The following is a 41496-nucleotide window of genomic DNA, read 5'->3' on the forward strand; positions in this document are numbered from 1 at the left end:
TAACTTCAAAAGGATGATGAACATATGGAAATCATCTCTTTGGCTCTATTTACAAAAGATGTATCAAAGCTGTTTCATCTGTTATCAAAATTTTTTACCATTAAAAGGGATATATTATGGGGTTTTTAAGGGCTGACTAATTGGTAATGTGGAAATCAAAATTTTACCCGTAAGTCTATTTTTAGCTACGAAATGGGAAGCATTTAAAAACAGAGGTAATGACCCCAGAACCAGTCACGATTTCGAGGATATTATTTATATTTTAGACAATAATTTGGAAATAGTACAAGATATTCGAAATGCAGAAGAGGATGTAAAACTATTTTTGAAAGAAATGAGTATAGAAATGCTAAACCATGAATCAAGGAATGAAATTATAGAATGTCACCTTAACCCATTTACTGTTGGTGATCGTAAAGAAATTGTGATACAGAAGCTAGAAGAACTAATCAAATAAAAACTCTTCCCAATATTATTTATGAGATCGTAGTCTGTCATGAAGGCATACAATTTAAAGCCATATACATTTATTTCGAGAAGAACGTATAGTATACAAAGTCAAAAATAAGGAAATGAACAACTCATTTCCTCTTTGAATTACCTGTAAGTCTAATTTTTAGTATCGGATTTTTTAAATTCCTCTCGGTTATAAAATTCATCACCTTGTTGATGAGATTCATCAACTGATTTGTCTGGGAAATACTGTCCAAAAACTGTTATCTCATATTTACGATTCAAATCTGCACCTTTGCTAAATCTTCTGGTTTTGGCAAAAGTACTGTGATTGATTTCATCAGTGAGCACTGTTTTATTTTCCTCGTCCAGTTTCACTAATCCTATAGGAATGATTAGATGGTTTTCTCCTTCTTTATTAACAAATTCATGAGTGCCGCTTCCTGCAGATTCATTATACACCTCATGTCCTTCTTCTATCAGAGATTCGTCTACTTCGATGTCCAGATAGACCACTCGCTTTTTTTCTTTGTTTGCCAATAAGCCATCAATTTTTCCAATCGTACGCTTATCGGTATCTTTTACTTCCCATCCTCTGATGTCACTATAATCTGAGGCTACCTTATATTTGGAAAGGTCATCCAGGTAAAAAAGGTTTTTATCGTTATCTGACATGGTTCTAATTTTGTGGTGAGTTATTATTCATTTTTTCTAGCAAATCAGCAGACTTTCGGAAGAAATTTTTGACGTTTTCTTTTTGATCTAAAGTAAGCTCATCGGTTTCAATACCTGCTACAGCCATTTTTACTTCATCGGCTTCACCTGTTAAATCTGGAAAAGCATTCTGTTGAATGTTTTGTAAAGATTGGGACAAAACACCAGCTGCTTCTTTTATAGAATTGGCATGGCTAGTTTCGAAAGGTTCCTGAGTAATTTTCTCCAATAGCGTTTTTGCTCTATCTATATCCTTTTTGATATCATAGCTCATTTCATCAGCCATCGCATTGGTAGCGTTCGTTAGTTTCAAAAGAGCTTCATTGGTAAACTCATGATCAATTCCCATGTCGTCAGAATGGTCTTCCATAAAACTTACATAGGTGATAACAGTTGAATTATTCAAGGATTCTTGCCTGTTCCCTGTAGATTCTTCAGTTGTTTGATTTTGCATATCATCAGATTCATCATCATCATTAAAAGCAAATATGTAAATCAGAACGGAAATGACCACTAAGACTAAAATTATCCATGGCCATTTAGGCGTTTTTTTTTCTATTTCTATTTTGGCCATAATTATTATTTTTTTAAGGTTGTAAAAATTACAACGTTAGTATGTGATGTAAGGTTTTTATAAAAAATGTATTTTATTTAAGCTGTAAAGCGAAAATCAAATTTGTGAAGAGGGTATTCAAGCTATATTCGTGGGCATGGTTGATTGAGGCTTTAAACTGCATATCTATTTTCAAAACCTGAATTTTAGTTGCAATCAATTAAAGAAAATATAAATATGATTTTACCGATGATTATTTTACAAGAAAAAGTGATTCAAATGAATCATGAACAGGAGCTATAAGCTAAGCCTATTATGAAACCATGACATACAGTTATTAATTTATAAGTATATTTAGGCACTAGCTGTGAAACTGATTAAAGCGGAAGAATTGAATCTCAAGCAATTAGTTAAACAACTGATTGCTTAAAAAGGTATTTATTATTCCTAAATTTTTGTTGAATAAAACGCTTTGAGTTAATTTTGCGGAATGAACGTAACGATTAGAAAAGCAACTAAACAAGACATACCTCGCACTTTAGCATTAATCCAAGAATTGGCTGTTTATGAGCGTGAGCCAGATGCTGTCGTGATAGATGCTGACGAGTTAATAAAAGATGGCTTCGGTGATAATCCTGCCTATGGATTATTTGTAGCGGAAACTGAAAAGGAAATTGTAGGCATTGCTTTATATTATTTCCGATATTCCACATGGAATGGTAAAGTACTTTATCTGGAGGATTTAATTGTGACTGAATCCGAAAGAGGTAAAGGTTATGGAAGAAAATTATTAAATGCAATTTTGCAGGAAGCTGATGAGCAAGATTGCAGACTTTGCACCTGGCAAGTATTAGATTGGAACGAACCATCTATCAACTTTTACAAGAATATCGGAGCAGATTTGGATGAGGGGTGGATTAATTGTACCGTAAAAAAGAATCAGTTTAAGCAGATATATCAATAGCATGCCTTTACGCTTTTCCAACGTTTCAAACGTTGGAAAAGCTCTCACATCTATCCTCCTAACACATGTTTTTTATCCTTTCCAAAACCATTAGCTATTTGCTAATGCCTGCTACTTTAATTGGGTTAGCCTGGCTTGCATTCTTTATATTCCGCAAATGGAAATATCGTAAATATTTAGCTGTTTTAGGCTTTACTTTATTTACCATTTTCACAAATGATTTTTTAGCTAATTCTTTTTTAAAAGCCTGGCAATCAGAGCCTGCAAATCTTCAGGTAATTAAAAACAAAACATATACTTATGGTGTTTTACTCACCGGTATGACAAATACGCTGAAAGAACCGAAGGATAGAGTGTATTTTAATCAAAATGCAGATAGAATTCTGCAAGCTATTATGCTCCATCAGCAAGGTATAATTGATACTCTATACATTTCGGGTGGAGGAGCGACCGCCCTGAGAAAAGATTTGCAGGAAGCAAAGGTTCTTTCGACTTATTTGAAATCTATACAATTTCCGATGGAAAAGGTGGTTGTAGAAGATAAATCTCGGAATACAGTGGAGAGTGCGCGTATTGCATCTGATTTTATTGAGATCCAAAATGAAATTCTTCTTATTACGAGTGCATCCCACATGCCAAGAGCAGTGGGCTGTTTTGAAAAGGCTGGGTTTAAAGTTCAACCATATCCCACAGTTTTTCATACGAATGATGACTTGATAAGTCCTTCCATGTTTTTGCCCTCTCAGGAGGCTTTAATGAAGTGGAATATTTTATTTAAAGAATGGATGGGATATGGAGCTTATCGTTTGGCTGGATTTTTGTAATCCAAACAATGTAGCTTCTACGTAATTAAAAATAGGAACAAGAATTTATAATAAAGTATAGTAAAGATGAATAAAAAGAACTTAATTCTTCTGCATGGCGCCTTAGGCAGTTCGAAATCTTTTGAAAAGCTTACCCCTTATCTTTCTGATCAATTTAATTTGATTATGCCTGATTTAAAATGGCATGGAAGTAGAACTGAAGCTAATGGTTCCTTCAGCATGCAAGATTTGGTAGATGATTTGGAAAATATTTTATGCAAGGAGCATATTCAATCTGCAACAGTTTTTGGATTCAGTATGGGCGGATATGTTGCGCTATCGCTGGCATTGAAAAGAGCTGACTTTTTTGATAATATTATGACTTTAGGCACAAAGCTAGACTGGAATCCACAACAGGCTGCGAAAGAAACTGAAATGTTGAATCCTGATAGAATCAAGGAGAAAGTACCTCAATTTGAGCAACATTTAAAGTCGCTTCACGGAAAAAACTGGAGTAATTTGTGCGTACAGACTGCAGAAATGATGATTGATTTAGGGATTAATCCGATAATATCTATAGATAATATTTCAACTATTGCTCAGCCTATCCGCTTTGGATTGGGTGACCGAGATAATATGGTGAGCTTAAATGAAACGGTGAATTTTTTCAGAGCTTCAGTTGATGGTGAACTACAAATTTTTCCAAATTGCCAACATCCCATTGAAAAAGTTAATCCTAGATTGTTAGCTTCTTCTATTACAGCTTTTTCGAACAATTCTTACCATTCCCAGAAATTAGAAACCTTCATTTAATTAATAAGATCCTTAAATTAATTAGAGATTAGATCTGTTCAAGTCAGTATTTTTTGATTGAGAGCTACTCAATGGGTAGCTTATTTTCTTGCTTAATAGTTTTTAAGCTAATGGTCAGTAAATGGTCCATCCTTTAATATTGGAACGATATAAAAAAGCCCGAAAGAATTTGATTTCTTTCAGGCCTTAATTAAGAATTTGATCGTTTATTAGTTAAATGTATCTTCTTTAACTTCAATATTAACTTCAGCGGATTCTAAATCAGCATTCATTTGGAATCCTTGAGAAATAACTCTTAACTCAGGAATCATAATACCATCAACTTCTTTATAACTTTTAATTTCTTCTGAACCTTGAGCGGAGGCAGACTTCACTTTAAATCCTGATTCAACATCAAAGTATGAAGTGGTGGTTTGTCCTGAAGGCATCGTAACGGAAACTCCATAAGCTGGCTTGCCATTAATATCTTCTACATTTTTTAGTTCAAGTTTCACACCCATTTCATCGTAATGTAATTCCGGGAAAATCTTTGAACCAAATTTTAATCCTGCTTTAGCTGCTTCTGGTAATGGAACTTCATTGCCTTGTGAGAACACTTTCACATCATCTCCCTTTACCAATGTTTTGCTCATCACCATAGGGCCCATTGCCACTTCTTGTTTGAAGTTAGTGTTATTTTTAACTTCGATAATAGTTAATTTCTGTCCTTGAACACTAGCGTTATAAACGGTTCTGATTGACTTTACGGATTTAATTTTTTCTATTCCACCTAAAGCTTCAAAGTATTTATCCAACACTTTTTCTGCTGTTAAATCAGCTGGTAAAGCGCTTTTATCATTAGGATCATATTCATTTCCTTTTCGGTCAAAATATTTTACTTCCCCGAATTGGTCCAATTTATCAGCTATATCAGCACCTTTTCCTACTATCAAAATATTAGCACGATTTGGCAAAATATATTTTTTAGCAGCAGCTTTTACATCTTCTAATGTTACGGCTTCCAAACTTTTTAAATAATTTGCATAGTAATCTTCTGGTAAATCATAGCGTGCGGTGTTGATGGCAAAAGAAGCAACCGTTTGAGGGCTCTCTAAAGAGCGAGCAAAACCACCTGCTATAGATGCTTTTGCAGCATCTAATTCACTTTGAGTCACACCTTCTTCATTTATTTTCTTCAATTCAGCCATAAATTCATATACAGCACTATCCGTTACTTCATTTCTTACGCTTGCACTTGCAGTAAAGCTTCCCACTAGTTCATCTGAGCTTAAAGAAGATCTTGCACCATAAGTAAAGGCTTTGTCTTCTCTCAAATTTTGCATTAATCTGGAAGAAAATCCACCACCCAAAATCTGATTTAATACTCTAGCCGTGATTACATCATCACCTCCAATTGGAAGACTTACTGGGTAAGTAACATTTACGATTGACTGAACCGAAGCTTCTCTATCCACCAAAGCAACAAAAGTTTCTTCTGGAGGAGTTGGCATTTTGTATTCAGCTGAAGGAATTTCAGCAGATTCCCAATCGCTAAAATTTTTCTTAATTAATTTTTTAGCTTCTTTTGGAGTGATATCACCAACTATAGCTAAATACCCAATATTAGGTCTGAAGTACGTATTATAATATTCTTTGATTTGCTCTAAAGTAATATTTTCTACTGTTGCTTCTGTTTCAAATTCACTATATGGATGTTCATCACCATACACTAATTTACCTCTTACATTCGAAGCAATAGCATTAGGATCGTCTTTAGAAGCTGCTAAACCAGATAAGGTTTGTTTTTTCAATTTTTCTAGTTCATCCTCAGGGAATGCTGGGTTAAATAATACATCCTTCATCAATTCCATCAATTTATCCTGATGTTTTGTTAATGAAGTGGCATACATTCCCGTTGAATAAGTGCTGATATTGGCTCCTATGAAATCAATATCTGCATCTAATTCTGCTTTTGTACGGTTTTCAGTGCCTTTCATTAGCATTTGTCCAGCCATATTTACATAACCCGCTTTATCTTCTTCTAAGATTGGGTCACGATCAAAAGTTAATGAAAATGCAACTCGTGGTAATTTATGATTTTCTACTACGAAAACTTTCAATCCATTTTTTAATGTGAAAGTTGTAGGCTCACCTATGTTTATTTCTTTGGCAGGGCCAGGCTCTGGAGCGGTAGTCCTATCAACCTGTGCGAATGCAACACTTGCAGCTAAGGCGAAAACGAAACTTATATATATCTTTTTAATCATTATTTTTCATTTATAAAGTGAAACGACTTATTGGTTTTGTTGAGATTTTGGTAAATAATATAATACCACTCTATTCTCTTTAGTAAGATATTTATTGGCTACTCGCTTCATATCTTCTTTGGTCACTTTCATGAATCTGTCGATTTCTTCATTGATTAGATTAGCATCACCATAATAAACATGATAATTAGCTAAGCTTTCTGCTATTCCAGCCATTTGGCTATTGCTTAAAATGAAGTCATTCTCTTTTTGATTTCTGATTTTCTCAAATTCTCTGTCAGAAATTAATTCCTCTTGAACTTTTTTGATTTCGGCATCCATTGCAGCTTCTAATTCTTTTAAATCGCCACCAATTGTTGGTAATCCGAAAAGTAAATAAAGACCTGGATCTTCAGTAGAAAATGGAATTGCAGCTACTTGTAGTGCTTTTTGTTGTTCATCTACCAATGATTTATACATTCTAGCTGATTGCCCACCTGAAAGTGCTGTACTTAACATTTCTAATGCATAAGCATCTTCTGTCCCTTGTGCTGGCATATGATAAGCTTGAATAACAGCAGGTAATTGAATGTTATCGTATATGGTATCTCTAACTTCTTCTGTTTGTTTCGGCTCTACGATATCTGGTCTTGGAATTTCTTTGCCCCCTCTTGGGATTGGACCGAAATAATCTTTTACTAATTTTTTAGCTTCCTCGATTTCGATGTCTCCAGCGATTGACAAAGTAGCATTTTCTGGAACATAAAATGTCTCATAAAACTCAACAAACTCATCCAGAGATGCTGCATTTAAATGATCTAAAGAGCCAATTGGAGTCCATCTATATGGATGCACTGTATAAGCTCTTTTCATGATTTCTGGTAAGATAGTTCCATAAGGCTGGTTGTCATATCTTTGTCTTTTTTCTTCTTTCACTACTTCACGCTGCGTTTCAACTCCTATTTCCTGAATTTGAGCATGCATTAATCTTTCAGATTCTAACCATAATCCTAATTTCAGTTGATTAGATGGAAGAAGTTCGTAGTAATAAGTTCTGTCACTTGAAGTATTGGCATTGTTAACCCCACCTGCATTGGTGATGTATTTATCAAACTGGCCTCTTTCAATATTTTTAGAACCTTCGAATAATAAATGCTCGAAAAAGTGAGCGAAACCTGTACGTTCAGGATTTTCATTTTTTGAGCCTACATGGTACATTACTGAAACTACCACTATTGGAGTAGAATTATCTTGATGCAATATTACATGCATTCCGTTATCTAAATCGAATTCAGTAAATTCGATTTCTTTTTTTTGCGCTATTGAGCCAAAAGACATCAACAAACACAAAGACCCGATTATAAGTCTTTTCATCATAAGTTGGTTGTTTTTAATTTGAACTATATTTATAAATTATCTGCAAATGTAATACAAATATTACATCGATATTTAGAAATTATGTTAAATTTTTGTGGTGGTTTAAAGAGAGGATGATAGGAGATATAATGGTTTGTTTAATTAGTTTTCTAAGTACCATTAAATAATTATTACACCAGATGTGGCTCATTTCGCAGCAGCGAGAATTAAACCAAAAAAGCCTCTGAATTTTTTTTTTTCAAAGGCTTTTTTTAAGAATGAAGAGTCAAGAATTAAGGATCAAGATTAATTCAAATCCCACTTAATTAATGCCCTCAATTACTAATTAATTACTTTTCCACTTATTCAATATTTCTTTCGCATCCGGCCAGGTTAATCTTGGACCAAATTGCGTTACGATTTTTGAACTAGCCAAAGAAGCTAATTTTCCTGCATCAGCGTAACTGTGTCCATTTGTGATAGCAAATAAAAACGCACCGGCGAACATATCTCCTGCTCCATTGGTATCTACAGCCTTAACTGGATAAGGCTCAATATCTATAAAAGTATCTCCATCATAAATTAGGGCTCCATTTTTTCCTTGCGTTATCGCAAATCTTTTGGCTACTTTCTTTAATCCTTCCTTAATGCCCTCGATATCTTTTTTTCCTGTAAATAAAGCCGCTTCTTCTTCGTTGCAGAATAACAAATCTACGCTAGCACCTACAACAGATTCCATTTGCTCTTTGAAGTATTTTACCATAGATGGGTCGGAAAAAGTTAAGGCTGTTTTAACGCCATTATCCTCCGCTATTTTCTTAGCTTTTTTCATAGCAGCTAATCCGCTCTCTGAAGTCACTAAGTAGCCTTCCAAATACAAATATTTTGAATCTTTAAGTGCATATTCATGAATTTCCTTTTCAGAAAAATCAGCAGTAATACCCAAATAGGTATTCATGGTGCGCTCTGCATCAGGAGTAGTCATGACCAATACTTTTCCAGTAGTGCCAGTTGGTGCAGTTTCCGGGGTCAAAACAGTATCAATACCATTCGCTTTCAAATCATTTAAGAAGAAAGCGCCTTCTATATCTTTTGCTACTTTGCAAGAATAAAAACTTTTAGCACCTAACTGGCTTGCTGCCACTAATGTATTGGCAGCAGAGCCTCCGCCTTGCATATTTTCTTCGGTAATTTTCATGGAGTTGAGCAATTCTGCCTGACGCTCTTCTTCCACTAAGGTCATTACACCTTTTTCTACTTTATTTTCAAGTACGAATTCTTCAGAAACTTCGGTGATAATATCCACAAGGGCATTTCCTATTCCGTAGATATCATATTTTTTGTTGGACATAATAGTTAATTAATGATTAGTAATTACGAATTAGTAGTTTGAATTCAATAACTTCTAATTCTTAAATTGAGATGGCAAAATTAAGGATTATTGCGGAATTTGTCGGCTAAATCTGGATAATCTGTAATGATGCCATCAACGCCTATTTTCAGCAGTCTTGAAGCATCCTTTTCTTCATTTACTGTCCAAGGGATGATTTTTACACCTTTTTCATGTAGGGCAGTCACCATTTTTTTATCCACTAAATGATGGTACGGGCTATAAATTTCCGGTATGAAACCTAATTCTTCAAATTGCTTTTCCCAGGCTCCGCTTTCGTATACCAGTGCAGCTAAAGGAACTTTAGGATAGGTTTTATGGAAGTGTTTGAGTACATCAAAATCAAAAGATTGGATGTTCCATTTATCTTTTGGGTATTCCATAAATAGTACCTTGAAAACTAAATTATTGAATTTTCTGATGTCTGGATGGTATACATTCTGCATGCCATCTTCATATTTTATTTCCACATTCATATGAGGAAGCTCTTTTCCTTCTTTTTCACAATAGGCAATTGTTTTTTTGATGATATCGTAAAGAAGTGGCTTTGGAGAACTGACAGGTTTTTGATGTGGGAAATCAGGATTTGGAATACTACCACAATCAAATTTTTGTAATTCATTGTAAGTCATTTGATAGATATTCCAGTTTTTTTCTTCCGCTTCAGATATTGGGTTTCCGGCAGAGTCCAGGCAAATTTTATGATTTAAGAATGGCTCATGAGAGAGCACTACTTCTTCATCTTTGGTAATGACTACATCCATTTCCAAGGTCGTCATGTTTTGGTCTATGGCATATTGAAAAGCGGCCCAGGTATTTTCAGGATAAACTCCTCTGGCTCCTCGGTGGCCTTGCCAATCTATGTTTTCGTAGGAAGTGTGTTCTGTAGTACAGCTGATAAAGATCGGAATTAAAGATAGTAGGATCAATACATTTTTCATTGACTAAAGTTGGTAGAATCCTTTATTATAAACAATTTTTTTTCGCGGAATTTTATTTTCCGTGACAACAAGTACGTTTGTATAAGGCTGATCAAAACTAAACATTTTGATAACGGAAGATCAAAATTTTGTAGCTCTTTTATTAACTGCATATAATGAAGTTGGAAACTCTTACAAGGCCACTGCAGATGGAATTAATACAGGTGGGACTCCTCTTTGCTGGGACAGTTGCCGGGACAGAAAAAGACGAGAAAAAGAAGCTTGGAATGCGGGCGCAGATTATATACGAAGGGGCTGGGAAATTGCTTGGAATAATTTAACTGGTGCTAGATATATAGAAACATATACTTATTCATACCAAGATTATGTATGCGATGCAGGTGGGCTTCAGCCTCTTAAATTACAACCAATGCCTGATGGAACGTGTCTTACTGATTATAACAATGATTGTGAAAGTAATTGTCGCTGGCTCACAAAAACAGCAACCGGAACTCGATGGGTGAATGGGCCTGGCGATGGATTGATTAAAAGAAGTTCTCAAGAAGCCATTGCCTCAGCATATAGTGGATTAAGCAGGGAGTTACGAGGTGCAAATCATTTAGAGATGCCTTATCACGCAGCGACACGGGAGCTTCTTAGAGTATCTTTTGAAACAAACAACAATGGTAGCTTTTTTAGAACAGCTTCAAGATGAGAATGAATAAAATGAGAATGAATAAAATTTGTATGCTTTTTACTGGCTTTGTATTTTTTGCATGTTGTAATGAAGCAGAGGAAGTTATTAATCACAACATCATCCGAAATGAGGATGATGTTGTAATTGATATGAAACAATATCAATGGAAAATTGATGTTTCTGATGATGATTATCTTTGGGGGAATTTAATCCCGCACAGGTATAAAAATACTGTGATTTTGCCAGGTTCAAAAAATGAAAGTAGTCACTACATATTAGGGGTTGACATTTTTACAGGAGAAGTCCAATATAAATGGCTTAAAACCAATAGAGCGCATACCTTATCCTTTCGTGATGATGGAGGCCTAAATCAAAAAGATAATTTGTTGTTGTTGCAGGATAGGCACACCACTATGCTTTTTGACTTGGCAAATGGGACTGAAAAGTGGATAAAATCAAGAGATATGAGTCAGGCTTTTCAGTCAGAAATACACGGGGATGAATTTTATTTCTCTGCTGAAGAAAAAAATAATGAAGATGTTTCTGAGCCATACATTTACAAAGGGCAGCTAGGTTCAGGTGACTCAGAATTAATTACCTCACCACCAATAGACAAGATACAACTATTTTCTAACTTCTATGGTTCAATTTCACCCATTAGTATTTTTAGTAGGGATGGTGATTTATTTTCACTCTTTGGGTTTATGGAAAATTTAGATGTATATAATAATAATAGTTCACTTGGTTACGTGGCACTTTATAATTTATCAAAAGGTGAATACGTCTATGATAAAAAACAAGTGGGGGATACTCTATTTTTAGGCTTAACTGAAAAACCTGCTATTTTTGATGATGTAGCAGTAGTAAATGCCAGCGATGAACTCTTCGGAATTGACTTGAAAACAGGAGAAACCATTTGGCATAGAAATGAATTTCGAAAGGGGGGTGAAGGTACTTTTGTTTTCCAAGAGTATGACGGACAATTCTTAGGTATTAACGTAGGGGGTAGTGTAGATAGGATTGTAGCCATTAACCCGGAAACCGGAAAGAATAATTGGGAAATTTTAGGTGCAGGTGGAGATGCTGAAACCTTTCAGATATTGGATGATAAGTTGTTTTTTGTGAGCAGAGGTACTGGTAGGCTTTATGTTTACGATTTAAAATCTCAGAAGCTTTTAGTTGAGTATGAGTCAGAGGATATTGACTTTTTCACAGCTTGGGGGGGCATGAAGCCTTTTATAGTAGATGATAGGTTGTTAATAGTTATCTGCACTTACCTTAACGCTTATTGTTACGATTTAAGTTTTTTGATGAATTAACCTTAAAAATAAAAAAATGGGAAAAATAATTTGCTTATGCCTTGTTTTGTTCCTTTCATTCAAGTCAGAAGCACAAAAAACGTTTATTTCAGTAGGTTACTCTGACAGTAGACTGCAGGAAAGTTATTTTTACACGCCAAGGGGAACTAACCTAAGTATTAGTTATGATGTTGTATTTTTTAAGTCAAAATTCAAGTCCATTAATTCAATTAATGTTTCATTTTTATTTAGTGAAATGGACTCTGAATTTCTTCCTGCTTACACAACTGTTTTAAGTGTTAGTCCTAAACTAGGTTTTGATATTCTACAATTTGGCAGATTTCGAATAACTCCTTTTTTCGGACCCTTTGGAGCTTGGGTAGCGGGTATTGAAACGGAAACTATATTAAATCAGGTAAATGTCCGTAACGAATTCAGGTATGGATTCGATACAGGACTGATTGTTGATGTTCGCTTAAAGGAAAATTGTGTGTTAAGAGTTATTCCATGGAGTTTACAATATGGTAATGATTTTTTTCGACAGGGCATTATTCAGATAGGATTGAACCTGAACTGACCTATTCCATTAAAAAATACCTTTTATTCTTTCTGCAAAAGGTGATCTGAAATCCATCATCTCGCAGTTCATTGATCATATTTCTAACTGTTTTTTCAGAGCAATTAAACTTGTAGGCCATAATAGTTGGGGAGTCAAAAGCTCCCTTGCCTATTAATTCTTTGATGTAATTTATTCGGGTAGTGTATTCTCTTCTATTCATGGATTTTGGTTAAAATATAGGGAAATAATTAATTAATCGGCTTTTCTTAATTTTTTATGTCCAGTACATGTTGTGGTGCCTCCAACTTGCGTTTATAAAAGTCATTCCGTTAGGGTGCTCACAATCTCCTTCACTTCTTTGACAACATATTCCATCATATCCCGAACTTGCGTTGGTTGTGTTTCCAATAAACAGTGTGCTTCCAGCAATAACTAAAGCACCAATTAAGATTTTTAATTGATTTTTCATAATACTCTAAATTTTGGTTAACTAATTAATTAAAATTCAATTAAAAAAAACATAGTCAATAGCAAATTTTTTATTTTTTATTTATTCAATATGAAAATATAAGTCTATTATATGAATAAATTTAATTGATAGATATAATGAAGTTGCTGATATTAAAAAAGTCTATTTTTTAATATGTTGATTTATCTTGATTGATAGCCAGTAGGTATCAGCGGATTTCCTTCATCATAAGGATTGAAATAAAGCGTATCAGCCTTTTGAATTTCATCTTTGGGATAAACTATCCACATGTCCAGTAAGCCGTATTTTTGCTCTGGGCCAACAGTTCTGCTGTTTTTGGTTTTAAACGGGCAGCAGCTTCTCACTCGTTTATATTCTATTGGGGTGCCGTCTTCAAATTCCAATGCGTTTAAAAAGCGCATTCGATAGGTACCAATATCTCTAGGCGTAGTTACGCCCACAAAAATGGGTTTTTCAGGACTTCTTCCATAATCTTTATCAGTTGATTTTTCTGATAATATCATGGTCGTAGAATCTTTAGTGACGGGATAATATGCTCTCGTATTTTTCTGGTCTGTATATTCAGGATAATCTTTGTCAAACTTTGTTTTGGGAGTTCGACAAGCACTGAAAACAATGACTAAAAATATAAAAAGGAAAAGATTACGGATTAATAAATAATTCTTTGTTCTGCTCATTACTTTGAAGGTCTTTTTTAATTTTTTGGTTAATCGGGTTCAGTTGGATGATATTCAAATCATCAAATGAGATGTTATATCTTTTAGTCGGCTCGGTATAATAAATATCTTCGTCCAAATACATTTGGTCCTCGCGGTTAATTTTTTCAAAATCCCGCGTCTCTATCACATACCATTCATTTACTGAATAAATTCCGCCTTTTTCTCCTTTTGAATTCCAAAAATCAGATGATTTGGCTGTACCCAACAAACCACCTGTATTTGTTCCCATTGACATATCCTTAATGTAATGTGTATAATACTTCCCGTCTTCTTTTCGCTTTTTATATTCTATATAATAATAAGCCCTTGTAGAGTCTCGAATAGAATTGTTTCTAAAGGTGCCCGCTTTCCCATACTGAAATCTTTCATGAGAAATAACCGCCATGTCATTTCTGGAAATGATAAATTTTCCGTAGGCACCTAACCATTTTCCGAAAACAGGTTTGGTTAATGGCTCTATACTAATTTCAATAAGCTCATCATTTTCTGTTTTATATTTATTAGTGATCTCAAATAGGCAATGTTCCAGCATTCCTTTGTGAAGAAAACGTGTAATCATTTCTTTTCTTTCTTTGTATAATCTGGGGTTTAGTATTTTCTCTGTCAAGTCTGCATTTTTACCACCCATCGGCTTGATAGGGTTTTTCTTGTTGATATAATAAGGTCCGGAGTCTTGGTAAAGCCAATCCGAAAGCTCATTTCGAAAATTCTGGTCGCGGTTTTCTTTGCTTTTTCTGATTTGAATTAATTCATATTGAGTGAGATTTGAGTTTTTCCTAAATTCTCTGTCGCTCATCAAAACGATAGCTTCAACTGCCCTTTTATAAGTTGAATCCTGTACGGTTGCCTCTCTGTAAAATGCAAGTTGAGAGTAATTTTTCGAGGGATAATTTTTCCGGAGCTTTTTAATAACCTGCTCCATAAAATAGCGAGCAGAATCAAAAGTTCCACTTACTTCAACTTCAGCTAATGAAATGCGGTCATTTTCTAAAGTGATTTTATTAATTCCATCAGTTCCTAATGAGGATTTTTCAATGAGTTGAGGCTTATAGCTGACTGATGTGATTTTAATACGGTTGATATTTTCTGGTATCTTTAATTTAAAGTATCCTGAATCATTGGAGATGGTGCCCATAGTTGTTCCATCTAAGACGATATGCGCATAAGGAACAGGTCTTTGTTCTTTGTCAATGATTTTACCAATTATATTTTGAGCATTAAGAGATAGTGATGAAAGGGTGAACAATAGAAATAAGCAGCGTTGAGTGAGGTTGATGTTCATAATGTATCCAATAGTTCATTAGATTTTAAAACTATTTAAATTATCACGAATAAACTAATCTCATAGGGAAGACAAATTGAAATTTGAATAATAATTCTATTATTTTTGTGCGTTAAAATGAAAGAATGCTCCAAAGAATCCGGAAATATGTCGTATTTCTTCAGTATGCTATAAAGGGTACTAATGAAGATTTAACTAATATTAAAATTAGTCGAGCCATTATTCTATTGTCAGTTCCGATGGTTTTGGAAATGGTGATGGAATCATTATTTGCGGTAGTAGATGTGTTTTTTGTCGCTCAAGTCAGCACCAATGCAGTGGCAACTGTTGGCCTGACAGAATCCGTAATCACCATAGTTTATTCTTTGGGAATAGGTTTAAGTATGGCCGCAACTGCTATGATTGCCAGAAGAATAGGAGAGAAAAAGCAAAAGGAAGCTTCTCATACAGCTGTTCAGGCCATCATTTTAACCTTAGTTGTTTCTCTAGTTTTAAGCGTTGCAGGATTTATTTATGGTGAAGATATTCTTCGCTTAATGGGTGGAGAAGAAGAACTAATACAAGAAGGGCGATGGTACACTAAAATTTTATTTGCCAGTAATGGCACCATCATGTTGCTGTTCTTGATTAACGGTATTTTTCGTGGTGCTGGAAACGCATCTATAGCGATGCGTGCTTTATGGATTAGTAATATTCTCAATATGGTACTCGACCCGCTTTTTATTTTTGGCTGGGGACCTGTTCCGGCTATGGGCGTCACAGGAGCGGCCATTGCAACAGCTATCGGTAGAAGTGTTGGAGTTGCCTATCAAATCTATCATTTGTTGAAAGGAACAGGTATCATTACAGTTTCTTTTCAGCATATCAAACCCGATTTTGCTATACTTAATAGAATAGTGAAAATTGCCTCAGGTGGAGTTGGACAGTTCCTTATTGAATCCGCTAGCTGGATATTTTTGGTTAGGATTATATCCAATTTCGGTAGCGAGGTATTAGCGGGCTATACTATTGCACTCAGAATTATAATTTTTACTATCCTGCCTTCCTTTGGAATAAGTAATGCCGCAGCTACTTTAGTAGGGCAAAATTTGGGCGCTAAACTTCCCGATAGAGCAGAAAAATCAGTGTGGTTGGCAGCGCGTTATAATGTTGTTTTTCTGTTCTCCGTTTCCTTGATTTTCTATATTTTTTCAAATGAAATCGTAGGGATATTCACTGATGTGGAGGCAGTAAAAAAAGAAGCAATAAAAGCCGTTCGTTATATCTGTTTTGGCTATATTTTCTTTGCGTATGGTATGGTACTAAGTCATGCCTTCAATGGCGCTGGAGACACAAGAACTCCAACTATTATCAATTTTGTCAGCTTCTGGGTCTTCCAGATTCCATTAGCTTATTTTATGGCAAATAATTTAGGATTAGGCTCAGATGGCGTTTATTTAGGGATAGTTTTTGCTTTCACTCTTTTAGCCGTCATTTCAATAATCTGGTTCAAAAGAGGGAGGTGGAAACTGAAGGAGGTTTAATTTATTTAGTATGCAAATGATGATTAACTTTATCTTAAAGTAATCCAAAATTGCAATTCTATCGCTAGCGTCTCGCTAGTGATGGTTACTTGTTCCTCTGGCACTGAATAAATCGAGCTGCTTTAATAGCAAAAAGTGGTGTTTTAAAATTAATTTCCGACTGAGGCGGTAGTATTTTCCACTAGTCGGAGGCAAGCGGAAGAAAACATTTTTAAATTTGGATTGCGAAATTTATGCCATTGAGCCCTGACTTTAAAAACTAAGCATGCCTCCAATCTTCAAAAATCTACGCGTAATCGAATTAGCCAATGTTTTAGCAGGCCCATCTGTAGGCCAATTTTTTGCTGAACTTGGAGCTGAAGTCATCAAAATAGAAAACCCCAAAACGAAAGGAGATGTTACCCGCTCATGGAAGCTTAAAAGTGAAGATTCTGAAAGCTCAATTTCTGCTTATTTTTCGGCTGCCAACAGTGGAAAAAAATCAATTGGGTTGGATATAAGCAAAGAAGAAGATTTATCCATTCTTTATAAATTAATTACCAAATCTGATGTGGTAATTGCCAGCTACAAAGCTGGTGATGCCGAGAAATTGAAGGTTGATTATCAGTCACTTAAATCAATTAATCCCAAAATTATTTACGGACAGATTACCGGTTATGGCGATGAAGATGTACGGGTTGGATATGATGCTATTATTCAGGCAGAAAGTGGATTCATGAGCATGAACGGAGAGCCACACGGAAATTCATTGAAAATGCCAGTAGCGCTAGTGGATGTTTTGGCTGCCCATCATTTGAAGGAAGCTATTTTGTTGGCTTATATCAATTTTTTAAAAACCAATGAAGGTGCTAAAGTATCCGTTTCCTTATTAGAATCTGCCATTGCTTCACTAGCCAATCAAGCCACCAATTATTTGATAGCAGGACATAATCCACAAAAAATGGGAGCGGAGCATCCTAATATTGCGCCCTACGGAACGGTTTTGAAAACAGCCGACCAAAAAGAAATCCTTTTAGCAGTAGGTACAAATCCTCAATTTCAAAGACTTTGTGAAGTTTTGGAAATAGCTGAAATGTCTAGTGATGAAAGATTCAAAACCAATATTTTGAGAGTAGAAAATAGGAAAGCTTTAAATCAATTATTGATGGAGAAAGCTAAAATATTTCCATCTGCCATCTTAATTCAGAAACTAAAAAAAGCCCAGGTTCCAGCTGGAAAATTGCAGACAGTTTCAGAAGCTATGCAAGGAAAAGACGCTGAAAAAATGTTATTAAAATCAAGTGAAAAAAGCTTCGGACTAAGGAATTTTGCTGGCGATTTATCTTTTATGGAAAAATCCTCCCACCTTGCCCCACCTCCAGAATTTGACCAGCATAAGGCGGAAATTCTGGCTTTAATCTAGTTTTTTAGAAGTTTAAATCAGAAATTCTATTTTGAAAAATTACACGCTCAATTTCTTTCGGATATTTTGTTTGTATCTGATAATCAAAAACTTATAATTTTTTGTTTTTCAGGGCTGTTAATTTATAAGGCATTGATATTCAATTAGTTGTAAAATTATTATGACATCATTTTCTGAAGTTATGCTCTAATTAAAAACTTCTATTCAACGCTTTTGAGCCTGTTTTCTTTGTCTTTTCAATGGCTACAGTGTAATCTTTTGAAGAAAAGTGTAAAAAAGTGGGGGAAAGTGGTATGAAATGTCGCATATTGTTTTAGCTTTGCATATAAGAAATTGTGTAAACTATAAGCATGGCATTCTTCACCGGTGAATATGATTGTAAGCTAGACGCCAAAGGGCGCATGGTCTTGCCTGCCAAGATAAAGAACAGCCTTCCTGAGGGAAGCGGTGATGAATTAGTAGTGCGCAGAGGGTTCGAGCCTTGTTTGGTTTTATACCCGATGCTCGAATACAAAAAGATTTTTTCAAAGATTGCCGGCTTGAATGAATTTAATGCAGAATATAGAAATCTACAGCGTAATTTCTTCAGAGGCAATGCAATCGTGGAACTCGATAGTGCAGGTAGAATTTTGATTCCTAAAAATATGATGGCTTTTGCCGGATTGGAAAAGGAATCAATAGTAGTGGGAATGGGAAATCGAGTTGAAATATGGGATGCATCAAAATATGATGATTTTCTCATTAAGGACCAGAAAGAATTTTCTGATTTGGCTGAGAAACACCTTTTTGAATCTTAATCCCTATGAGCGAATATCACGAACCGGTTATGTTACAGCAATGTCTGGACGGATTGGCTATTAAGCCGAATGGCATCTATGTGGATTTAACTTTCGGGGGTGGCGGTCATTCAAAAGCTATTTTAGAAAAAATCACAGACGGAAAATTATTAGGCTTCGATCAGGACCAAGATGCGGAAGTGAATGCAGATGCAATCAATCACGAGGGGTTTGAGTTTGTGCAAGCTAATTTCCGTTATGTAAAGAAATATTTAAAATTATACCGTATCAAGCAAGTTGATGGGGTTTTGGCTGATTTGGGAGTTTCATCCCATCAGTTTAATAAAGCAGAAAGAGGATTCTCTACTCGTTTTGATGCGGAATTGGACATGAGAATGGATCAACATGCCCCAGTAACGGCCAAGCAGGTTCTAAATGAATACAGCGAAGCAGATTTACATAAAATTTTCGGGCTATATGGTGAAGTTCGAAATGCGAAAACTTTAGCTTCTGCTATTGTTTCGGCTAGAGTGGCTAGCCCTCTCAATACGATAGGAGAGCTAAAAGAAATATTAGGAAGATTCGCCAAGCGCGGAAGAGAAAATAAATATTATGCACAGGTTTTTCAGGCACTTAGAATTGAGGTGAATGAAGAATTGAAAGCTTTGGAGGAAGCTTTATTGCAAATGGAAGAAATAATTAAGCCAGGTGGTAGATTAGTAGTAATGAGCTACCACAGTCTGGAAGATAGATTGGTGAAAAATTACATTAATAAAGGGAAATTAGATGGTGAAGAAGAAAAAGATTTCTACGGAAATGTTTTAAAACCTTTTAAAGCCATCAATAGAAAGCCTATTACTGCAGAAGATGAGGAGTTGGAATTCAATAATAGGGCTAGAAGTGCAAAATTGAGAATAGCTGAAAAGTTATGAGCGAGAATACTTTTAAACAAAAGGACAAAAACAAAGCGAAGAGTTCAGCTACGGGAAGTATTTTCTCCAAGCTGGATAAAACTTTGGGAGGTAATAATTCCGAAGGCGGATTGCCTGTTCATTATCTGCCTTATGTTTTATTCTTTGTGGCTATGGGTATTTTTTATATTGGCAACACTCATTATGCAGATAAAACTACTAGAAAGATAGATAAACTGCAACAAGAAGTAGAGGATTTACGAGCGGATTATACTACACTAAAATCAGAATATATGTTTGCTTCCAAGCAATCGGAAGTGGCAAAAAAGGTAAAGAAATTAGGATTAAAGGAGTCAGAAAAGCCACCATTTAAAATAATAGTAGAAGAAGGTGAATATTAAGAAGTCCATATTGCTCAGAGTACGAATTGCATTTTTGGCGATTGTCATTTTTGCTGGAGCTATTATGTACCAGATTTTTCATATTCAATGGTTGGAAGGTGATAAGTGGCAAAAGATGGCTGAGGAAATTAATATGAGTTATCAGGAAGTGAAAGCTACCCGTGGGAATATTTATTCTGATAACGGAAGCTTGTTAGCTACTTCTTTACCTTTTTACAAAGTAGCTTTTGACCCTACCATCGCAGATGAGCAATTATTCAGAGAGAATATTGATTCTTTGAGCTTAATGCTTTCCAAAAGTTTTGGGCAGAATTCTACCTATTATAAACAAAAAATTACTTCAGCCAGGCAAAAAGGAAAGCAATATATTTTCCTATCCAATGAATTAATCGGTTATCAAAAGAAAAAGGAAATGGAAAGCTGGCCTATTTTCCGTGAAGGAAGATTGGCAGGTGGTGTTATTTTCACTAAAACTGATAAAAGATTTCGACCTTTCTCCAATTTGGCATTTAGAACCATCGGATTTTTGAATGAAAATGATTACGGTGCCGGGCTAGAATACAGCTTTAATAAATATTTAGCAGGAACAAACGGTAAAGCATTATTTCAAAAAATTTCAGGAAGCAGCTGGAGACCGGTAAATGATGGTTCTGAAATCAGACCTAAAGATGGTTTTGATATTCAAACTACAATTGATATCAATTTACAGGATGTAACAGAATCTGCTCTTTTGCGACATTTAATTCGCCATGATGCTGACATGGGATGTGTAGTGGTAATGGAAGTTAAAACAGGTGAAATTAAAGCTATATCTAATTTGAAAAAGCTCTCAAATGGGAAATATGGTGAAGTTTATAATTATGCAGTAGGAAGCCAAGGTTTAAGAGAACCTGGCTCTACCTTTAAATTAGCCTCCTATATGGCGCTTTTGGAAGAAAAAAACATTCAACTGACCGATTCAATCGATACTGGAGATGGCGAATATATGTTCTATAAAGATAAAGTTAGAGACCATAAACCAGGTGGATATGGAACAATTTCAATCCTTGATGCTTTTGTAAAATCATCCAATATTGCTATTGCTAAATTAATTGATGAGACTTTCCGTGAAAATCCGCAACGTTTTTTGGATTATCTAAAAACCATGGGATTAACTCAACCGCTTGGTTTTCAAATGATAGGAGAAGGGAAGCCCAACATCCCGCCAATCAGTCAATGGAGTGGTATTACTTTGCCATGGATGGCTTATGGATATGGTTTGGAATTGACTCCTTTGCATACTCTTACGCTTTTTAATGCGGTGGCCAATGATGGTAAAATGATTCGTCCACTCTTGGTAAAATCTATCAAAAGAACGGACACGGAAATAAAAACTTTTAAAACCACTGTGATTAATAATCAGATTTGCTCAAAAGAGACTTTAGAGAAATTAAAAATTATGTTGAAAGGCGTGGTTCAAAATGGAACAGCTTCTAATATCAAAAATGCCGAATACAAAATTGCTGGTAAAACAGGAACTGCCCAAAGTTTAATAGATGGTCGGTATGTTCGACAATATTATACCTCATTTGCTGGTTATTTTCCAGCGGATAATCCCAAATATTCAGCGATAGTGGTAATGGATAATCCTAAAGGTTATCAGCAATATGGCTCTGATGTGGCAGCACCTGTTTTTAAAGAAATTGCAGATAAAATATTCGCACTCGATTTAAATATGCATGAGGAGTATGAATTAGAAGAAAAGCCTGAAAAAGGCATTTTTCCTGTAGTTCAAGCTGGCAATAAACAAGATTTATCTTCCATGTTAAATTATTTAGGGGTTTCCAATCATGCAGATGGGCAAGAGTTGGAATGGGTAAGAGCTTCTATTCATAATAACTCCATTAAATGGGAACCGAATAATAAGCATCAACAAGGATTGGTGCCTGATGTGAGGGGTATGACTTTAAGAGATGCACTTTATTTATTGGAAAATACAGGTTTAAATGTTGTAGTAAAAGGTGAGAAAGGTAGAGTGAATTCACAATCACAATACCCAGGCTCAAGAGTATTGAAAGGAAGTACAATAAAATTAGAAATTGGTTAGTGGCGAACTTAAAAGACATATTATACAAAGTAAAATTAATCAGTGTTTCTGGTGCTACTGATATTGCTATTGATGCTATTCAGTTTGATTCCAGGATTGTGGGTGCTGGCGATGTCTTTGTAGCCATTAAAGGAACACAGGTAGATGGTCATGAATATATTTCTAAAGCTGTCACCCAAGGTGCGGTTGCCATTGTCTGTGAGGATATTCCAATGGATATCCACCCATCAGTGACTTATGTACAAACTGATAATTCAGCTAAAGCTTTAGGGATTATGGCTGATAATTACTTCGGTCATCCTTCAGGCAAACTAAAATTGATAGCAGTAACAGGTACAAATGGCAAAACCACCACTGTAAGTTTGTTGCATCAGCTTTTTATGAATTTGGGTTTTCATACGGGTATGATTTCCACGGTTCAGAACCAGATTAACAATGCAGTTATTCCTGCTACACATACTACTCCAGATGCAATTCAGTTGAATTCCCTTTTAAAGAAAATGGTGGATTCTGGCTGTAATATAGTTTTTATGGAAGCAAGTAGCCACGCTATCGAACAGGAGAGAATGGCTGGTTTAAAGCTATCAGGAGCTGTTTTTACCAATATTACACATGAGCATTTAGATTATCACAAAACCTTTGATAATTACATAAAAGCCAAGAAGAAATTATTTGATGATTTACCTTCAGACGCTTTTGCTTTAGTAAATGTGGATGATAAAAGGGGGATGGTAATGTTGCAAAATTGCAAAGCATCAAAATATACTTATTCCTTAAAAATGATGGCGACATATAAAGCCAAGGTTTTAAGTAATTCATTGCAAGGACTTGAGCTCAATATAGACCAAAAGGATGTTTGGTTTAGGCAAATTGGCTATTTCAATGCTTATAACCTTTTGGCTTGCTATGCAGCTGCACATTTGCTGGAGGAAGAAAGTGAAGAAATATTAATGCACTTATCTCAAATCGAGCTGAAAAACGGAAGATTTGAGCAGGTACCAAATAATGCAGGAATCACTGCTGTTGTAGATTATGCCCATACGCCCGATGCTTTGGAAAATGTTTTACAAACCATTGATAATATTAGAACAGGTAACGAACAAGTGCTAACCGTAGTTGGATGTGGAGGAAATAGAGATACAGTAAAAAGACCTTTGATGGCAGAAATTGCTTGTAGATTTAGCGATAGAGTGATATTGACCTCTGATAATCCTCGACATGAAGAACCAGAAGCAATCATTGCAGATATGCAAAAAGGAGTTCCAGTTTCTCAGGTGAGAAAGGTTACCAATCTTCCAGATAGAAAGGAGGCTATAAAATTAGCGTGCAGTTTCGCCCAAAAAGGGGATATCATATTAGTGGCTGGAAAAGGTCACGAAACTTATCAGGAAATAAAAGGAGTGCGAATCCATTTCGATGATAAGGAAGTAGTAAGCGAAATGTTGAATTTGATACATAATAAATAAAAAAAGAGAAAGGTGTTATATTATTTATTCGATTTCTTAAATACAAAAATGGACTTGCTTGGGGCAGGAGTATTTCAATATATCTCTTTCAGGGCAGGTATGGCAACGCTTTTTTCTTTATTAATTACCATCACCTTTGGTAAGCAATTGATTAACAAATTAAGAAAAAAGCAAGTTGGGGAAACTGTTCGTGATTTAGGACTTGATGGTCAGATTGAAAAAGCAGGCACTCCAACCATGGGTGGAACCATGATTATTTTAGCCATTGTTATTCCTGTTTTACTTTTCTCTAAAATAGATAATATTTACATCATTTTGCTATTGGTTTCCACCGTTTGGATGGGGTTTATCGGTTTTTTGGATGATTATATAAAAGTATTTAAAAAGAACAAAGATGGTCTCAAAGGTAAGTTTAAAGTATTTGGTCAAATAGGATTAGGGCTTATTGTTGGATTAACCTTGTTTTATCATCCTGATGTTACAGTTCGAGAGTTTGGTTCTCCTGTAAGTCTTTCTGAAGGTGTTGGAATGGTGTCTGAATCTGCTTTTGAAGATGTAAAATCGATGGTAACTACCATTCCATTTGTTAAAAACAATGAGTTTGATTACAGCAGTATTTTGCCATTTCTTCCAGATTGGTCTACTGTAGTGATTTATGTATTAATTGTAATCTTTATAGTTACTGCGGTAAGCAATGGTGCAAACATTACGGATGGGATTGATGGACTCGCTGCAGGTACATCAGCTATTATTGGTTTAGCGTTAGCAATTTTTGCCTATGTATCTGGTAATGCCATTTTCTCTCAATACCTCAATATCATGTTCATCCCAAATAGTGGGGAAATTGTGATTTTCTGTGCAGCTTTCGTGGGGGCATGTGTAGGTTTTTTATGGTACAATACTCACCCAGCTCAGGTTTTTATGGGGGATACTGGAAGCCTATCAATTGGAGGAATAATAGCTGTTTTAGCATTAGTGATAAGAAAAGAATTATTAATACCTGTTCTATGCGGGATTTTCTTGATTGAGAATCTCTCAGTAATCATTCAGGTCAGTTATTTTAAATACACAAGAAAAAAATACGGTGAGGGAAAAAGAGTCTTTTTAATGTCTCCATTGCATCATCATTATCAAAAGAAAGGAATTCATGAATCAAAAATTGTAAACCGCTTCTGGATTGTGGGCATTTTATTGGCCATCATTTCAGTAGCAACATTGAAGTTAAGATGATAGAGATTCAAGAATCAAGGGGCAAGACTAGGTCAGTACCGAAGGATTTAAAAAATATGAAAGAAGAAATTTGAAATATGAAGACAGTCTAAATACTTAAAACCTAAAACTTAATACTTAAAACAAACAGTGGAAGAACGAATCATCATATTGGGAGCAGGAGAAAGCGGAACCGGTGCTGCTTTGCTAGCAAAAGCAAAGGGATATGATGTTTTTGTGTCTGATTTTGGAAGCATTAATGAAGGAAATATAGAAAAATTAAATCAAGCTGAAATTCCTTTTGAGGAAGGGAAGCATACTGAGAATTTAATATTAAATGCTGATAAAATAATTAAGAGTCCTGGTATTGCTCCTAAAGTGGAGATTGTTCAAAAAGCTTTGGCTAAAAACATTGCAGTGATTGATGAGCTGGAATTTGCTTATGGATTTACCAAAGGAAAAATCATTGCAATAACAGGAACCAATGGTAAATCCACCACTACCATGCTAACTTATCATTTGCTTAAAGAAGCTGGATTATCAGTGGGTTTAGGCGGAAATATTGGCAAAAGCATGGCTGGGCAATTGGTCAATCAGGATTTTGATTGGTGGGTATTGGAATGCAGTAGCTTTCAGATTGACGGTTTTGTGGATTTCAAACCATATATAGGCATTCTATTAAATATCACACCTGACCATTTGGACAGATATGATTATAAAGTTGAAAATTATGTAGCCTCTAAATTCTCTTTATTCAAAAATCAGGATAAAGAAGATTATGCTCTTATTTATACTGAAGATAATTTGATTAATGCGAATCTTTCAAAACACCAATTTTCTTCAAAAATATTTGAGTTAAAATTTGAAAATATACCTTATGAAGGAGCTTACGCAAATCCATCAGGTATCATCATCAATTTAAATGAACAAAGACATACTTTCTCACAAGACCTACTGACTATAAAAGGAAAACATAACCAGACTAATGCCATGGCTTCTATTTTGACATCAAAACTCGCTAACATTAAGAATGAAAAAATTGCGGAAAGCCTTCCGAAATTTAAAAGCATTCAGCACCGATTGGAACCAGTTGGAAACATACATGGAATTGAATTTATAAATGATTCAAAAGCAACCAATGTGGATGCAGTCTATTATGCCTTGGATGCTTTTACAAAACCTATCATTTGGATAGTTGGTGGAGTAGATAAAGGAAATGATTATAGTCAGTTGGATGCGGTTAGCACAAATGTGAAAGCCATTATTTGTTTGGGGAAGGATAATGAGAAAATAAAAGCACATTTTAAAAGTAGGTGTCCAATAATCGAAGAAACACAATCCATGCAGGAAGCTGTGAGCATGGGGTATAAATTATCTAAAGACAGGGAAGTAGTTTTACTTTCACCTGCCTGTGCAAGCTTCGATTTATTTAAGAATTATGAAGACCGAGGGAATCAATTTCGCTTGGCAGTCCAATTGTTGGAAAGAGAAGTAGAATTGAAAAAAATATCGCAGTCATGCTAAATATTCAAAACATAAAAGCTTGGACTGATAAACACCTAAAAGGAGACCCTGTGATTTGGACGGTGGTTTTCGCTTTAGGTATGCTCAGTATTTTGGTGGTGTATAGCGCTACTGGAACAATTGCTTACTTCAAATATGGAGGCAATACTGAGTATTATTTATTACGTCATAGCCTCTTAGTGTTGTTGAGTTTCTTTGCTATGTGGGTTGCTCACAAAGTGGATTACCGCTATTTTTCCAAATTATCGCGTTTGGCATTATGGCTTTCAGTACCACTTTTGATTTTTGCTTGGCAGTTTGGGGTGAACCTTAACAGCGCATCTAGGTGGATTACCATTCCATTAATCAATCAGTCCTTCCAGCCTTCCGATTTAGCAAAATTAGCCTTGATTATCAATTTGGCTGGGATGTTGTCAAAAAGGCAGCAAAATATTCATGATTTTAAAAAGGCATTAATTCCGATGCTTTTATGGTGTGGTGTCATCTGTGGTTTAATAGCCATGACCAATTTATCAACCGCTATCTTACTTTTTTTAACTTGCATGTTGCTGTTGTTTATCGGTAGAATTCCTGTTAAATATTTAGCCATGTTGGCTTTTGTGGGTGTTTTTGCAGTGAGTATAGCAATGGTTGTAGGGCAAAGGGGTGCAACCGCAATTAGTCGTGTAGAGAATTTTATAAATAAGGAAAATGTTCCTTATCAAGCACAGCAATCATTTATAGCCATAGCCACAGGTGGAATAACAGGAAAAGGACCAGGAAATAGTAGTCAGCGAAATTTTCTACCTGAAGCTTTTTCAGATTTTATTTTTGCAATAGTGGTAGAAGAATATGGGATAATAGGTGCGGGAATAGTCATTTTATTATATCTCACCTTGCTTTATAGAGGAATGAAAGCAGCTGCTGCAAGTGGAAGGGCTTATGGAGGATTGCTCTCGGCAGGGCTTAGTTTTGCCATAGTCATACAGGCTATGGTAAATATGGGTGTTGCAGTAGGTTTAGGTCCCATAACAGGCTTGCCTCTTCCGCTATTAAGTATGGGAGGAACCTCTCTTTTATTTACGGGAATCGCTATGGGTATAATCTTGAGCGTAAGCCGTGGAGAAATTGAAGAAACACCTGATGCGCTAAGCAAAAAGCAATTCTCTAATTTACCTAAAAAAGAAGCAGCCTAAATGGATATCCATAAACCATATCGATTTATTCTAAGTGGAGGTGGCACAGGCGGTCATATTTTCCCTGCTTTGGCTATTGCGGATGAAATCAAAAAGCAATTACCAAATGCAGAAATACTTTTTGTGGGCGCTGAAGGTAAAATGGAAATGCAAAAAGTCCCAGAAGCGGGCTATAAGATTTTTGGTTTACCAATGGCGGGTATACAGAGAAGTTTGACTTTGAAGAATTTGAGCTTTCCTTTTAAACTGATGAATAGTTTAAAACAAGCAAAAAAAATAGTAAAGAATTTCAAGCCTGACGCAGTTATTGGCGTTGGTGGATATGCAAGCGGACCAACATTAAGAGCGGCTTCCAATTTAGGAATTCCTTGTTTATTGCAAGAGCAGAATTCCTATGCAGGCTTAACCAATAAATGGTTGAAGAAAAAGGTCAAGCAAATCTGTGTGGCTTATGAAGGGATGGATAAATATTTCCCAGTTTCAAAATTGAATGTTACAGGTAATCCGATAAGAAAGAATCTGTTGACTTTGCCTGATAGGTCAAAGGCCATTAAAAGCTTTGATTTAGACGAGAATAAAAAAACGATTTTGGTTCTGGGTGGAAGCTTGGGAGCAAGAACTATAAACGAAAGCATTGCGCAAAATTTAGATTTGTTAGCAAAACAGGATTATCAGATGCTTTGGCAAACTGGTAGACTTTATCATAATGAAATGCTGACTCGCTCTGAAAATGCTGATTCAAAGCAGTTGAAAGTATTAGAGTTCATCAAAAATATGGATGAAGCTTATGCTGCTGCAGATATTATAATAACAAGAGCGGGAGCTTTGTCAGTTTCTGAATTGCAAGTAGTTGGTAAGCCGGTAATTTTTGTGCCTTCACCAAACGTAGCAGAAGACCATCAAACCAAAAATGCTCAGGCATTGGTTAAAGAAAATGCGGCATTAATGGTGACTGATAATAAAGCAGTTAAGGATTTATTACCAGAGGCTTTTGAATTATTAAAAGATACTGAAAAGCAAAAGGAGCTTTCTGAAAACATAAAGAAAATGGCTAAACCAAAGGCCACAGAAAATATAGTATCGATTATTTTTAAGATGATTGAATGAAGATAAAAAATTTACATAGCGCATATTTTATAGGAATCGGGGGCATTGGCATGAGTGCTTTGGCTCGTTGGTTCCACCATAATGGGGTGCAAGTTTATGGCTATGATAAAACATCAACCAAATTAACCACCCAATTAGAAGGTGAAGGCATTTCGATTCATTTTGAGGATGAAATTGATAAAATGCCTGATTTCGTATTTGAGCCAAGTAAAAAAGTATTAATTGTTTATACTCCTGCGATTCCTAAAGACCATAAAGGCTTTAATTATCTTAAAGAAAAAGGAATTAGTATTTACAAAAGGTCGGAAGTTTTAGGGAAATTAACAGAGGGAATGTTTACCGTGGCAGTTGCAGGTACTCACGGAAAAACGACTACAAGTTCCATGATTGCGCATTTGCTAAAAAGCGGCAAGAAAGATATTGCAGGATTTTTAGGTGGAATCACCAATAATTATGACACGAATATGGTCATGAACCAAGGTGATTACAAGAAGGCAATCATAGTGGTTGAAGCAGATGAATTTGACCGCTCGTTTTTGACTTTAAAGCCAAATATTGCTGTGGTGACTTCAACCGATGCTGACCATTTGGATATCTATGGAAAATTAGAGGAGTTAAAGAAATCATTTTCGGTCTTTCTGGAAAATGTAAATCCAAAAGGTCAGATTTATATTAAAGATGGATTATGGGAGGATATTGCCTCTAAGAAAATAAAAGCAAGCCCAACTGAATATGGATTAAATGCTGGAGGAATTAGAGCTTTAAATGTTCAGGTGAAAGATGCGAAATTTGTTTTTGATGTTACCTTACATGATACTGTCATTAAAGGCTTTCAGTTGTCAGTACCTGGTTTTCATAATGTAGAAAATGCAGTAGTGGCTATTGCAATAGCGCATCAATTAGGATTAAACGATAAAGAGATTCTAGAAGGAATTAAAACTTATAGTGGTGTAAAACGCAGATTTGAGTATGTCATTCAAAGAGAGAATTTTATTTTTATAGATGACTATGCACATCATCCTAGTGAAATCAAAGCAATGCTGACTTCCGTACGGGCACTATATCCTGGAAAGAAAGTAAGTGTTTTATTCCAACCGCATTTATATTCTCGTACACGGGATTTTGCAGTGGAATTTTCACAAAGCTTGAGCTTGGCTGATGAAGTAATGCTTTTGGATATCTATCCTGCAAGGGAATTGCCGATTGAAGGAGTGAGTAGTGATATATTATTGGAATCTATTCAGGTGGATGAAAAATATAAGGTAGAAAAAGATACCATTATAGAATATTTGAGTAATCGAGAATTAGAAGTTTTTATCACAATGGGGGCAGGAAATATCGACCAATTAGTGGAACCATTAAAAAATATGTTTAATAAGCAGTATGCAGTTTAAAAAGAGTTTAGATATCGCCCTAAAGATTGTATTACCTGCAGTGATATTTGTGGTAAGTATCGGCTTTGTGAGCAAAAAGCAGGAGGAAGTGCTATGTAAAAAGATTATTATCAATATTAAAAATCAGCAGGGTAATTTCTTTATCAATGAGGCTGATATTAACAGCTTATTGACAAATAATGGTAATGAATTGATGATGAATCTGCCTTATGAAAATTTCAAATTAAAGGATTTGGAAGAAAGGGTGATTGCACATAAGTTTATCCAGACGGCTGAGGTTTATAGAGATTTAGAAGGAAATATGATGGTGGATGCCGTGCAGGCTCGTCCAATAGCTAGAATTTTTAATCCTGACGGTCCAGACCATTACATTAGTGATCAGGGGAAAATATTACCAGTTTCGGATAGGTTTACGGCAAGAGTTATGGTTTTATCCGGAGAATTTTTTAAACCTTATTTGAAAAGTGATATAATGAAAGACGATGCTGGAAAAGACTTTTTTAATTTTATAAAATATATAGAACAAGATAAATTTTGGAGTGCACAGTTTGCACAGTTGGAAGTAGATAAGAGAGGAATAATTAATATTTACCCTCAGGTAACTAAACAGTTGATTGAATTTGGGACGGTTTACAATTATTCTGATAAATTATCGAAACTTAAAATTTTTTACGATAAGATACTGCCCGACAGAGGGTGGAATCGATACGATCGTGTAAATTTACAATTTAAAGAACAAATCATTTGTGAATAGAATAACCTTAGGCGATACATGGAAATGCAAAATGATAAAATAGTAGTCGGATTAGACATAGGAACCACCAAAATAGTTGTGATAGTGGGCCATAAAAATGATTATGGTAAACTTGATGTTTTGGGTATGGGCAAAGCCGTATCTGATGGCGTTGTGAAGGGCAAAGTCATCAATATTGAAAAAACCATTTTGGCCATCAAAAAGGCAGTGGAGGAAGCCGAAGATAATTCAGGTATCGACATAAAAGTAGTGAATGTTGGCATAGCAGGTCACCACATCAGAAGTTCTATCCAAAGAGGAAGTATTACTCGGGAAGATAGAGAAGAAGAAATTACAGTAGAGGATGTAAATCGTTTGACCAATGATATGCACCGCATGGTAATTCCTGCAGGAAATCAGATTATCCATGTGATGCCACAGGTTTATACGGTGGATTACGATGATGGAATCAAAGATCCTGTGGGGATGACGGGCATTCGATTGGAAGCTGATTTTCATGTCATCACAGCTGATATTAATTCCATAAATAATATTCAAAAATGCGTGAAAAGAGCAGGTCTGGATATTGAAAATATGATATTGGAGCCTTTGGCATCCAGCTTAGCGGTTTTGTCAGATGATGAGAAAGAAGCTGGTGTTTGCTTAGTTGATATAGGAGGTGGCACTACTGATATTGCCATTTTCCACGAGAATATCATTCGTCATACGGGAGTAATTCCATTTGGCGGAAATATCATCACCTCAGATATAAAAGAGGGATGTATGGTGATGCAACAGCAAGCTGAATTATTGAAAACAAAATTCGGAAGGGCAATTTCCACTGAAGCCAGTGAAAATGAGATTGTTTCAATTCCAGGATTAAGAAATAGAGCACCCAAAGAGATTTCTATTAAGAACCTGGCTCACATTGTGGAAGCCAGAATGGAAGAAATCGTGGATTTGGTGCACGCTGAGATATTAGCATCTGGTTATGAAGGTCGTTTGGCAGGTGGAATTGTAATCACTGGAGGTGGTTCACAAATGCACAGCGCCCGACAACTAGTTGAGTTTTTAACCGGAATGGATGCCAGAATTGGTTATCCAAACGAACATTTAGGAAGAACAAAAATAGAGGCCGTAAAAAGCCCGATGTATGCCACATCTGTAGGATTAGTATTGGCAGGATATCGTTCAATTGATGAACGAGAAAATAGGTACATTGAAGCAAAGTTGAATAATCAGAATATGTTTATCAACCACAAACAAAAAGGCGTCAAGGGTACTAAAAAAGAAGGAGACTTCTTTTCAAAAATTATCAATAAAACCAAGAGTTTTTTGATAGATGATTTTGACGAAAAAGATGATTATTAATACCGAAAGAATATAAAACACGGATATTATGACTGAAGGAGCTTATAAATTCGAAATTCCAAAACACCACAAATCTATCATTAAGGTGATAGGAGTTGGTGGGGGTGGCAGCAACGCTGTTAATCACATGTTTAACCAAGGCATCAGAGATGTGGAGTTTGTGGTCTGTAATACAGATTCTCAAGCTTTAAAAACCAGTCCTGTGCCTAATAAGCTGCAAATTGGAACCAACCTAACAAGTGGTTTGGGTGCTGGTGCTAATCCTGAAAAAGGAAAAGATGCCGCACTCGAAAGCAAGGAAGAAATCCGTGAATTGTTAGGGAATGACACTAAAATGGTTTTCGTTACGGCTGGAATGGGTGGAGGTACCGGTACAGGTGCAGCGCCCGTAATTGCTCGTATTGCAAAAGAAATGGATATTCTGACTGTTGGGATTGTCACTTCCCCTTTTAGTTTTGAGGGAAAGAAAAAAGTGCGTCAGGCAGAGGAAGGAATTCGTCAGTTGAAAGAGAATTGTGATACTGTTTTGATTATTCTCAATGATAAATTGAGAGAAATACATGGGAATCTAACAATTGGAAATGCATTTGCAAAAGCGGATAATGTATTAACGACAGGAGCCAAAGGTATAGCGGAAATTATAACCGTTCCTGGTCAGGTAAACGTGGATTTTGAGGATGTAAAAACAGTCATGAAAAATGCCGGTGCTGCTGTGATGGGTTCCGCGAGAACCGAGGGAGATGGCAGAGCATTGAGGGCTGCAGAAGAAGCATTATCTTCTCCATTATTGAATAATACGGACATTTTAGGAGCTCAGAAAATCTTGTTATCCATTATTTCAGGTGATAAGGCTGAATTGCAAATGGATGAGCTGACTGAAATCACCGATTATATTCAAGAGAGAGCTGGTGATGAAGCTGAAGTTATTTTCGGACATGGTGTCGACCAATCTTTAGGAGAGGGTTTATCCGTTACGGTTATTGCCACAGGATTTGATCAAAGTGGATATAAGGAAAATGCCATTCCACACAAAGAGGCTAGAAAGGTTTATGATTTAGACTCTAACAAGCAAATTACATTATTTGGAAATGAGCAAGAAGAGGCAAAACCTAAGCCAGAACCAAGAAATGAACCTAGTCCTTTTACTTTTGAAAAGAGAAATACACAAGAATCAAGACCTCCTGCTGATGAAGAAAGAGGTTACTCTTTTGGCTTTCCTTCAAAGAAGCAAGAAGAACCTGATTATGTAGAAGATGAAAATGATTATGCAGATGATTTCACTGATAGCTTGTCCAACGAGTATGATATAGTGAATAAATCTGAAAGTCAGGATGATATAGATAAAAAAGAGGCTGAGCGTCAGGAAATGTTAAGAAAGCGTTCTGTTGAGAGAATTGAAAAGTTGAAAAACTTGAATGGTGGACATACTAATACTCCCGAAGCCTATAAGCAAATGGAGGTGCCAGCCTACAAGCGTAAGCAGGTAAAACTAAGAGAAGTACCCCATTCATCTGAAAAAAATATATCTAGATTCAATTTGAATGATGACAATCAGATATTAGGCAATAATAAGTTCTTGCATGATAATGTAGATTAAAATATTCTACATATACTCTAAAGTCATAATAAACAGGTGTACAGGCAGCTTCGCAAGAGGCTGCTTTTTTTGTACAGCTATAAATCTTGAACATTACAGTTTACACGATTTTCTAAGCTTATATTTTAGTTTTAAATCTGAATTACTTAAGCTACTTTTGTGCTAATGGAAGCAATAAAAGAAACCAATTTTCAGCTGCCTAATCAGCAAAGTTTTTATAGAGGAAAAGTTCGAGATGTTTATTCTACGCCCACACAATTAATTATGGTGGCCACAGATCGCCTTTCTGCTTTTGATGTGGTTTTACCACGCGCTATTCCGTTCAAAGGACAAGTTTTAAATCAAATCGCAGCAAATGCCTTAAAAGCTACTGAAGATATTGTACCTAACTGGTTGTTGTCAAATCCAGATCCAAATGTGAGTGTGGGCTTTAATTGCGAAACCTATCCAGTAGAAATGGTGATTAGAGGTTATTTAGCTGGTCATGCATGGAGGGAATACAGAGATGGAAAACGCAGTATTTGCGGGGTTGCTATGCCAGATGGTTTAAAAGAAAATGATAAATTTCCAAAACCCATCATTACACCAACCACTAAAGCCCATGAAGGTCATGACGAAGATATTTCCAAAGAAGAAATCTTGAAGCAAGGCTTAGTTTCCAAGGAAGAATATGAACAACTGGAAAGCTATACACAACAGTTGTTTCAAAGAGGGACCGAAATAGCAGCTCAAAACGGTTTAATTTTAGTCGACACGAAATATGAATTTGGAAAAGTAGGAAATAAGGTTTACTTGATAGATGAAATTCATACACCCGACTCTTCTCGCTATTTTTATGCAGATTCTTACAGTGACAATCAAGAAAAAGGATTGAAACAAAAACAATTATCGAAAGAATTTGTAAGAGAGTGGTTAATTGAAAATGGTTTTCAAGGTAAAGATGGTCAGCAAATTCCTGATATAACCGATAAAAAGGTGCAGGAAATCTCAAACCGCTACATAGAATTATACGAAAAAGTAACTGGTGAAAAATTTCAACCTAGGGATTACAATAACGTATCAAAAACGATTGAAAAAAATATCCTGAAAAGTATTAAATAAGAGGTTACATTTACTTAACTTATTAAGCTTAAGTAATTTTTAAAAATATAAATATGAATTCGATGCTAAAAATTCATTTTGAAATATTACACAAATCATAAATGAATTTTTAAACAGAGATTCCATCCCGATGAATTCGGGATAAGCAGTGGCAAATTTAAAACAATAATAAAGACATGAAATATTCAATTGATAAAGAAGAAAAGTATTCATTAATAAAGATAAAAGAAGAAAAATTTGATTCTTCAGTGGCTTCAGGATTCAAATCTGATTTGGTTACGATGCAAGCTGAGGGCGTTCAAAACATGGTAATCGACATGTCTGATGTCAAATATGTAGATTCTTCAGGTTTAAGTGCTTTATTAGTTGGAAACAGAATAATAGGTGAAAATGGGGGTGCTTTTATTATCGCAGCACCTACTGAGCATACTGAAAAATTAATTAAAATTTCTCAATTAGATAAAGTATTCGATATTTTACCTACTGTGCATGAGGCTGTTGAGTCTGTGTTTATGCACGAATTAGAAAAAGGGTTAGGTGAAGAGGACGATAGCGAGTAAAAATCTTTGTCATTTGAAGTTCACATATTAGGCTCTAATTCTGCAGCCCCAGCCCACGGAAGGCATCATACTTCTCAGATCTTGCAAATCCAAGATTTGCAAATTATGATAGATTGCGGAGAAGGCACACAATTACAAATGAAAAAATATGGCTTGAGGAAAAATCGCTTAAGTCATATTTTTATAAGTCATCTTCATGGTGATCATTTTTTGGGGTTGATGGGATTATTGTCTACCATGCATCTTAACGGCAGAAAAACTGATTTATATCTTTACGGCCCAGAAGGATTATCAGAAATAATTCAACTGCATTTAAAATATGCGAATACGCGATTGAATTATCAAATCCATTTTCGGGAATTAAAAGGGGAACAGTCAGAAATGATACTAGACCATCCGAAAATTACAGTTCAAACTATCCCTCTTCAACATAGAATTCCTTGCACAGGATTTTTAATTAGAGAAAAACCAAAGCCAAAGCGACTAATAAAGGAGAAGGTTTCAGCATTAGGTGTGCGCGATATTAATATTTTGAAAAGAGGTGAGGATGTATTTGATGAATCAGGAAAACTCAAATTTAAGAATGAAGATTACACCCTACCTGCAAAACGATCAAGAAGCTATGCTTACTGTTCTGATACGAAATATAGTGAGGATATAATTCCTTTGGTGAAAGAGGTAGATTTACTGTATCATGAAGGTACATTTTTACATGATAATTTAGAACGTGCAGAAGCTACTTTTCATACTACCGCCAAGCAAGCTGGAGTATTTGCTCAAAAGGCAAATGTTGGTCAATTATTAATCGGTCATTTTTCTAATCGATATAAGGAACTTCAGCCTTTATTGGAAGAGGCAAAAGAAGAGTTTATGAATACCGCACTAGCGGAAGAAGGTAAAGTATTTATTTTAGAAGAATAATATGGAATCGGTTGAACCCAAAGGGTCGCTAAATAAAAAGAAGAGAAATCTTTTTATAGTACTAAGCGGTATTTTCCTAACTAATGCCTTGTTAGCAGAAATTTTAGGAGTTAAAATCTTCTCAGCTGAAGCTACTTTAGGTTTTCAGCCTGCACAAATCAAACTTTTTGGTGATTTTGTATTGGATTTTAATCTTACAGCTGGTGTAATTATCTGGCCTATAGTTTTTATTACCACCGACATTATCAACGAATATTTCGGAAAAAAAGGCGTCCGAACAATCAGTTTCTTAACTGCAATATTTATTGTGTATTCCTTTTTTGTGATTTACAGCGTGACCAAATTAGCTCCAGCTCAATTTTGGTTGGATGTCAATTCTCCTGACGCTCAGGGAAATGATTTCAATATTAACTATGCTTATTCCTTAATATTCTCGCAAGGCTTAGGAATAATTTTAGGTTCATTGACTGCTTTTTTGATTGGTCAGTTTTTGGATGTGTTAGTCTTCCAGCATTTGAGAAAATTTACAGGGAGCGGAAAAATCTGGCTTCGGGCCACAGGTTCCACTTTAGTTAGCCAATTGGTAGATAGTTTTGTGGTCTTATGGATTGCATTTTTTATTTACGGAAACTGGACTATGGAACAAGTACTATCCGTAGGAGTCATCAATTATATTTATAAAGCTGCAGTAGCTATCCTTCTCACGCCCTTATTATACATAGCTCATTTTTTAATAGACCGCTACTTAGGTAAAGAAAACGCTGAAAAAGTAGCTGAAGATGCTGCTGGGGAGGGGTTTTTCTGATTTTAATCATATTAAATTTGTGTTATTTCAATAAATTATTTGGAAATGCGCATATATATATATATATGTTTAAGTGTTAACTAATAACAAAGTTTAATTGTTAAACCTTAAATTAACACTTATAAAAAAGAGATTCATTTATTTTGTTAGCTTGCTTTCTGTATTAAGCATTGCTTTTGTTGGTCTAAATTTTAATGCGAATGCAGGTTATCCATGCCCGGAGGGAAAATCACCTAAACGAGGTAATACTGATTGGTTAATTTGTACTGGGGGTGGAACTGACTGTTTTAGATGCGTAAAAAATGAGTTGACACCAGCAGATTAATTTAATTATAGGGATAGACGGATGAGCCCGACTATCCCTTCAGCTTTCATAGAATCCGCTCCATTATACTTTTATGAAAAATTTAGTATTCTTATTAATTACAATTTTTAGTATAAGTTGTTCCGAAGAGAATAATTTTACCAGTAATGGTAAATATAATAATGTCAAAAGTACAGCAATTAAACTTGAAATTGTAAATGATATCAAAATCCCATTAAGGGGAGACTATCAATACAATAATTCTTTTTTACAAAAAACAGAATCCAGTTCTTTTGTAGGTTTAGATGTTGATTTCCAGACGTTGAATTTTTATTCATTCGATTCTTTAGAATTTTCTAAAAAAATTGAACTAAAAGAAGAAGGGCCAACGGCCACTCCAGATATTTCAAGTTCTTATTACCACAATAGCGATTCTATATTTTTATTCTCTTTAACTAATCAGTTTTTATTTTTGATAGATGAAAACTACGAAATGATTAATAAATATAATTTGAGAAATTTCACTTTGCCGGAATCAATGAAAAGTGAAAATATACCGGGAGAGATTTCTTTTTTTAGCGTTTCTAAAAATAATTACTTTGAGTTTCCATTTGTTTTTAGTCCCAATCATAATAAATTATACTTCCAACTTTCTATTCATAATAACATACCAAAATATAAGCGACTTCAATCGATTTATAATTTACCTAATATTGGTGTTTTGGATATAAGTGGTGAAAATGTCACTATTGAATACAAAAAGAACTGGCCGGAAAGCTTTTCATCCAATATAATCCCTAACAATCCTTATAATATTTTAGCAAAAGGTGAAAATTCCCAACCGATAGTAAATTATATTTATTCTAGTGCCACCTATTCTATTGAATCTAAGGAACAAGTATTTATTCCTAGTAATAATGCTGAAGATAATATTACGCTTTTTGATGTTAGTAAATACAAATCTTATTCGGATGAAGACGAATTAAATGGTATAATTCATGATGAAGGTTATTTTAATTTGGTTTACGATCCTTTTCGAAAACTTTATTATAAAATTTTTAAACATGCTTTAAGCAGGTCTGATGATGGGCTAAAAAGACCTCATATTATGCAGTCTGAATTTTCAATAATTGTAATGGATGAATCCTACAATTATTTAGGGGAATTAAAATTACCTGGCAGTAAGTATAATTTTTTACACATTATTCCTTTGGTAGAAGGTGTTGCTATAAGCAAAGAAAATCCTTTTAATATGGCAAATGAAGAAGAATATTATGAATTTGATATTTTAAAAATCACTCTACTCAATCAATAAACGATTTGTGATGTACAAACTAATTAAGTGTAGTTTTTGCTTATTAATTTTAGTCATTCAAGCAAGTATTTTAAGGGCTCAAGAATCTAAATTAGATTCAATTTCTGAGCAGTATGTTTTTTACTCTCCAGAGAAGTCTGATTTTGGAGTTATTTCCTTCTTAGGGAAAGGCTATAAATTATTGCTTGGAAATAATTCCGATTTAATCTTAATGGGTGAAGAAAATCTACATTTAGATACCTTGAATTTAAAAGATAATGGAGTGAAAGGAGATTTATTTTCTTTTATGCGATTTTCAAATCAATCGTTCTCTTACGCAAGTAAAAAGGGCTCCTATTTTTTTAGAATAGTCGATGATTCAATTGTGCTCGAGGAAAGTTATTCATTTAGAGATATCAAGAAAGTCCATGGAAAATACACCTATGCTAATATATTACCAGATGGAATAATTGTTTTCGAATCAGATGATAAAGAAAATGAATTTCAATTTACATTTACTTTATATTCTAAGCAATTAGAAAAAAGAACTGCATTTGAAGTAGCTGCGGAAAAAAAATCAGAAGAAAATTATTACTTCTATCGTTTTTATCCAGAGAGCTTATTTTATGATGGTACCAATTTGTATTTTTCTAATGTATATGATCATGAATTGATTCTTATGAACCTCAAAAGTAATGAAATAGAGAAACTTGATTATCCGAAGGTAAAAGCAAGAGGCAATATTCAAGATGCCTACATTGATGTTAATAATAATGAGATATATTTAGTGGAGTTTGGATATAGTGGAAATAAACAGGATGATATTCATCTTTATACCTTTGAGAAGGAGAATTTTAATTATTTTAATAGTACATCAATTAGCTCTTCTTCAATGAGATGTGGTATCAGCAATGGGAAAATAATAATAGTCGGGAAATTTGCTAATGATTTTGCTTTTTACTTAGTGCCTTTATCTCAAATTCACATGCTATGAAGAAAGATATTTTGTTATTTTTTCTGTTCATCTTTTTGTTAAACGCTTGCAGTCAAGACAAAAATCAAAAAGATAAAGTTATAGATGAAATTTTTAGTAAAGAATTAAGATTGACTAAAAATAAAAGAGCTGGTCAGATATTTTATATAATTAATTCTATGTCCTGTGAAACATGTATTGAGATGAATTTAGACTATTTTTCTAATAATTATGATCTTCACAACATTAATTTAATCCTGATAAATAAGAGTGGCTTTTCTAGATTTGAAAATTTTGCTAACGTTTTAAAGAGTGAGAGTGATATATATATGCTTAAAGAGGAGCAAATAGCACTGTATAAGATTAGAACCTTAGATCCTCTATTAGTAGTTTTTGATAAAAATGGCGAACTATTTGTTTCAAAGAATATTGTAGATGATAAAGTTTTTCAGTTGAATCAAATAATAGATGAGATTGTATCAAAAAAATCTTAATTTTACAGTTTTAACTTGTTTTCTCATTTTGTTTATCAATGTTGATTCTTGGGCTCAAGATAAACCTAGGTTAAGACATAATCAGTTCCAAGTGGGGATTAGCCCGGGTATTGACAATACGAATCAAAATATACTCTTATCCTCCAATTTTTCTTTCCATCTAATTTCAGGTTTGACCGCTTCCATCCATGGTCTTCAAATAAGCTTACTTACCAACTATACTTTATATGATGTAAAGGGTCTTCAATTATCTTTAGTCTCCAATCAAATTGGGATATCAAAAAAGCATAGCGCTTACGATATTAAAGCATTTCAAGGTGTTCAATTATCTTCAGTAATAAATAAAGTGGATGGAAATTCAGTTGGTATACAGGCTAGTAGTATTAATATTACAAATGGTTATTTCAGTGGTTTTCAATTTGGTCTTATTAATACACTTCAACGGACAGCATCAGGTATTCAAATAGGAGGCTTTTTAAACCTAGCCTATTCAAAAAACTCTCTTTTTCAATTAGGATTCATAAATTACTCCAAAGAAGCAGGAAATAATTATCAAAATACCAGCTATTTATTTAGAGACCATTGTCAAATAGGACTTTTTAATTTAAGTGAAAAAAATTATGGCTTTCAAATTGGTTTATTTAACTTATCAAAAAATAATAACGGAGTCCCAATAGGATTACTTAATACCAATACCTCTAATTTCATTGCTATTCTTGCGGCAAATGAACTTACTAATACTTATCTAACAATAGGTACCGGGAGTAGATATATAGTAAATCGATTGAGTTTGGGATATAATTACGCTTGGAATAATGAGGTAGATTGGTCTTTTGGTTATGGGTTAGAAGCACAATTTTACCGAACATATACCATTCCTGTATTCTCAGTTTATCACGATATTATATATTACAATAATAGTTCAACAGGGCTTTTCGATTCTGGTTATTTTGTAAGTAAGTTTGGCATTTCCTACGCGCAAGATTACATAGATAGTCGACCCTTAAAAACTATTTAATACATTGATTATCAATTATTTAATTAATAAAAAGCTTTGATTTTTTTGCAAGTTTTCGTATTTTTCTGACAGAAACCTTGCAAATATTGATGCATGAAACCCATTAAAAAAGCTC

Annotated in this window: 38 protein-coding genes; 30 read left to right on the forward strand and 8 right to left on the reverse strand. The window is 34.8% G+C overall.

What is annotated here, in order from left to right; translation table 11 throughout:
• The first annotated feature begins 148 nt into the window (after positions 1-148).
• Positions 149-457 (forward strand): hypothetical protein, encoded by a 309-nt coding sequence (locus VFM92_RS11175; protein ID WP_325122308.1) that lies wholly within the window; start codon positions 149-151, stop codon positions 455-457.
• A 152-nt stretch (positions 458-609) separates the two neighbouring features.
• Here the strand turns inward: VFM92_RS11175 and VFM92_RS11180 are convergent, their stop codons facing one another.
• Both VFM92_RS11180 and VFM92_RS11185 read right to left on the reverse strand, forming a co-directional pair.
• A complete protein-coding gene (locus VFM92_RS11180) occupies positions 610-1128 on the reverse strand; it encodes a hypothetical protein (RefSeq protein ID WP_325122309.1) in 519 nt (172 codons plus the stop codon).
• Positions 1129-1132: 4 nt separating this feature from the next.
• Complete coding sequence (locus VFM92_RS11185; protein WP_325122310.1) at positions 1133-1741, reverse strand: hypothetical protein; 609 nt, start codon at positions 1739-1741, stop codon at positions 1133-1135.
• Between the two features lie 469 nt (positions 1742-2210).
• On the opposite strand from VFM92_RS11185, the gene VFM92_RS11190 reads away from it, so the two are divergent.
• The 3 genes from VFM92_RS11190 to VFM92_RS11200 all read left to right on the forward strand — a co-directional run bounded on the left by VFM92_RS11190 (position 2211) and on the right by VFM92_RS11200 (position 4300).
• Positions 2211-2684 (forward strand): GNAT family N-acetyltransferase, encoded by a 474-nt coding sequence (locus tag VFM92_RS11190; RefSeq protein ID WP_325122311.1) that lies wholly within the window; start codon positions 2211-2213, stop codon positions 2682-2684.
• A gap of 65 nt (positions 2685-2749) precedes the next feature.
• Positions 2750-3508, forward strand: a complete 759-nt coding sequence (locus VFM92_RS11195; RefSeq protein ID WP_325122312.1) for a YdcF family protein — start codon at positions 2750-2752, stop codon at positions 3506-3508.
• A gap of 66 nt (positions 3509-3574) precedes the next feature.
• Entirely contained in the window at positions 3575-4300 is a 726-nt protein-coding gene (locus tag VFM92_RS11200) for an alpha/beta fold hydrolase (protein ID WP_325122313.1), read from the forward strand.
• Between the two features lie 209 nt (positions 4301-4509).
• On the opposite strand, the gene VFM92_RS11205 is transcribed toward VFM92_RS11200, so the two are convergent.
• The 4 genes from VFM92_RS11205 to VFM92_RS11220 all read right to left on the reverse strand — a co-directional run bounded on the left by VFM92_RS11205 (position 4510) and on the right by VFM92_RS11220 (position 10212).
• Positions 4510-6546, reverse strand: coding sequence for a pitrilysin family protein (locus VFM92_RS11205; protein ID WP_325122314.1), 2037 nt, complete (start codon positions 6544-6546; stop codon positions 4510-4512).
• Between the two features lie 27 nt (positions 6547-6573).
• Positions 6574-7902, reverse strand: a complete 1329-nt coding sequence (locus tag VFM92_RS11210; RefSeq protein WP_325122315.1) for a pitrilysin family protein — start codon at positions 7900-7902, stop codon at positions 6574-6576.
• 325 nt (positions 7903-8227) lie between these two features.
• On the reverse strand, positions 8228-9232 hold the full coding sequence (locus VFM92_RS11215) for an adenosine kinase (RefSeq protein ID WP_325122316.1): 1005 nt from the start codon (positions 9230-9232) through the stop codon (positions 8228-8230).
• A gap of 80 nt (positions 9233-9312) precedes the next feature.
• The gene (locus tag VFM92_RS11220) at positions 9313-10212 is read right to left on the reverse strand and encodes a glycerophosphodiester phosphodiesterase family protein (RefSeq protein WP_325122317.1); all 900 of its coding nucleotides are present in this window, start codon (positions 10210-10212) and stop codon (positions 9313-9315) included.
• A gap of 106 nt (positions 10213-10318) precedes the next feature.
• Here VFM92_RS11220 and VFM92_RS11225 point away from each other — a divergent pair, with 106 nt between their 5' ends.
• From VFM92_RS11225 to VFM92_RS11235, 3 genes are read left to right on the forward strand one after another with little or no spacing between them, the layout of a single operon-like run.
• Positions 10319-10906 (forward strand): hypothetical protein, encoded by a 588-nt coding sequence (locus VFM92_RS11225; protein WP_325122318.1) that lies wholly within the window; start codon positions 10319-10321, stop codon positions 10904-10906.
• Between the two features lie 17 nt (positions 10907-10923).
• On the forward strand, positions 10924-12207 hold the full coding sequence (locus VFM92_RS11230; RefSeq protein WP_325122319.1) for a PQQ-binding-like beta-propeller repeat protein: 1284 nt from the start codon (positions 10924-10926) through the stop codon (positions 12205-12207).
• Positions 12208-12223: 16 nt separating this feature from the next.
• Positions 12224-12763: a hypothetical protein gene (locus tag VFM92_RS11235; protein ID WP_325122320.1), complete on the forward strand. Its 540-nt coding sequence runs from the start codon at positions 12224-12226 to the stop codon at positions 12761-12763.
• 633 nt (positions 12764-13396) lie between these two features.
• On the opposite strand, the gene VFM92_RS11240 is transcribed toward VFM92_RS11235, so the two are convergent.
• Both VFM92_RS11240 and VFM92_RS11245 read right to left on the reverse strand, forming a co-directional pair.
• Positions 13397-13912 carry a hypothetical protein gene (locus VFM92_RS11240; RefSeq protein WP_325122321.1) on the reverse strand — a complete coding sequence of 172 codons (516 nt, stop codon included), beginning with the start codon at positions 13910-13912 and terminating at the stop codon, positions 13397-13399.
• The gene (locus VFM92_RS11245) at positions 13878-15236 is read right to left on the reverse strand and encodes a carboxypeptidase-like regulatory domain-containing protein (protein WP_325122322.1); all 1359 of its coding nucleotides are present in this window, start codon (positions 15234-15236) and stop codon (positions 13878-13880) included. The genes VFM92_RS11240 and VFM92_RS11245 overlap by 35 nt, the downstream gene beginning before the upstream one ends.
• 125 nt (positions 15237-15361) lie before the next feature.
• Between VFM92_RS11245 and VFM92_RS11250 the strand changes: the two genes are divergently transcribed.
• The 23 genes from VFM92_RS11250 (at position 15362) to VFM92_RS11360 (ending at position 41381) form a co-directional block, all read left to right on the forward strand.
• On the forward strand, positions 15362-16759 hold the full coding sequence (locus tag VFM92_RS11250) for an MATE family efflux transporter (RefSeq protein ID WP_325122323.1): 1398 nt from the start codon (positions 15362-15364) through the stop codon (positions 16757-16759).
• A gap of 265 nt (positions 16760-17024) precedes the next feature.
• Positions 17025-18161 carry a CoA transferase gene (locus tag VFM92_RS11255; protein WP_325122324.1) on the forward strand — a complete coding sequence of 379 codons (1137 nt, stop codon included), beginning with the start codon at positions 17025-17027 and terminating at the stop codon, positions 18159-18161.
• 350 nt (positions 18162-18511) lie between these two features.
• Entirely contained in the window at positions 18512-18958 is a 447-nt protein-coding gene (gene mraZ / locus VFM92_RS11260; RefSeq protein ID WP_325122325.1) for a division/cell wall cluster transcriptional repressor MraZ, read from the forward strand.
• Between the two features lie 5 nt (positions 18959-18963).
• The gene (gene rsmH, locus VFM92_RS11265; protein ID WP_325122326.1) at positions 18964-19869 is read left to right on the forward strand and encodes a 16S rRNA (cytosine(1402)-N(4))-methyltransferase RsmH; all 906 of its coding nucleotides are present in this window, start codon (positions 18964-18966) and stop codon (positions 19867-19869) included.
• Positions 19866-20249, forward strand: a complete 384-nt coding sequence (locus VFM92_RS11270) for an FtsL-like putative cell division protein (RefSeq protein ID WP_325122327.1) — start codon at positions 19866-19868, stop codon at positions 20247-20249. The genes rsmH and VFM92_RS11270 overlap by 4 nt, the downstream gene beginning before the upstream one ends.
• Entirely contained in the window at positions 20239-22335 is a 2097-nt protein-coding gene (locus tag VFM92_RS11275) for a penicillin-binding protein (protein WP_325122328.1), read from the forward strand. Before VFM92_RS11270 ends, VFM92_RS11275 begins: the two co-directional genes overlap by 11 nt.
• A complete protein-coding gene (locus tag VFM92_RS11280) occupies positions 22335-23801 on the forward strand; it encodes a UDP-N-acetylmuramoyl-L-alanyl-D-glutamate--2,6-diaminopimelate ligase (RefSeq protein WP_325122329.1) in 1467 nt (488 codons plus the stop codon). The genes VFM92_RS11275 and VFM92_RS11280 overlap by 1 nt, the downstream gene beginning before the upstream one ends.
• A gap of 12 nt (positions 23802-23813) precedes the next feature.
• The gene (gene mraY / locus VFM92_RS11285; RefSeq protein ID WP_325122330.1) at positions 23814-25031 is read left to right on the forward strand and encodes a phospho-N-acetylmuramoyl-pentapeptide-transferase; all 1218 of its coding nucleotides are present in this window, start codon (positions 23814-23816) and stop codon (positions 25029-25031) included.
• Between the two features lie 129 nt (positions 25032-25160).
• A complete protein-coding gene (gene murD, locus VFM92_RS11290; RefSeq protein WP_325122331.1) occupies positions 25161-26534 on the forward strand; it encodes a UDP-N-acetylmuramoyl-L-alanine--D-glutamate ligase in 1374 nt (457 codons plus the stop codon).
• A complete protein-coding gene (locus tag VFM92_RS11295) occupies positions 26528-27709 on the forward strand; it encodes an FtsW/RodA/SpoVE family cell cycle protein (RefSeq protein WP_325122332.1) in 1182 nt (393 codons plus the stop codon). The genes murD and VFM92_RS11295 overlap by 7 nt, the downstream gene beginning before the upstream one ends.
• The gene (murG, locus tag VFM92_RS11300) at positions 27710-28816 is read left to right on the forward strand and encodes an undecaprenyldiphospho-muramoylpentapeptide beta-N-acetylglucosaminyltransferase (RefSeq protein ID WP_325122333.1); all 1107 of its coding nucleotides are present in this window, start codon (positions 27710-27712) and stop codon (positions 28814-28816) included.
• The gene (gene murC, locus VFM92_RS11305) at positions 28813-30210 is read left to right on the forward strand and encodes a UDP-N-acetylmuramate--L-alanine ligase (RefSeq protein ID WP_325122334.1); all 1398 of its coding nucleotides are present in this window, start codon (positions 28813-28815) and stop codon (positions 30208-30210) included. The genes murG and murC overlap by 4 nt, the downstream gene beginning before the upstream one ends.
• On the forward strand, positions 30200-30964 hold the full coding sequence (locus tag VFM92_RS11310; protein ID WP_325122335.1) for a cell division protein FtsQ: 765 nt from the start codon (positions 30200-30202) through the stop codon (positions 30962-30964). The genes murC and VFM92_RS11310 overlap by 11 nt, the downstream gene beginning before the upstream one ends.
• 24 nt (positions 30965-30988) lie before the next feature.
• On the forward strand, positions 30989-32314 hold the full coding sequence (gene ftsA, locus VFM92_RS11315) for a cell division protein FtsA (RefSeq protein ID WP_325122345.1): 1326 nt from the start codon (positions 30989-30991) through the stop codon (positions 32312-32314).
• 28 nt (positions 32315-32342) lie between these two features.
• Positions 32343-33911, forward strand: a complete 1569-nt coding sequence (gene ftsZ / locus VFM92_RS11320; RefSeq protein WP_325122336.1) for a cell division protein FtsZ — start codon at positions 32343-32345, stop codon at positions 33909-33911.
• A gap of 165 nt (positions 33912-34076) precedes the next feature.
• On the forward strand, positions 34077-35012 hold the full coding sequence (locus VFM92_RS11325) for a phosphoribosylaminoimidazolesuccinocarboxamide synthase (RefSeq protein ID WP_325122337.1): 936 nt from the start codon (positions 34077-34079) through the stop codon (positions 35010-35012).
• A 176-nt stretch (positions 35013-35188) separates the two neighbouring features.
• Positions 35189-35572 carry an STAS domain-containing protein gene (locus VFM92_RS11330; RefSeq protein WP_325122338.1) on the forward strand — a complete coding sequence of 128 codons (384 nt, stop codon included), beginning with the start codon at positions 35189-35191 and terminating at the stop codon, positions 35570-35572.
• Between the two features lie 6 nt (positions 35573-35578).
• Entirely contained in the window at positions 35579-36493 is a 915-nt protein-coding gene (locus tag VFM92_RS11335) for a ribonuclease Z (RefSeq protein ID WP_325122339.1), read from the forward strand.
• 1 nt (position 36494) lies between these two features.
• Entirely contained in the window at positions 36495-37298 is an 804-nt protein-coding gene (locus VFM92_RS11340) for a queuosine precursor transporter (RefSeq protein WP_325122340.1), read from the forward strand.
• A 398-nt stretch (positions 37299-37696) separates the two neighbouring features.
• Positions 37697-38917 carry a DUF4221 family protein gene (locus tag VFM92_RS11345; RefSeq protein WP_325122341.1) on the forward strand — a complete coding sequence of 407 codons (1221 nt, stop codon included), beginning with the start codon at positions 37697-37699 and terminating at the stop codon, positions 38915-38917.
• 10 nt (positions 38918-38927) lie between these two features.
• Positions 38928-39890: a hypothetical protein gene (locus VFM92_RS11350; RefSeq protein ID WP_325122342.1), complete on the forward strand. Its 963-nt coding sequence runs from the start codon at positions 38928-38930 to the stop codon at positions 39888-39890.
• Positions 39887-40363 carry a hypothetical protein gene (locus tag VFM92_RS11355; RefSeq protein ID WP_325122343.1) on the forward strand — a complete coding sequence of 159 codons (477 nt, stop codon included), beginning with the start codon at positions 39887-39889 and terminating at the stop codon, positions 40361-40363. The genes VFM92_RS11350 and VFM92_RS11355 overlap by 4 nt, the downstream gene beginning before the upstream one ends.
• Positions 40338-41381, forward strand: coding sequence for an LA_2272 family surface repeat-containing protein (locus VFM92_RS11360; protein ID WP_325122344.1), 1044 nt, complete (start codon positions 40338-40340; stop codon positions 41379-41381). The genes VFM92_RS11355 and VFM92_RS11360 overlap by 26 nt, the downstream gene beginning before the upstream one ends.
• Positions 41382-41496 lie beyond the last annotated feature (115 nt).

Origin of the sequence: Marivirga sp. (genome assembly GCF_035704835.1) — a bacterium.
Lineage (GTDB): Bacteria > Bacteroidota > Bacteroidia > Cytophagales > Cyclobacteriaceae > Marivirga.

What these genes read in the sequence shown, in the direction of transcription:
- VFM92_RS11180 (WP_325122309.1), bottom strand. Translation starts at nt 1,128, where the DNA reads ATGTCAGATAACGATAAAAACCTTTTTTACCTGGATGACCTTTCCAAA.
- mraZ (WP_325122325.1), top strand. Translation starts at nt 18,512, where the DNA reads ATGGCATTCTTCACCGGTGAATATGATTGTAAGCTAGACGCCAAAGGG.
- VFM92_RS11210 (WP_325122315.1), bottom strand. Translation starts at nt 7,902, where the DNA reads ATGATGAAAAGACTTATAATCGGGTCTTTGTGTTTGTTGATGTCTTTT.
- VFM92_RS11345 (WP_325122341.1), top strand. Translation starts at nt 37,697, where the DNA reads ATGAAAAATTTAGTATTCTTATTAATTACAATTTTTAGTATAAGTTGT.
- rsmH (WP_325122326.1), top strand. Translation starts at nt 18,964, where the DNA reads ATGAGCGAATATCACGAACCGGTTATGTTACAGCAATGTCTGGACGGA.
- VFM92_RS11215 (WP_325122316.1), bottom strand. Translation starts at nt 9,232, where the DNA reads ATGTCCAACAAAAAATATGATATCTACGGAATAGGAAATGCCCTTGTG.
- VFM92_RS11245 (WP_325122322.1), bottom strand. Translation starts at nt 15,236, where the DNA reads ATGAACATCAACCTCACTCAACGCTGCTTATTTCTATTGTTCACCCTT.
- VFM92_RS11220 (WP_325122317.1), bottom strand. Translation starts at nt 10,212, where the DNA reads ATGAAAAATGTATTGATCCTACTATCTTTAATTCCGATCTTTATCAGC.
- VFM92_RS11350 (WP_325122342.1), top strand. Translation starts at nt 38,928, where the DNA reads ATGTACAAACTAATTAAGTGTAGTTTTTGCTTATTAATTTTAGTCATT.
- VFM92_RS11325 (WP_325122337.1), top strand. Translation starts at nt 34,077, where the DNA reads ATGGAAGCAATAAAAGAAACCAATTTTCAGCTGCCTAATCAGCAAAGT.
- murC (WP_325122334.1), top strand. Translation starts at nt 28,813, where the DNA reads ATGAAGATAAAAAATTTACATAGCGCATATTTTATAGGAATCGGGGGC.
- VFM92_RS11250 (WP_325122323.1), top strand. Translation starts at nt 15,362, where the DNA reads ATGCTCCAAAGAATCCGGAAATATGTCGTATTTCTTCAGTATGCTATA.
- VFM92_RS11205 (WP_325122314.1), bottom strand. Translation starts at nt 6,546, where the DNA reads ATGATTAAAAAGATATATATAAGTTTCGTTTTCGCCTTAGCTGCAAGT.
- VFM92_RS11200 (WP_325122313.1), top strand. Translation starts at nt 3,575, where the DNA reads ATGAATAAAAAGAACTTAATTCTTCTGCATGGCGCCTTAGGCAGTTCG.
- VFM92_RS11235 (WP_325122320.1), top strand. Translation starts at nt 12,224, where the DNA reads ATGGGAAAAATAATTTGCTTATGCCTTGTTTTGTTCCTTTCATTCAAG.
- VFM92_RS11270 (WP_325122327.1), top strand. Translation starts at nt 19,866, where the DNA reads ATGAGCGAGAATACTTTTAAACAAAAGGACAAAAACAAAGCGAAGAGT.
- VFM92_RS11330 (WP_325122338.1), top strand. Translation starts at nt 35,189, where the DNA reads ATGAAATATTCAATTGATAAAGAAGAAAAGTATTCATTAATAAAGATA.
- VFM92_RS11355 (WP_325122343.1), top strand. Translation starts at nt 39,887, where the DNA reads ATGAAGAAAGATATTTTGTTATTTTTTCTGTTCATCTTTTTGTTAAAC.
- VFM92_RS11230 (WP_325122319.1), top strand. Translation starts at nt 10,924, where the DNA reads ATGAATAAAATTTGTATGCTTTTTACTGGCTTTGTATTTTTTGCATGT.
- VFM92_RS11195 (WP_325122312.1), top strand. Translation starts at nt 2,750, where the DNA reads ATGTTTTTTATCCTTTCCAAAACCATTAGCTATTTGCTAATGCCTGCT.
- ftsA (WP_325122345.1), top strand. Translation starts at nt 30,989, where the DNA reads ATGCAAAATGATAAAATAGTAGTCGGATTAGACATAGGAACCACCAAA.
- VFM92_RS11190 (WP_325122311.1), top strand. Translation starts at nt 2,211, where the DNA reads ATGAACGTAACGATTAGAAAAGCAACTAAACAAGACATACCTCGCACT.
- VFM92_RS11255 (WP_325122324.1), top strand. Translation starts at nt 17,025, where the DNA reads ATGCCTCCAATCTTCAAAAATCTACGCGTAATCGAATTAGCCAATGTT.
- VFM92_RS11340 (WP_325122340.1), top strand. Translation starts at nt 36,495, where the DNA reads ATGGAATCGGTTGAACCCAAAGGGTCGCTAAATAAAAAGAAGAGAAAT.
- murG (WP_325122333.1), top strand. Translation starts at nt 27,710, where the DNA reads ATGGATATCCATAAACCATATCGATTTATTCTAAGTGGAGGTGGCACA.
- VFM92_RS11310 (WP_325122335.1), top strand. Translation starts at nt 30,200, where the DNA reads ATGCAGTTTAAAAAGAGTTTAGATATCGCCCTAAAGATTGTATTACCT.
- VFM92_RS11185 (WP_325122310.1), bottom strand. Translation starts at nt 1,741, where the DNA reads ATGGCCAAAATAGAAATAGAAAAAAAAACGCCTAAATGGCCATGGATA.
- VFM92_RS11240 (WP_325122321.1), bottom strand. Translation starts at nt 13,912, where the DNA reads ATGAGCAGAACAAAGAATTATTTATTAATCCGTAATCTTTTCCTTTTT.
- VFM92_RS11360 (WP_325122344.1), top strand. Translation starts at nt 40,338, where the DNA reads ATGAGATTGTATCAAAAAAATCTTAATTTTACAGTTTTAACTTGTTTT.
- VFM92_RS11295 (WP_325122332.1), top strand. Translation starts at nt 26,528, where the DNA reads ATGCTAAATATTCAAAACATAAAAGCTTGGACTGATAAACACCTAAAA.
- ftsZ (WP_325122336.1), top strand. Translation starts at nt 32,343, where the DNA reads ATGACTGAAGGAGCTTATAAATTCGAAATTCCAAAACACCACAAATCT.